This window comes from Bradyrhizobium sp. LeoB3 (assembly GCF_055456055.1).
This window is the reverse complement of record NZ_JBVBEF010000067.1, coordinates 1-44,780: the sequence shown is the minus strand read 5'-3', so window position 1 is coordinate 44,780 and position 44,780 is coordinate 1. Positions and strand designations below refer to the sequence as shown.

Annotated in this window: 47 protein-coding genes and 4 pseudogenes; 23 read left to right on the top strand and 28 right to left on the bottom strand. The window is 61.2% G+C overall.

The window, feature by feature from the left end; genetic code table 11:
• The 9 genes and pseudogenes from ACZXDY_RS31840 to ACZXDY_RS31800 all read right to left on the bottom strand — a co-directional run.
• A pseudogene (locus ACZXDY_RS31840) lies at nucleotides 1-223 on the bottom strand (hypothetical protein); the annotation flags it as partial.
• A gap of 66 nt (nucleotides 224-289) precedes the next feature.
• Nucleotides 290-553 carry a hypothetical protein gene (locus ACZXDY_RS31835; protein ID WP_464348239.1) on the bottom strand — a complete coding sequence of 88 codons (264 nt, stop codon included), beginning with the start codon at nucleotides 551-553 and terminating at the stop codon, nucleotides 290-292.
• A 3-nt stretch (nucleotides 554-556) separates the two neighbouring features.
• A complete protein-coding gene (locus ACZXDY_RS31830; protein ID WP_456642278.1) occupies nucleotides 557-796 on the bottom strand; it encodes a hypothetical protein in 240 nt (79 codons plus the stop codon).
• Between the two features lie 45 nt (nucleotides 797-841).
• A complete protein-coding gene (locus ACZXDY_RS31825; RefSeq protein WP_464348238.1) occupies nucleotides 842-1,402 on the bottom strand; it encodes an SOS response-associated peptidase family protein in 561 nt (186 codons plus the stop codon).
• 159 nt (nucleotides 1,403-1,561) lie between these two features.
• A complete protein-coding gene (locus ACZXDY_RS31820) occupies nucleotides 1,562-2,749 on the bottom strand; it encodes a DUF2934 domain-containing protein (RefSeq protein ID WP_464348237.1) in 1,188 nt (395 codons plus the stop codon).
• 374 nt (nucleotides 2,750-3,123) lie between these two features.
• A pseudogene (locus ACZXDY_RS31815) lies at nucleotides 3,124-3,543 on the bottom strand (hypothetical protein).
• Nucleotides 3,544-3,979: 436 nt separating this feature from the next.
• Complete coding sequence (locus tag ACZXDY_RS31810; protein ID WP_464348236.1) at nucleotides 3,980-4,714, bottom strand: DUF4393 domain-containing protein; 735 nt, start codon at nucleotides 4,712-4,714, stop codon at nucleotides 3,980-3,982.
• A 196-nt stretch (nucleotides 4,715-4,910) separates the two neighbouring features.
• A complete protein-coding gene (locus ACZXDY_RS31805) occupies nucleotides 4,911-5,087 on the bottom strand; it encodes a hypothetical protein (RefSeq protein WP_464348235.1) in 177 nt (58 codons plus the stop codon).
• A 163-nt stretch (nucleotides 5,088-5,250) separates the two neighbouring features.
• Nucleotides 5,251-5,535: a hypothetical protein gene (locus ACZXDY_RS31800; protein WP_464348234.1), complete on the bottom strand. Its 285-nt coding sequence runs from the start codon at nucleotides 5,533-5,535 to the stop codon at nucleotides 5,251-5,253.
• 789 nt (nucleotides 5,536-6,324) lie between these two features.
• On the opposite strand from ACZXDY_RS31800, the gene ACZXDY_RS31795 reads away from it, so the two are divergent.
• From ACZXDY_RS31795 to ACZXDY_RS31755, 9 genes are all read left to right on the top strand, one after another.
• On the top strand, nucleotides 6,325-6,567 hold the full coding sequence (locus ACZXDY_RS31795) for a hypothetical protein (RefSeq protein WP_464348233.1): 243 nt from the start codon (nucleotides 6,325-6,327) through the stop codon (nucleotides 6,565-6,567).
• Nucleotides 6,564-6,737 carry a LuxR C-terminal-related transcriptional regulator gene (locus ACZXDY_RS31790; protein ID WP_464348232.1) on the top strand — a complete coding sequence of 58 codons (174 nt, stop codon included), beginning with the start codon at nucleotides 6,564-6,566 and terminating at the stop codon, nucleotides 6,735-6,737. Before ACZXDY_RS31795 ends, ACZXDY_RS31790 begins: the two co-directional genes overlap by 4 nt.
• 52 nt (nucleotides 6,738-6,789) lie before the next feature.
• Nucleotides 6,790-7,041 (top strand): hypothetical protein, encoded by a 252-nt coding sequence (locus ACZXDY_RS31785; RefSeq protein ID WP_464348231.1) that lies wholly within the window; start codon nucleotides 6,790-6,792, stop codon nucleotides 7,039-7,041.
• A 170-nt stretch (nucleotides 7,042-7,211) separates the two neighbouring features.
• Entirely contained in the window at nucleotides 7,212-7,598 is a 387-nt protein-coding gene (locus ACZXDY_RS31780; RefSeq protein ID WP_464348230.1) for a hypothetical protein, read from the top strand.
• Between the two features lie 124 nt (nucleotides 7,599-7,722).
• Nucleotides 7,723-8,136: a hypothetical protein gene (locus ACZXDY_RS31775; RefSeq protein ID WP_464348229.1), complete on the top strand. Its 414-nt coding sequence runs from the start codon at nucleotides 7,723-7,725 to the stop codon at nucleotides 8,134-8,136.
• 245 nt (nucleotides 8,137-8,381) lie between these two features.
• Complete coding sequence (locus tag ACZXDY_RS31770; RefSeq protein WP_464348228.1) at nucleotides 8,382-8,543, top strand: Arc domain-containing protein; 162 nt, start codon at nucleotides 8,382-8,384, stop codon at nucleotides 8,541-8,543.
• 1 nt (nucleotide 8,544) lies between these two features.
• A complete protein-coding gene (locus ACZXDY_RS31765) occupies nucleotides 8,545-8,787 on the top strand; it encodes a helix-turn-helix transcriptional regulator (RefSeq protein ID WP_464348227.1) in 243 nt (80 codons plus the stop codon).
• Nucleotides 8,788-8,924: 137 nt separating this feature from the next.
• A complete protein-coding gene (locus ACZXDY_RS31760) occupies nucleotides 8,925-9,926 on the top strand; it encodes a tyrosine-type recombinase/integrase (RefSeq protein WP_464348226.1) in 1,002 nt (333 codons plus the stop codon).
• A 179-nt stretch (nucleotides 9,927-10,105) separates the two neighbouring features.
• Nucleotides 10,106-11,152: an Rv1681 family radical SAM protein gene (locus ACZXDY_RS31755; protein WP_464348225.1), complete on the top strand. Its 1,047-nt coding sequence runs from the start codon at nucleotides 10,106-10,108 to the stop codon at nucleotides 11,150-11,152.
• Nucleotides 11,153-11,202: 50 nt separating this feature from the next.
• On the opposite strand, the gene ACZXDY_RS31750 is transcribed toward ACZXDY_RS31755, so the two are convergent.
• The gene (locus ACZXDY_RS31750; protein ID WP_464348224.1) at nucleotides 11,203-12,048 is read right to left on the bottom strand and encodes a phosphate/phosphite/phosphonate ABC transporter substrate-binding protein; all 846 of its coding nucleotides are present in this window, start codon (nucleotides 12,046-12,048) and stop codon (nucleotides 11,203-11,205) included.
• Between the two features lie 84 nt (nucleotides 12,049-12,132).
• A complete protein-coding gene (locus tag ACZXDY_RS31745) occupies nucleotides 12,133-13,278 on the bottom strand; it encodes an acyl-CoA dehydrogenase family protein (RefSeq protein ID WP_464348223.1) in 1,146 nt (381 codons plus the stop codon).
• Here ACZXDY_RS31745 and ACZXDY_RS31740 point away from each other — a divergent pair.
• Genes ACZXDY_RS31740 through ACZXDY_RS31720 form a run of 5 tightly spaced genes read left to right on the top strand, consistent with a single transcriptional unit; the run spans nucleotide 13,221 to nucleotide 18,271 of the window.
• Complete coding sequence (locus ACZXDY_RS31740; RefSeq protein ID WP_464348222.1) at nucleotides 13,221-14,381, top strand: nucleoside phosphorylase; 1,161 nt, start codon at nucleotides 13,221-13,223, stop codon at nucleotides 14,379-14,381. The two genes, ACZXDY_RS31745 and ACZXDY_RS31740, sit on opposite strands and share 58 nt — an antisense overlap.
• Nucleotides 14,378-15,082 (top strand): TIGR04282 family arsenosugar biosynthesis glycosyltransferase, encoded by a 705-nt coding sequence (locus tag ACZXDY_RS31735; protein WP_464348221.1) that lies wholly within the window; start codon nucleotides 14,378-14,380, stop codon nucleotides 15,080-15,082. The genes ACZXDY_RS31740 and ACZXDY_RS31735 overlap by 4 nt, the downstream gene beginning before the upstream one ends.
• 5 nt (nucleotides 15,083-15,087) lie before the next feature.
• A complete protein-coding gene (locus tag ACZXDY_RS31730; RefSeq protein ID WP_464348220.1) occupies nucleotides 15,088-16,452 on the top strand; it encodes a glycosyltransferase 87 family protein in 1,365 nt (454 codons plus the stop codon).
• The gene (locus tag ACZXDY_RS31725; RefSeq protein ID WP_464348219.1) at nucleotides 16,449-17,534 is read left to right on the top strand and encodes a radical SAM/SPASM domain-containing protein; all 1,086 of its coding nucleotides are present in this window, start codon (nucleotides 16,449-16,451) and stop codon (nucleotides 17,532-17,534) included. Before ACZXDY_RS31730 ends, ACZXDY_RS31725 begins: the two co-directional genes overlap by 4 nt.
• 5 nt (nucleotides 17,535-17,539) lie before the next feature.
• Entirely contained in the window at nucleotides 17,540-18,271 is a 732-nt protein-coding gene (locus ACZXDY_RS31720) for a glycosyltransferase family 2 protein (RefSeq protein WP_464348218.1), read from the top strand.
• 19 nt (nucleotides 18,272-18,290) lie between these two features.
• Here the strand turns inward: ACZXDY_RS31720 and ACZXDY_RS31715 are convergent, their stop codons facing one another.
• The 3 genes from ACZXDY_RS31715 to ACZXDY_RS31705 all read right to left on the bottom strand — a co-directional run bounded on the left by ACZXDY_RS31715 (nucleotide 18,291) and on the right by ACZXDY_RS31705 (nucleotide 20,699).
• Nucleotides 18,291-19,034: a methyltransferase domain-containing protein gene (locus ACZXDY_RS31715; protein WP_464348217.1), complete on the bottom strand. Its 744-nt coding sequence runs from the start codon at nucleotides 19,032-19,034 to the stop codon at nucleotides 18,291-18,293.
• A 130-nt stretch (nucleotides 19,035-19,164) separates the two neighbouring features.
• Nucleotides 19,165-19,821, bottom strand: a complete 657-nt coding sequence (locus ACZXDY_RS31710) for a DoxX family protein (protein ID WP_130224622.1) — start codon at nucleotides 19,819-19,821, stop codon at nucleotides 19,165-19,167.
• A 125-nt stretch (nucleotides 19,822-19,946) separates the two neighbouring features.
• Nucleotides 19,947-20,699, bottom strand: a complete 753-nt coding sequence (locus ACZXDY_RS31705) for a hypothetical protein (RefSeq protein WP_207230972.1) — start codon at nucleotides 20,697-20,699, stop codon at nucleotides 19,947-19,949.
• Between the two features lie 601 nt (nucleotides 20,700-21,300).
• On the opposite strand from ACZXDY_RS31705, the pseudogene ACZXDY_RS31700 reads away from it, so the two are divergent.
• Nucleotides 21,301-21,968, top strand: a pseudogene (locus ACZXDY_RS31700) (GAF domain-containing protein); the annotation flags it as partial.
• 684 nt (nucleotides 21,969-22,652) lie between these two features.
• Here ACZXDY_RS31700 and ACZXDY_RS31695 read toward each other — a convergent pair.
• The 3 genes from ACZXDY_RS31695 to ACZXDY_RS31685 form a co-directional block, all read right to left on the bottom strand.
• A complete protein-coding gene (locus ACZXDY_RS31695) occupies nucleotides 22,653-22,808 on the bottom strand; it encodes a hypothetical protein (RefSeq protein WP_464348216.1) in 156 nt (51 codons plus the stop codon).
• 55 nt (nucleotides 22,809-22,863) lie between these two features.
• A complete protein-coding gene (locus ACZXDY_RS31690; RefSeq protein ID WP_464348215.1) occupies nucleotides 22,864-23,034 on the bottom strand; it encodes a hypothetical protein in 171 nt (56 codons plus the stop codon).
• Nucleotides 23,035-23,179: 145 nt separating this feature from the next.
• Entirely contained in the window at nucleotides 23,180-24,274 is a 1,095-nt protein-coding gene (locus tag ACZXDY_RS31685) for a site-specific integrase (protein WP_464348214.1), read from the bottom strand.
• Nucleotides 24,275-24,443: 169 nt separating this feature from the next.
• Here ACZXDY_RS31685 and dusA point away from each other — a divergent pair, with 169 nt between their 5' ends.
• On the top strand, nucleotides 24,444-25,403 hold the full coding sequence (gene dusA / locus ACZXDY_RS31680) for a tRNA dihydrouridine(20/20a) synthase DusA (RefSeq protein WP_464348241.1): 960 nt from the start codon (nucleotides 24,444-24,446) through the stop codon (nucleotides 25,401-25,403).
• On the opposite strand, the gene ACZXDY_RS31675 is transcribed toward dusA, so the two are convergent.
• The 5 genes and pseudogenes from ACZXDY_RS31675 to ACZXDY_RS31655 form a co-directional block, all read right to left on the bottom strand.
• On the bottom strand, nucleotides 25,365-25,919 hold the full coding sequence (locus ACZXDY_RS31675) for a TIGR02281 family clan AA aspartic protease (RefSeq protein ID WP_028167056.1): 555 nt from the start codon (nucleotides 25,917-25,919) through the stop codon (nucleotides 25,365-25,367). The two genes, dusA and ACZXDY_RS31675, sit on opposite strands and share 39 nt — an antisense overlap.
• Before the next feature lie 151 nt (nucleotides 25,920-26,070).
• A complete protein-coding gene (locus ACZXDY_RS31670; RefSeq protein WP_028167055.1) occupies nucleotides 26,071-26,274 on the bottom strand; it encodes a DUF1289 domain-containing protein in 204 nt (67 codons plus the stop codon).
• Nucleotides 26,275-26,339: 65 nt separating this feature from the next.
• Complete coding sequence (locus ACZXDY_RS31665; protein ID WP_028167054.1) at nucleotides 26,340-27,941, bottom strand: sensor histidine kinase; 1,602 nt, start codon at nucleotides 27,939-27,941, stop codon at nucleotides 26,340-26,342.
• A gap of 286 nt (nucleotides 27,942-28,227) precedes the next feature.
• Nucleotides 28,228-29,409: an MFS transporter gene (locus ACZXDY_RS31660; RefSeq protein ID WP_464348213.1), complete on the bottom strand. Its 1,182-nt coding sequence runs from the start codon at nucleotides 29,407-29,409 to the stop codon at nucleotides 28,228-28,230.
• A gap of 33 nt (nucleotides 29,410-29,442) precedes the next feature.
• Nucleotides 29,443-30,149 (bottom strand): annotated as a pseudogene (locus tag ACZXDY_RS31655) (type 1 glutamine amidotransferase domain-containing protein).
• A gap of 101 nt (nucleotides 30,150-30,250) precedes the next feature.
• Here ACZXDY_RS31655 and ACZXDY_RS31650 point away from each other — a divergent pair.
• A complete protein-coding gene (locus ACZXDY_RS31650; protein ID WP_464348212.1) occupies nucleotides 30,251-31,126 on the top strand; it encodes a LysR family transcriptional regulator in 876 nt (291 codons plus the stop codon).
• Nucleotides 31,127-31,301: 175 nt separating this feature from the next.
• Here the strand turns inward: ACZXDY_RS31650 and ACZXDY_RS31645 are convergent, their stop codons facing one another.
• A complete protein-coding gene (locus ACZXDY_RS31645) occupies nucleotides 31,302-32,171 on the bottom strand; it encodes an NAD(P)-dependent oxidoreductase (protein ID WP_028167050.1) in 870 nt (289 codons plus the stop codon).
• 292 nt (nucleotides 32,172-32,463) lie between these two features.
• Between ACZXDY_RS31645 and ACZXDY_RS31640 the strand changes: the two genes are divergently transcribed.
• The 3 genes from ACZXDY_RS31640 (at nucleotide 32,464) to ACZXDY_RS31630 (ending at nucleotide 35,453) form a co-directional block, all read left to right on the top strand.
• A complete protein-coding gene (locus ACZXDY_RS31640; RefSeq protein ID WP_464348211.1) occupies nucleotides 32,464-32,916 on the top strand; it encodes a VOC family protein in 453 nt (150 codons plus the stop codon).
• A 118-nt stretch (nucleotides 32,917-33,034) separates the two neighbouring features.
• Nucleotides 33,035-34,168 (top strand): Mrp/NBP35 family ATP-binding protein, encoded by a 1,134-nt coding sequence (locus ACZXDY_RS31635; RefSeq protein ID WP_464348210.1) that lies wholly within the window; start codon nucleotides 33,035-33,037, stop codon nucleotides 34,166-34,168.
• Between the two features lie 196 nt (nucleotides 34,169-34,364).
• Nucleotides 34,365-35,453: a TRAP transporter substrate-binding protein gene (locus ACZXDY_RS31630; protein ID WP_028167047.1), complete on the top strand. Its 1,089-nt coding sequence runs from the start codon at nucleotides 34,365-34,367 to the stop codon at nucleotides 35,451-35,453.
• An 82-nt stretch (nucleotides 35,454-35,535) separates the two neighbouring features.
• Here ACZXDY_RS31630 and ACZXDY_RS31625 read toward each other — a convergent pair whose 3' ends face one another.
• A complete protein-coding gene (locus ACZXDY_RS31625; protein WP_464348209.1) occupies nucleotides 35,536-36,774 on the bottom strand; it encodes a glycosyltransferase in 1,239 nt (412 codons plus the stop codon).
• A gap of 274 nt (nucleotides 36,775-37,048) precedes the next feature.
• Between ACZXDY_RS31625 and ACZXDY_RS31620 the strand changes: the two genes are divergently transcribed.
• Complete coding sequence (locus tag ACZXDY_RS31620; RefSeq protein ID WP_464348208.1) at nucleotides 37,049-38,137, top strand: TRAP transporter substrate-binding protein; 1,089 nt, start codon at nucleotides 37,049-37,051, stop codon at nucleotides 38,135-38,137.
• Between the two features lie 96 nt (nucleotides 38,138-38,233).
• On the opposite strand, the gene ACZXDY_RS31615 is transcribed toward ACZXDY_RS31620, so the two are convergent.
• The 3 genes from ACZXDY_RS31615 to ACZXDY_RS31605 all read right to left on the bottom strand — a co-directional run bounded on the left by ACZXDY_RS31615 (nucleotide 38,234) and on the right by ACZXDY_RS31605 (nucleotide 40,766).
• Nucleotides 38,234-39,487 carry an MFS transporter gene (locus tag ACZXDY_RS31615; RefSeq protein WP_464348240.1) on the bottom strand — a complete coding sequence of 418 codons (1,254 nt, stop codon included), beginning with the start codon at nucleotides 39,485-39,487 and terminating at the stop codon, nucleotides 38,234-38,236.
• 239 nt (nucleotides 39,488-39,726) lie between these two features.
• Nucleotides 39,727-40,512 (bottom strand): bestrophin-like domain, encoded by a 786-nt coding sequence (locus ACZXDY_RS31610; RefSeq protein WP_464348207.1) that lies wholly within the window; start codon nucleotides 40,510-40,512, stop codon nucleotides 39,727-39,729.
• An 83-nt stretch (nucleotides 40,513-40,595) separates the two neighbouring features.
• Nucleotides 40,596-40,766 carry a hypothetical protein gene (locus ACZXDY_RS31605; RefSeq protein ID WP_464348206.1) on the bottom strand — a complete coding sequence of 57 codons (171 nt, stop codon included), beginning with the start codon at nucleotides 40,764-40,766 and terminating at the stop codon, nucleotides 40,596-40,598.
• A gap of 360 nt (nucleotides 40,767-41,126) precedes the next feature.
• On the opposite strand from ACZXDY_RS31605, the gene ACZXDY_RS31600 reads away from it, so the two are divergent.
• Nucleotides 41,127-42,308: a radical SAM protein gene (locus ACZXDY_RS31600; RefSeq protein WP_464348205.1), complete on the top strand. Its 1,182-nt coding sequence runs from the start codon at nucleotides 41,127-41,129 to the stop codon at nucleotides 42,306-42,308.
• A gap of 105 nt (nucleotides 42,309-42,413) precedes the next feature.
• Here the strand turns inward: ACZXDY_RS31600 and ACZXDY_RS31595 are convergent, their stop codons facing one another.
• Nucleotides 42,414-43,601: a YXWGXW repeat-containing protein gene (locus ACZXDY_RS31595; protein WP_464348204.1), complete on the bottom strand. Its 1,188-nt coding sequence runs from the start codon at nucleotides 43,599-43,601 to the stop codon at nucleotides 42,414-42,416.
• 611 nt (nucleotides 43,602-44,212) lie between these two features.
• Between ACZXDY_RS31595 and ACZXDY_RS31590 the strand changes: the two genes are divergently transcribed.
• Nucleotides 44,213-44,780 (top strand): L,D-transpeptidase (locus tag ACZXDY_RS31590; RefSeq protein ID WP_464348203.1); only part of this gene is annotated, 568 nt, incomplete at its 3' end.

The window sequence follows — 44,780 nt, the reverse complement described above, 5'->3', positions numbered from 1 at the left end:
GGTGTGCTCCTTGTCTTGAGCGCCCCTTGCCAGCTTCTCGCACTGGCAGGGCCGGAGCACGGCCGGACCATTCCATTAGCAGATCCGCGATCAGTGTCTGGTAGTCGGTCTCGCCTTCGTCCGTCTCGCGCCATGCTGGTCCGCTGCGGAACTCTTCCAAGACGAGATAGATGTCGCGATCGAGCCGATCTGCCGCCGGGATGATCGAGGGCGAGGTACGCATACGCAACTCCATTCTGGATGGAGTTTAGGCTATGCCATCCCTGGACAGAACGCGAGTCGGTTGGCCTTAAGGAAAAAGCTCGGCGCCTTCAGGCGTGATCTTCACGTAAGTCCCGCTCTCGTGCATCCATAGCCAGCCGCGATCGATCGCTAGCTTGAGCCCGGCGCCGTACTCCTCCGGCTTGGCCTTATCCTGGAAGAGAAATGGATAGTTGATCTTCTCGATATGAATGCGGCCGTTCTGAACCGGCTCGATCGTGCTCGCGATCTCCATCAGCCGGCGGGCAGCTTTTTCGGGATCGGCGTAAGGACTCGGTTCGACGTATTTCATCTGTCAGTCTTTGGCCGGCTCGTCGGCCCCATCCTCGAACTTTGATCCGATGAGCTGGTAGAGATCAAATAGCGCCTGGTGAGCCTTCTCGGCCGCAGCGGCGACATCTGGGAAGTGCTCAGCGCAGCGTGTGTCCATCACATGCCGGTCGAACGTATCCATGAGCACAGAGGTCGTGTGAAGCGCCTCGTGAGTATAGCCGTCGTTGTACGGCTCGGGGCGAAGTGGGGTGGGGTTGACCATGTCCGGCTCCTTCTTAGCGGTCAGAGTATAATCCCGTTTCGAATTTCATGCGGCTAACCTATCTTCCTTGTCCGGGCCGCGCATAACGATCTTGAGAGTATCGTCGGGCAGCGGCCGCTGGAGCGCCTTAGCCTCATCCCACGGCGCGCGCAGCCACACGTCGCGTTCTTCATCCGTCGTCAGGATCACCGGCATCGCCTTCGGATGGATCGGCGCAACGATCGCGTTCGGCTCAGTCGTGAGGAAGCCATAGACGAGGTGAGGACCTGGGATCGGCTTCGACTTGGTACCCCGGCTACATTTGAACTCGGTCCAGATCCCGGCGGACGCCGTGAGTGGTCGATCGTCTTTCAACGCAAACCACACGACGTCCTTCTTCTTCGTCGGGTTCGGCTCCGGCGCGTATTCGGCGAAGGGGGCGAGGCAGCGATTCTCCGGCTTCAGCCAGCCGCGCCAGTGTGGCGATTTGGTGTTACGGATGTTCGTCACGGGCGCACGAGGTTTGCTCGCCGGAGGCGGCATGCCCCATCGCATCAGTGTCAGTTCGCGGCCGTCGCTGCCGTTGCGCACCACGGGCGCCGGATAGTCGGGAAAGACACCCGGCATTGGCGGCAGATTGCGGCGCGCAAGCCATCCTTGAAACTTCAGGCTAGGCTTTCCGTGCGGTTCAGGGGGATACCTCTTTCGCATTGAAGCGAGAACGCAACTACGCTGAGCCTGGTCAACCTCGAGGCGAGAGGGTCTAAGTCGCTCTTAGAGCCGGCATCAAGCCGCAGCGTGCCGGCCGAGAAGCCACAGGAATAAATAGGGATTGGCCTCGCGCTTAGCTCGGTTATCCAGATGCGTGTCGACCAGCTTGTAGAGAGCAGCTAGCCCGCCCGCGCCGGAGATGAGGGGTGCTGCGTGGGTGAAGAGATCCATGTTGATGGCCGCCAGGATAGCGACGCTAGTTCCGAGCACTACCCCCGCGGCTTGCACGGTTTCTTTGCGCGACTGAGCAATAAGGTCTCGGTTAGCGGCCTTAGCCTCACGCGCGATCTTGGCGCCTAGCTTCTGAAATGTTGCTTGGGGCGCCTCCTGCCATTTGGCCGCATCAAGCTCGAAGAACCGCTCGCGCAGCATGTCCTTCAGATTCTTCGCGGCCTCAAGATCCTCGTTATAAACCTGAGCGAAGTCGATTAAAGAGATTGCCTGCTCCACCGGAAGCGGCACCTGCGCCAAGAAGGTGATAAAGGCGTCGCGGCTCGGATCGGTCGAATTGAACACCTTCACCCGACCCGCTTGAACCACGGCGTCGAACAAGTGATCGCCCCAGGTCTGTGTACTAGCGGAGCCTTGCATATACGCCTCTCCGGAGGCCCTCGGCAGCAGGAATAAGTCGCCTCGCTCGAAACTCGGTCGCAACCCGGAAAGCCACTGGTCCAATAGTGCAGGTTCTATATTCGCCTGATAGTCGCGACCTTGGTGGAGCATGTAACTGTCGTTCGGGTTAAAATCGTCCACCCTGAGGAATGTTCTGAACTCACCACCGTCCTTACCAATGAGGGCGGTGTCCGCCATCAACATGGACCGCTTAGCGATTTCCTCGATCTCAGAGCCCTGAGTCACAATGGAGACGTCGAAGAGGGCTCGCTCGCTCGAAATTCGACTCTTCTCGATCGACCGGATCAGCCCGGCATCATCTACGATTGTTCGCAGGTATCGCTTCCCCAATGTCACAGCGCCTCCGAAATCCTCCGTGAATGGCGGCGGCACTTCGGCATGCGCGTAGAAGCGCTGCATGAAATTGGCGTAGATAGCGCGGGCGCGCTCGGACTGCATCGCGACGTCGTTGTCGTGTTGCCGCTCCGCCTCTAGCCAGAACTCTCGATCTCGTCCCGGCGGGAAATGGGCGCGCTCGGCTAACTGATAGGCTAGCTCTCGGATTCGAATTTCGCGCGACGGCAACGGCATGTTCCATCCGCTCATGAATTGGGAGGCGCTCGTTGGCTCTGGCAAGGTTAGGCCTAAGAGACGCCGACCCCAAGGCTGGGCAACGAGCTTAACCGCTCGGACCTCTGCTTTCCAGGGGCGCGCTCATCCGGCACTGCCGCCCCGGGGTTTGCTTGATCAGACGGCGCCCGCGACAATCCCGAGAGCGTCCGTATAAGTCGCTGATCTAATTGACAACTGACCATATTGGGAAGCTGCTGACGGCCCTCGCCGGACCACACCAGTTCGCATCAAACGCGCGTCCGCGGCCGATGCCAAGTCGCTCCCCCAGTCACAAATGCCGTCCTGCCAGCCAGCTCTCGCATGATGATCTCCTGAGGTGGGCCGTGTTGTTCTCATCGTTCACCCGGCCACCAGGATGACGGTGGGTCGTCGGCGCAAATCTTCGTCGTTCGCAGTGCCACCAGATGGCTGCGCTTGTATGGTCGACCCTGAAGCCATGAGCACTCCTGACAGCGCATGTAGCGCTGAGCTCGTGGACCGGCGTCGTTTTCGGCCGGCGGACGATGTCGAGCGCGACCGTCTGGTGCATCTCGCAGCCGAGGCACTTCACCTCGAGATAGGTGTAGCCGGCATTGAGCGCGTCGCCGAGCGCGGGGCGAGGGCTGGGCCGGTCCCTGAAACGCAAGCATGCGCTTATTCCACGCCTCACAGGCGAGCCGGTCGGCGGCCTTCCGCGCCTCGGCTGCCTGCTCGGCTGCGGCGCGTACCGATGCGCCGAAAATGCTCTCCCTGGCTTCGTACCCATGGCCCAAGCATCGCGCCCGGGCGCCGCCAGAGCAAGCAGCTAGCCCTTGTGGATTGCCGTGGAAAGGCGACCACGGGCTCAAAGAAGCAGCCCGGCCAGGGGGCGGACCGAGCTGCTAGGGGACAGTGCACAACACGGTTGGTGATCGCGTGTGCGTGCTTACAACTTTGAGAGGAAGGTCGGTTCCAAACGGTCGGCCCTCGCCGCAGAGACGCCGCGACCTAGACCGGGGCAGCAAGGGCCCAAAGACCGGACATACGAGTCTCAGGCCCCGGTCCGTGCGCATGGAGGGCTACGGTAGGCCCGCCCCAGCCGTCACCGGCATCAACGGCGGGCTCGGCTGGCTGGAGGTAGATTGCAACCAGCCTGCAAGATCCGGGCGAGCCCCCCTGGATGCCGCCCTTCATCGAAAGCTTTCGTTCCAGAACCCCGCGGGAGCAGGTTCAAACCGATGGCGATTGTGTCGCCGAAACGCCGACTGCTCTCATCAAAGCGGCACCGAACTCCGTCAATTTCAGAGAGAGGAAGTTTCGCCCACCGATTTGCCGAACGTCCTCCATTATTGGTTGCATCGGTCTTAGTGCGTCGTACCCGATGAGACCGAGGCGCTCTAGATGGTCACGATACATCGCTTCGTTTTGAGGAAAGACTAGATCGTCTACTGGGACCTCACTTTTGTCCAGCCTCGACCACGTCAACGATCCCTGGATGTCGAACCTAAGGATGATCTCGAAGCGTTTCGGCGATGAGGCTATCGCTCGCAGGATGATGGCTTCATCGGGGGAGAGCTGCTTGATAATTACAGGAAGAGCCGGATGAGCGTCCGCCACCCGATCTGTATGCATCGCGCTGCTAAGCAATTCAGAAAACATCTCCTCTATCGAGCTACCTTCGCGCTCGTAGCGAATTCCCTCAAGGATCGGACCTACAATTTCGGGGGCTGGCGATATTCGCTTTTCAGGAGGCACTCGATCCACTGACGATTTAACGAATCTTCGAAATCGGTCCTGAGCAGCGGCGAGCACCTGAATAGGGAATAGCGCCAGCCGAATCGCCTTGACTAGATCTTCTGCCAGTTCGCCCGTCTGCCGGGCCGCGGGCTGAAGTGCATCTTCGTAAGCAGCCTTCACGGGTAGCTGCTTCGCAATTTCCTTCGCAAATTCATCGTCGATTGTCATGGCGCCCCCCAGAAAAAATAAGGAAGCGCAACCGCAGGGAGAGGGCAAGTCAATCGTTAGGATATAAGAGATCCCACAAAGGAGATTCGTCGATGATGAAGATCAGCCCCAATGCCATACTTGCCGCTTAGATAGGTCCGGCTTTCGGCGTACCGGCCATTTCTTCACATTCAGCCCCGACCGGGCTTATTTCGTCTTAGTAGGTAAGCACCAGTAGCCGCTGCACGATCGCTCCCAGGCAGACGAGGACCACCAGCAGCTTCAGCAAATTGGCCAATCGACCGTCCGGCGCGAACCTGTCGATCACCCAAAAACAGATCGCCCCGACAACCACAATAATCAGAACGCCGATCAGAACTGAAATAGCGGCCATTTGTCTCCCTCTCGATGCGCTGCGGTCTTGCGCGGCTGATCGGCTATTTCCCCTTTGCCTTCAGCCCAAGCTCAACCAGGCGTTTTTGTCTCGAAAATTCATCGTTTCCAATGTCCGCTGTTTGATGGCCAGAACTGTGACTAGTGGGAGCACCAAGCCAAAGCTAAGGTTTACATCGGTAGCGGTAGGCCCACGAACCCGCTTCATCCGCCCCCGACCAGACCATTGAGCCGCTGATGCGATCAAGCACAATCGAGGTCGGCACCCCCATTCGAATTGCCGCCATGCTCATCTTCGCGCCGAGGAAATATAGCAAGACCTTGTCGTCAGTCATTCCTTTAGCTTGCCGGTTTCGGAAGCCGAAATAGACTTGGTCGGATGTCCCCATCGTCTGCGCCACGCGAAGCTCAACTGCCGGAAGCTCTGTATCAATATAGATCTGATTCACATCTTTCTCGCGTTCGGCGCCACGTCGCTCGCTACCCTCGAACTTGCAAGAAAGCGTAAGTCGCTCAGCCCAGGAGGATGTCGGTCCGGTTAGCGCAGCAATTGCCAATAGTAGAGCTGCCGCTGCGCCTCGGTTGATTACCATTTCCCTGCCCTTCGAGTTTCAAGCCGCCGAATGTTTGCGCATCACCCGAGCGTTATAGGATCTTAGTGCCGTAAAGTATGTGCCAGAGCCAATGTGTTCGCGTCTGACTATTCTCAAGACATCGTTCGCGTTCGATGCGCTTCGAGACATCTTCGCGGCTGAAAAACTCTGAACACATTCCTACCGAGTCCGCATATCTATAGTTCTCTAAGCGGATGACAGATGCACCCAGGACTATGACAACCAACGAGAGGACAGCGACAAGCACCCAGGCCAACAATTTCATTTCTTCGCCTTCAGCCCGATCTCGACAAGGCGGCGGATAGCCTCGGGGCGTGTTAAGCCAGGCTCGTGTTGCTTCTTAATCCAGGCATCGATTGCGGCGGATTGGTCCGGTAATACCCGTAGATGTACGGACTCCGCGCCCGTCGGTGGGCGGCCTCTTGATTTTCTCGTACGCGTTATTGCTTTGCTCATGAATTTCGAGTACCAGAAAAGCGAACCGAGGGGAAGCTGCAACTTCCGCCTCGGCTCTGACTCCAACCAGTGGGATGATCAATGGCTCGAGCTGATTCAAACCATACCACGAGTCCGTCTGGACTCGCCCTGCAACATCAACAGCATCTCGATGAGATCGACCGGGCCGTGGCCGATATCGAGCAGATGACCTGGGTCGGCATCCGCGCGACGCAAGATCTCCGCCGCGGCGAGGACCCCGCGTATTACCACCTGCCGGCGCGGGATTCGAAGACGCTATTGTTCAGCCTCCACGACTTGGTGCGCCGTGTTGAGGAACTGAGAGCGAAGCTATCGCCCGCCGAGGTCGGCGCCGAGCCCGTGAAGCCGGCCAGGCCCGCGAAGCCCGCAAGGAAAGCGGGCCGCAAATGATCCAACTCACCAAGCGCCAGCACCAAGTCTGCAGCCTGATTGTTGAGGGATTGAGCAATAAGCAAATAGGGCGGCGGCTCCGTCTTTCTCATCGTACCGTCGAGGACCACCGCTCCAACTTTATAAGAACCTCGGCGTTCGCAACGCCGTCCAGCTCGTGCGGCGGGTGATGGCGATCGGGACACGATCACTCCACCGAGAATTCCCGGAAGGGAGCTTGACATGATGGAGCTGATGCTGGTGTGGGCGGTTGCCGTCGCCTCCAGCCGCAATCGCAGCCCGGAAGGCTGGTTCGTCATCGCCCTTGTGGTGTCGCCGCTCCTCGCGCTTCTCGCGCTGGTGGCCATGCCGACTGTCGAGCGCGCCCCCAAAGACCCGACCGAGCCCGACCCGTACGACATCCCCAGACGCGTGTTCGGCTACGTGGTGATAGGCGGGCTTCTCGCACTGCTCTACGCCGTCTTCTACATCTAGCCCGATACATGACGACAGCCCGCCGGTTACCGCCGGCGGGCTTCCACGACATTGCGAATCTTGAGCGACCCGGCGGTCGAGTTCAGAGGCGTTATACATTTGGACGTCTATCGCATCTCTCGCGAGCCCGGCATTTGAAACGAGTCCAACACTTAGGAGATAACGGAACCATGAGCGCCAAAGCAGCGCCTGTTGGCTACAGGTCACTGTTAACGGACGATACCAGGCAGGCGGCGAAGGCCCTTAGATTGGCCCTGGAGCCGTTCGTCGAGCTCAACCCGACTATACCCGCGAGCTATATTGTCAGCTTCCTCGCGCTCGCCGAAAAGGAGGGGCGGCCGGTCAACGAGTACGCGCGAGAAGTCGGCGTAAAAAAAGCCGTCATGACGCGCCACCTGCTTGATCTGGGCGAAAGGGACCGCCACGGCAACGAGGGCATGAGCCTGATTGAGCAGAAGCGCGACCGGCAAGACCTCAGAATTAATCGGTCCTTTATCAATGAGAAAGGCGCCGCGTTATTGAGCAAGGTGCGGCGCGCCTGGGAAGTCAGTCGGTAATTAAGCCATGTTGAGACTACAGCCCGCCGGTTACCCCGGCGGGCTCCCCAAAGATCCAGGAGCGCGACCAAACATCAAGGAGGTACAACACGTTGCCGAGGAATCATGATGATGGGGAATCGAAATGAAGAGGTTACTTATTGCTTTGGCCGTACTCGCCACGCCCGCACATGCTCAGACCGTCAGGGAGATGCTGACCGTCGAACAATACGTGACGGCAAACCCAACCGATCGCGGCGTCACCCGGTTCGCCGCGATGCGCTGCGGGGCGCTGTTTATGCTTTTGAAAACGGCCTACCCCGACGGCAGCGAGCTGGCTCAAAGGCTCGATAAGCAGGGAGGCATCTATTACAGGCTGGCAGCCGAAGAGAATGCAAGGATCGGAGGTTACACGCCGCAAGCCATGGCCAATCTGGTAAAGGCGATGGCGGCGGCCTACACCGACCGCATCAACGCTGCCAGAGCACGAACCAATAGCTTGTTTGACGATCCGGTGGTGGCGGCCGACATCGATTTCTGCGGGCAAAAGGGTAAGTGAGGGGGAGATTTACCCATACCCACTATGAAAGCCTCGCCGGTTCACGCCGGCGGGCTTTTTCGTTCTTTGGCGAACACCAAACACGTTTCACGTCCTTGTGTGATGCGTATTTCTTGGGGGGCGGGAACGGCCTTTATGCCTGAAAACGTGGGGAACGGCGTTCCGCTCCCTAGCGAAACAGTGCGCGTAAGGGGCATATTGGTTGCACGTCAAAACGCACACAAAACACTGGAGATTACTCGACCATGGCTCTTCCCGAGCGCACTCAACTTTATGTCCGAATCCCCGCCGATGTTCTGGCGTGGCTCAAAGAACGGGCTCTACGCTCCACCGCCAGCCAAAACGCCGAGATCGTGATGGCGTTGCGGGCGCAGATGGACGCTGAGCAGCAGGCCAAGGTGGACTGACATGTCCCGCCTATCCCCGCGCGATCTGTCGTTGCCCCGCTTCGCTCTGCGGCGCGATGAGGCGGCGGCTTCGGTATCTGTGTCGACCACCAAGTTTGACGAGTGGGTCGCCGACGGCCGCATGCCGAAAGGATACAAGATCGACGGGGTTGTCTTGTGGGATTGCCAAGAGGTCCGCGAGGCATGGGAACGGCTTAGGGACAGGGACCGCGCCAAAAACCCGTTTGATGAGGTCGTCGCGTGATCAAGTCGCGGCTCAAATATTGCGTGTCCGACCCCGACCCCCGAGGGAATCCGCGTTTCTATTTGCGGAAGCCCGGACACAGGAAAGTTCGGATAAGAGCGACGTACGACGAAGCTACCGGCATAACGCCGGAGTTCATGAAGGCCTATTTCGAGGCCCTGGAAGAACTCGAGGGGAAAGCGTCGGCAGCCCCCACGCTTTCGCGGGAAAAGACCTTCTATTGGCTGGTCGACCAGTATTATCGCTCGAATAAGTTCAAAGGCTTCGATGCGCTCACGCAGGCGGACAAGCGGAGCGTTCTAGATCGGTTTTGCCAGACCGCCGGTAATCTGCCCTTCGCGGCGTTCCGGAAGGAAGATGTTGAGGCCAGCCAGGACAAGCGCAGGGATACCCCCGCCGCGGCCGACAAACTGGTCAAGTATCTGCGGGCCCTGTTCGAATGGGCGATCAAGAACAAGCATGCGACCTCCAATCCCGCAGTCGGCGTGGAGAAGATCCACGAGACGGTTGGGTGGCACACATGGTCTCCGGCTGAGGTCGAGATCTACCGCAAGCATCATGCGATTGGGACAAAAGCCCGGCTCGCCCTAGAGATTTTCCTGAACGTCGGAGCTCGGATTTCCGATGTGGCTCGGATCGGCCGCCAACATGAAGCAGAGGGCCGGCTGAGGTTCGTTGCGTGGAAGGGGCGCGGTAAGAGGAAGACGCGCCGGACCATAGACGTTCCCATTAGCGCCGACCTCACCGTAGCGCTGGCAAACACTCCCACCGGAGACATGACCTATCTCGTTACGGATCTAGGTCAGCCGTTCACGATCAACGGTCTCGGCAACAAGATGCGCGACTGGTGCGATGCGGCTGGGCTGAACCATTGCTCGGCTCATGGGCTCCGCAAGGCGGCTGCCGTTGCTTTGGCTGAGAGCGGAGTGACAGCACCTGAGCTTTGCGCCGTGTTCGGCTGGGGCAAGCTCGAGACCGCCGAGATTTATATCCGAGAGGCCAACGCGTCGAGGATGAGCAGTAACGCGTTTGCGCGCCTTGATGAGTATCGAAACCGGAAAAGTGTCTCACTTCCTGGGACGAAAGCCAGCAATGAGACGATTGTGGAAAATAACCGTGACAAATCAAAGCCCAGATAGCCCGGTGGTGGGCCCGGCAGGACTCGAACCTGCAACCAGACCGTTATGAGCGGCAGGATATCGGACGCGATCGTTGATTTTCATGCATTTTCGTCGGAGATTGATCCCGTTCATTGCGTTCTGGTGAGATCGTTTCCGGTACGAAACTGGTGCGGCAGACCTTGAACGTCTGGAGGACCATGGATTTGCGCATGAGGACGAATGCGAACGTTGAGCTCGACGCCGGCAGCAAGACATTTGCCTCAGGTCTCCTGCCGGATTTGATCGGCGCCTTACGCCGGAGCCGTAGGGGCGATCTTGTCGCGGTGATCAGCAGCGATCCGAACATCGGCCCCGATCTCGAGGCATGGTGTCGCTTCACCCGCAACAGTTTGGTCGACACCGTAGTCGAAGACGGTCGCACACGATGGGTGCTTCGGTACGGAGAGGCCCCTGAGAATGTGGGAGAAGATCGGCCTGTCGGCTCTCGACTATGGCTTTACACCAACTTCGATTGCAACCTCAGCTGCGACTATTGCTGCGTGCGCTCGTCACCCAAAGCTCCGCGGCGGGCGCTAGGCGTCGAGCGGGTGCGAAGGATCGCAATCGAGGCCAGGGAACTCGGCGTGAGCGAGATTTTTGTCACCGGCGGTGAGCCGTTCATGCTGCCGGATATTGGCGAGATTCTCGCCGCATGTGCAGCGACGGCGCCGACCACAGTCCTCACCAACGGCATGCTGTTTGCCGGAAGTCGGCTCGAAACGCTGCGCGCGTTGCCGCGAGAGCGCGTAACCTTGCAGATCAGCCTCGACAGCCCCACGCCGGAGCGCCACGATAGCCATCGTGGAGAGGGGACATGGGCGCGCGCCTGGAATGGAATCGAGCGCGCCCGGGCCGAAGGATTCCGCGTGCGAGTGGCGGCCACAGTGTCAAGCGACGCGGAGGCCGTTGAGTTTCGGAGCTTCCTTGATGGCCATCACGTGAGTGAGGAGGACCGCGTGATCAGGCGAATTGCGCTGCGAGGCTCCGCCACGCGGGGCATCGCGTTGGCAAGGGCGGATCTGGTCCCCGAGGTGACGATCACCGCCGAAGGCGTCTTTTGGCATCCGGTCGGAGCCGAGGATAACGACCTGCTGGTCCGCCGTGAAATCTTTCCGCTCGCTGAATCCTTCGCAGCTGTACGCCGCGCCTTCGACCACGAATCTGAGCATGCGCGCCGGTTGGCAATGATTTTCAATTGCGCCTGATAAAGGCGCAGACTGCGCTCAGAGCAGCATCGGGCTTTTTGGCTCGGCCGCTAGGCCAAAGGCCGCGTTAAGAAGCCTTGTTGCGCGGAGGCTTCCCGCAACTCACTATATGCTTCAAGCTGCGGCGCTATCCATTGGCGCAGCCCTTCCGCCTCGAGCACAGGACGATGCGTCGGGTTGTCGTAGCTCATCCCGAATAGCGCTTTGGCGAACCGCTGCTCCAAGGACGGATCCAGATCGGGCCGAGCAGTGAACATGCAATGATTATAGGACGGCGAGGTCCAGATCTCGGTCAGCGCGCCTTCGGGTACCAGACGCTCGTTACGCACCGCGTTCCAGAAGGGGCTGCCGATTGCGCCGGCATCGGCGCGACCGTCGAGGACCGCACGAACGACTTCGGACTCGCTTGCACCCGTGTCACCGTGCTTGCCGAGGTCGGTGTTGAAGCGCAGCGTTTGGTAGTCTTTCCCCTCAACCAATTCGTCGCGCTGCAGAAAGAAAACCGGGAGGATTGCCGCGTGGCCGCTGTCGCGGCTACCGAGCGCCAAGGTGCGGGTCCCAAGATCAGCGAGGGTAGCGACGGACCCGCCGGTGACGGCGACAATCTTGGTCATCCAGCCCACATCCGTATCGCGCATCGCGATCGGTCGGCAGCGATGGTCGCTCCAGGCATCGGCCTGGACATAGGCGAGGTTCGTATTCCATCCGATGTCGATACGCGGCAGCCGATCGCCGGGCGAGGCCAGGAGGGCGGCGACCTGCGCCTCGTAGCTCTGAAACAGCACCACCTCGACGGGGAGACCCGCTTCCTCGAGAAAGTACCGCCGCATGCCCTCCCAGATACCAACCACCTTTGGATCATAAGCGACGGCGCCTACCCAGATCGTCTGGTTCATGATTGCATCTCGCTTCTCGGGCTCAATATTCAAATGCGATCGATCGCAATCCGAGCGCCGCCAAGCGGCGCAGCGCTCTCGCGTTCAGAACAGCGGTATTCCCAAAACGGCTTTGCCGATGAACTCGCGCAGAACATCGCCCGTCGGCGCCATGACAGCGCCCGCGTGGGCGTCGCGGAACAATCGCTCGATGGCCAGATGCTTGGAAAACGCAGCGCCGCCGCACACCCGCATTGCCGCCGAGGTAACGGCGATGGCAACATCACCTGCCGCCGCCTTGCTCTCGAGCACGCGCAGCATGGTGGTGTCTCGGGGGCGCTCAAGATGATCGACGAGATCGTCGACGCGCGCCGCAAGCCCATCGGTGTCGATCTGCATCGTCGCAAGCTGCGCGCGAAGGGTCGGCAGGCTTTCGCCGAGGGTCTGGCCCAAATGCTCGAAGCGGGCGCCATTGAGGTGCGCCGCAGTTCCAGCCACCGCGGCCCGGCAAAGACCAAGCGCGACCGCCGATGTTCCGAGGTTGAATAGTGGAAGCGCGACCTCCAGCATCGCCTTGAACCCGGCGCCATCGTCGGTCAGCTGGAAACCAGGTGCGACCTCGCAATCATCGAGGGTCATCGGCGCCGAAGCGTTGGCGCGCATCCCAAGACCATCCCACGGGCCGGCGACCGACAGTCCGGGCGTGCTACTGGCGACAAGATAAAGAGTTGAATCCGTTGGACCCTTGCCTTCAGGGGCGAGCGCCGAAACAACGTAGCTTTGCGCGTGGCCGGCGCTTGTCACCCATGATTTCTTGGCGGTGAGGCGCACGTCGTCAGCGTTTCGCTTCGCTCGCGAGACCGGCGCCCAGAAGTGGCTGCGCGATCCAGCTTCGCTGAATGCCAGGGTGGTCAGGTGTTTTCCGGCCGAAATGTCCTTTAGCGTCTGAGCGACCGTGGCATCCGGACGGGCCGCCGCAATCATTGCGGTAGCGCTCATGTGCATCAGGTAAACCATGGCGGCGGACGCGTCCGCCTCTGCGAGCGTTGCGATGACGGCAGCCAGGGTCCGGGGTCCCAGGGCCGAACCGCCGACCTCAGTGGGCAGCATGGCTCCCAGCAATCCCGCCGGACCAAGCGCCGCGATTGCCTCGGACGAAAATCGAGCTTCCTTGTCGTTCTGCCTGGCCGCCGGTGCGAGAACGCGATCGGCGATTTCTTTGGCATTCGAAACTGCGGTCTCGTGATTCATGGCGATCCTCGACACCTAGTGGTTATCAATTTCGAAAATATCGATCCGCTCCCTTTGCGACCGATGCTACGCGACCCGCGCCATCGGATCAACACGACTGGCTTCGGGTATGGCAGGTTCTTGCCGCACCAACAGCCAGTGCAGACCGTCGCCATTACGTTCTTCAAAGCCGTCTTGTTACATCACCCGAAACCTATTTTTTTGTGACGTCGGCGAGACCCCGGCGGCGCTTGCCCGCTGCCAGGGAGAACGCTACCAATAATCGGCAACAACGTGACAAGGTTTGTCTGGCGATGGCGATCAATGATGGCGGGATCCCGCCCATCCTCGCGCAAAAACATTACGCGCAGCCGTCCGCATTTACGCCGGAAAATCTGCTGCGCGAAGCCCGCAGGCAAAAGCGGATTACGGACGCTAGCATTCCCGATGTCTGCGTGCTCGATCCTGACGGCGACATCGTGCGTAGCCTGCTCGCTCGTGGTGAAGCTCGGCTCGAACCGGCATGGGCCTGCTACCACACCCAGCTCTACACTTTCAGCCGCGGCGGGATTGATTTTGGGATTGTCGGCTGCGCTGTCGGCGCCTCGTTCGCGGTGCTGATTGCCGAGGAGATGTTCGCTTCAGGCTGTAAGCTCCTGATTAGCGTCACCTCCTCCGGACAGATCGTGCCGGTACGCCCGCCGCCTTATTTCATCATCATCGAACGCGCGCTGCGCGACGAAGGTACCAGCTATCACTACATGGCGGCGTCCGACTATTCGCATGCTGATGCCGGATTGATCTCGGCGCTCAATGGCGCATTCGACGAATTCTCCGTGCCGGTGATCACAGGGGCGACCTGGACGACTGACGCGCCGTTCCGGGAAACCCAGCCGGCGATCGACGCGATGCGCGAACGGAACCTGATGGCAGTCGAAATGGAAGCCGCTGCGCTCTATGCGTTCGCGCAAGTCCGACAAAAGCCCGTCGTGTGTTTTGCCCATGTGACAAATCAAATGGGACGTGTCGACGGCGATTTCGAAAAGGGCGAGGGAGACGGCAGCCATGACGCGCTTCAAATGATCGCGATCGCCGCGGATCGCCTCCGGTCATGGCTGCGATGAGCGTCGCGGCGATCGGGATCATTTGCAAGGCGCCGCAGCCCGGCCGCTCAAAGACGCGGCTTGCAACGGCCATTGGCGAAGTTGCAGCATCAGAGTTATCCGCCTGCTTTGTGCGCGATGTCGCGGCAACAATCGAAGCGGTACCCGAAGCGCTCGGCAGGCGCGGCTACGGCGTTTATGCTCCGGCGGGCGCCGAAGACATCGTGCAGCGGCTGCTTCCGGCAGGGTTCGGACTGTTGCTGCAGGCCGGCGACGATTTGGGGCACGTGTTGCTTGGCGCTACGCGTGCTCTCCTGCTCGCCGGACATGATTGCGTCCTGCTCGTCAATGGCGATAGCCCAACCCTGCCGCCGCGTTTGCTGATTCAGGCTGTTGAAACGCTTCGCCAACCCGGAGACCGCATGGTGCTTGGGCCAGCAAGCGACGGTGGCTACTATCTCATCGGCTTGAAGCATCCGCACAAGCATCTGTTTACGCAGATCGCATGGGGAACAGAAACCGTAGCTCGCAGTACATGCGACCGGGCTGCCGAAATCGGGCTTGCCGCGACGTTGCTTCCGGAATGGTACGACGTCGACGACATTGAGACGTTGCGTTGGCTACAGGATGAACTGGCCGGCCATTCGAGCCGCTTTCGTGGCGGCGGCTTTGCCGCGGCGAGCCGGGCCTTTATCAAGGCGGCGCCGCAGCTAAGCCCGTGACGCCAATGCCCGGAGCTAACGCGATTCAACTCGGTCGGCTGATGCGCTCCGCCAATAACTTGCCGCCGCTTCACCTGCTGACCGGGATCGGCACCCTCCTGGTCGTTCTGACCGTGGTGACACCCTTTGCCTTCGAGGCCTATGGTGACAACGCCTTCATCGCTCTGACTATCGCCGCGGGGCTGCTGACGATCGTAGCGACAGGCCTGGTCGAGCGCGCTCCACCTGATCGCGCGCTATGGCTTATCTTTGGGCTTGGGATCGCGCTGAGAGTCTATGCGCTGCTGTTCGATCCGCTTCTGTCCAGCGACATTTATCGCTATGTCTGGGATGGCAAGGTGCAGGCCGCCGGCATCAATCCCTATCGCTACATGCCAGCCGATGAGGCGCTGGCGTTTCTGCGCGACGGGATGATCTTTCCTCACATCAACCGGGCTGATACCGCCGTCACCATCTATCCTCCGGTGGCGCAATTCTTCTTCCTCATCGTCACCCGGTTCGGTGAAAGCGTGACCGTGATGCGCCTCGCGCTGTTGGGGTGCGAGGCAATCACCGTTACAATGATCATGCTCCTGCTGCGGCGCATGAACCGCCCGCTGACGCGCGTGGTCGCCTATCTCTGGCATCCACTTCCTCTGTGGGAGATTGCCAACAGCGGCCATATCGACGCGCTGATGGTTGCGCTGATGATGCTGGGTCTGTGGATTGCGCTGACCGGCTATGCTCTGCGCGGAGCCGTCTTGATCGCGTTTTCGGCGCTGGTCAAACCATATGTCGCGCCGCTGCTCGCCGGGATCTGGCGACCGTGGGACCTCAAAATGCCGCTCGTCGTGATCGCCACCGTCGCGCTTTGTTACCTACCTTATTTGTCGGTCGGTTGGGGAGTTCTCGGATTTCTGACCAAAGGTTATCTGGCGGAAGAGGGCATCCGTGCCGGCAACGATCTCTGGCTGTTGTCGCTTTGGCGGTTGGTGTTGGGCGAGCATCGAGGTGACGTTGTCGCTTACGTTGTCCTGGCCGCGCTAGTCCTCATGTTCAAGGGGCTCTCCGTGGCCCGCAACTCTGATTGCACCATCGCGTCGCGTCTCGCCGACATCAACATGCTGTTACTCATCACCCTCCTGTTGTTGTCGCCTAACTATCCCTGGTATTTTCTCGTCATCACGCCGTTCGCCGCCCTGTGCGGCTCCGCGCCGACATGGGTCGTGTCGATTGGCGCGCTGTTATTGTCCGAGCAACTCGACTGGGATTTCTACATTCCAAGAATGGTGACCAAGTCGATTCTGTTCGGAGGTCTCTTGCTGGCTTTGGCTGTTACCGCCTTAAGGACCCGTATGCAGCGGATTGCAGAGGAAAGGGTATCGCGATGAGCCTCTCCGGCCAAGGGACGGGGACAGGTACGCAAACGCCGTTCGATCCGCGCCGCTATCACGAGTCGGTCACGGCCGAGCGTACCGAGATCGCCCAGCGTCCGCCGGTCTGCCTTTATCTGGAGGTGACCAACCGCTGCAATCTGCTGTGTACCACCTGTCCACGCACTTACGAGGAGCTCGAGCCGCCGGCCGACATGAACTGGGATCTGTTCACGTCGATCGTCGACCAGGTGCCTACTCTTGCGCGCGCCGTTCTGCACGGCGTGGGCGAGCCGATGCTGGTCGCGGACCTGCCCCGGATGGTCAGATACCTGAAGGACCGCGGCGTTTACGTCCTGTTCAACACCAATGGAACGGTGCTCAGCGAGCGCAATGGCCGTGCGCTGATCGACGCCGGGCTTGATGAGATGCGCGTGTCGCTCGACGCGTCAAACCGCGAGAGCTTCAAGGCGATCCGCGGCAGGGATTATTTTGGCCGCATCCTGCGCAACGTGCGCGCGTTTCGTGAGCTGCAGGAAAGAGGGGGACGCACCAGGCCGCAGGTCTCCGTGTGGCTCACAGGCCTGAAGGAGACTGTCGAGGAACTCCCGGCATTTGTGAAAGTCGCAGCCGAGACCGGCGTCAAGGAGGTCTATCTGCAACGGCTTGTGTTCTTCAATGAATCGGCCATCGGCACGGCGCGTCCCGATCAGGCCCTGTTCGAACGCCTGACCGAGGGGGAAGCTGTCTATCTTAGCCAGGCCGAGGAGCTGGCGCGTTCCCTCGGTGTAACTTTCAGCGCCTCGGGCGCGGCGAGCGAGCCGGGGTTAAGTTTGAAGGGCAGCGGCGAAGGTTCGCCGTGGTCGCCGTGCCGGCGGCCGTGGTCGTTGATGTATTTCACGGCCAATGGCCGGGCCTTGCCCTGCTGCATCGCGCCGTTTTCGCAGCATGGCTACGACAACTATACGCTGGGCCATGCGGGGCAGCAGTCCCTCCGGGACATCTGGAACGGGCCCGCGTATCGCGACTTTCGCACGGCGCTCCTTTCAGACAAGCCGCCAAAAAGCTGTGCCAATTGCGGCCTGCGCTGGAGCCTGTGAACGAGGTGACCGATGAGATCGGCGCACGGCGTCATCCGGTGGTCTCGGCGGTCATTCCGTGCCTCGACGAGGAAACGGCGATTGGCCAGGTCGTGACCGCAGTGCTGACGCAGAATGTGAGCGAAGTCATCGTTGTCGATGGCGGCTCACGGGACCGTACGGCTGAACGGGCGAAGGCCGCGGGAGCTCGCGTGATTGTCGAGCCGCGGCCCGGCTACGGCCGCGCGATCCAGGCGGGCATCGCCCAAGCGCGCGAAGACGCCGATATTGTAGTCTTCCTCGATGGCGATGGCAGCGATCCGGCCGAATTCATTCCCGATCTGGTATCGCCGATCATCGCCGGGCAAGCGGTGTTCGTTCTCGGCTCGCGCGTTCGCGGTTCGCGCGAGCCAGGGAGCCTGGCTCCCCAGCAGCTGTTCGCGGCCCATGTCGGCAGGCTGCTCCTGCGCCTCGTCTACGGCGCGAGCTTTACCGACCTGTCACCGTTTCGCGCCATCCGTCGCGACGAGCTCATACATCTCGGCATGAAGGAAGAGACATACGGCTGGAACCTGGAAATGCTGATGCGAGTCGCGGCCGCCCGCCTGCCGGCAGTGGAAATTGCCGTCGGGCAGCGGTGCCGGATCGGCGGCGTATCGAAGGTTTCCGGCAATCTCATCGCCCGCGTCAAGGCGGCCTGGTCCATTTCGACCACGTTTGCTCGTCTCGCGCTCGAGCTGCGAGCGCCTCGTGAATGATAATTTCCGAGAGCGGTTGTCAGTGCGTGCCAGCGCGATCCTCGCAGGCAACGATATCCCGGGGAGATTTTCGACCCGCCGGCTCCGGTGGCGAAAACACCGCCAAGTATCCGCCATCGCCTGCGAGCTGGTATCTTGCGATCTCGCGATAGCCGACGGCGGAAAGTTCGCAACGCAACAGCTCGATCGGCGTGCCGTGTTCCGACGTCGGAAGCTCGAGGTCGACGATGCCGACCCGCGCACCTGGCTTCAAGGCGGGTGCGAGATTGTAGAGGAAGGCATAGGGCTGGCTTATCTCGTGATACATGTGCACGAGGATGGCGGCATCCAGTGCGGAAGCGGGCAGGCGAGGGTCGTGTGGTTCGCCCAGCGCGAATATGACGTTTGTCAGCTTCAAGCGTTGCGTTCGTCTGGCAAGCGCGATGAGGTAATCCTGCCTGACGTCCTGGGCGATCACCGAGCCGGTGGGGCCGACGCGGCGCGACAGCCGGACCGTGTGGTAGCCGCTGCCCGCACCGATGTCGCCGACGGTCATGCCTGGCTTTAGTTCAAGCAGACGGGCGATCTCTCCGGCCTCATCCTTGGCATCGCGGCGCTCTTCGGAGGCGCGGCTCGGGCCGACGATCGGCGCAACCGGGCGCTGCGGCGAGGGGAATTCCTTTGCCGGGATTCCCGGCGGCGCCAGATAGCTGATGTCAGCAGCGTGTGCGCAAGTTGCGCCCAGCGCGACAACCAGCGTCGCTGCGTGGATCAGTGCCATCATCTGCTCGTCTCTCACACAAGAGCATGATCCGGAAAAGTGGAAACCGGTTTTCCGAAAAGAGCATGCTCAAACAAAGAAATGAGATCATGATCCGATTCCGTCTAATCGGATCATGATCTAACCGTGACGGCTAGCTCGCGATGTTGAAGAACCAGCCGAGAAGTCCCTTCCCGTCGCGCACGGCGGGCACGTTGCGGCGCAGCCACGCATCGAAGCCGAGACTCCGGCCCGCGCCCTCGATCACAAACAGGAACATCAACAGGGCCAGGAACATGTACGTCCACGGCCACTCGGCCGAATTGCCATAGAGGCCGAGCCAGAGTTGGAGCGTGTAGGCGATGGCCAGCACGCCCACGAACCGCACCGCAAGCCCGAGCATCATCGATCCGGCGAATACCAGCTCGGCTAAAAAGACGATCGGCCCGAAGATCGTCATATGAGGCAACACGACGTCCTTCATGAACGTGCGGTGAAACTCGAAAGCCGCGCTGGTCGATTCCTGTTCGGTCCAGTATTGCAGACCGTCGGACACGGGCAGCGGCAGTTTCCACAACATCCCCTGGAACCACATGCAGCCGATCAGGACTCGGACCAGCCAAATTCCCAAGTGTCGGCCGGTGCGTTGCTCCGGGTCCTCTCGCCAATTCTGGAAGGCACCTGCAATGCCGGCAAGTAGCAGGGCCCAGAACAGCACCAGGATGACATATCGCCAGTTTCCCTGATGGAGATAATCATTCGTCGTCGCGGTCAGGAAATGCCAGGCATCGGTGAGGGGATTGGTGGGCATGCGGGCGTGCTCCGAAGAATTGAACAGTTACTCTACGCATAGGTTGATTGAATCGTTACCCAGCGCATCGGTCAGGTGGCGCCTCGGCCCTTGCGATCAGTTGCGCAAATCAACCCTGCCGAGATTCATTGCGCGTCGATCCAGTTGTCTGATCCCGCCAATTTGACCGACACATCTGAAAGGAAAAGCCGAAAGGGTTTTCCGTCCAGCGTCCCGCGGTGATCCGTTGAGAAAAGGATTGGGCCGGCCTTCTTGTAGTCGGCATAGGTCGCGATCACGAGTTTGGGCGGCGGGTTGGGGGCGCCGCGGTGGTAGACGATCTCGGCTATTCGCTTGTCGGCGCCAACGTACAGTTCCCAGGTGTCGCCGGGCTGGTAGCCACCCTCCGAGGGGTATTTCACCACGACCTGCTCAGCAGAAGTGTCACCCAGCGGCAGTTTGTGCGCGCCCTCATCGGTCACGGTCGCGCCGTCCCAAACGACGTGGAAGGGGAGCAGCAACCAATACTGATCGTTGGCGAATGCCGGATCGATCTCGTTCTTTATCGCATCGCTTTGGCTGCTGAGCTGCGAGCGTTGATAGCTGGCCTTTACCGGTTTGCCTTCCTTATCTTTCCCGTCGTAAGAGACCGTGTCGCTCTTCGGGCTCCATTCCCACTTGCGAGAAAGTTTGACACTGGGAAGTTCCGCATTCCAGGTATAGCGGATTGCCTCTATTTGCCCAAACGAATCAAGGCCGTAGGTCTTTGCCATCTGTTCGGCAACCGGTGGGAGCTGTTGCGCCCCGGAAGTCGCAGGCAGGATCAACAGCATGCTGAAGGCGAAAAGGCGGATCACATCGAGTCGGCTCATTTCTCTGCAGGCCTGAGTATTGCTCATGTCGAGCTCCTTAGGTTTGGGTGCAGTTGCATTGACCGAGCTGAGGCTGCCCAGAATACTGGAAATTGTGCGGTGATGGCTGACCGCTGCGAGGCGACTCACGGTTGAAGTAGGTCATAATGGTTGCCTTAGTCGCCATGGCGGCCGTCGGGGCGCAAAAAGCCGATCCGATCATGGGTTGTGCCCGGTTGATCCCCTAAAGGTTGTTTGATGTGATCTATTAGAAACGGAGCGAATCCTAATGCACAGCGTGGCGGATTTCCGCCAGCCGCGATTCTAAATCGGCTATTTAATTGGCGGGTCAGTTCGGTGAGCGATCTCTATCCAGAGGTGGCGCTGAAGTGGAACGCCGGCGCCCACAATTTCATGACCTATGTGACGGGCGCCCGTCGGCGCCTAACGAGTTCTCCTTCGATTAGCTCGGCGGCGGGATCACGGCCGTCTTGTCAACCTCGTTTACGCAATCGGGCGGAGATGCAGGCACGCCACGGGCACTGGCTCCCGGCCGGGCGGGATGTGATAATGCGACAACCTTGGCTGGCCGGCCTCCGTCGGCCGTGCATTGCGCCTGCTCGCGTTGCGGCGCCGAACGGGATCATGAATGACCGCGCTTTCCCAGGATAGGGCCGCCGAGCTGAGGCGCAGGATCGACGAGCTCGAGCGGCAATTGCAATCCGGTGCCGCCGAGAATGCGTGCCTGCAAAGCGAGCTTGCGGTTGCGCGTGATCGCCAGAGCGCCGGCGCCGCGATCCTGCGTACCATCGCGGCCTCTCCCTCCGACGCCCGGCCGGTGTTCGAGGCCATCGCGTCCAGTTCCAAGCGCCTGCTCGGCGCCTGCTCCGCCACCGTGCTCCAGTTCATCGGCGACGAGCTTCATCTGGTGGCGTACACGCCGATCAGCCGCGATGCGGACGAAGGATTGAAGTCATCATTCCCGCGACAGATCGCGGACTTTCCGACCTTTGCCCTGGTTCGCGGTGGCGAGTGGTCCAATTTCCGGACAGCGAGGCGGTCGACGTCCCGCAATTGAACAAGGATCTGGCAAGGCTGCGCGGTTTTCGCAGCGTCCTGTTCACGCCGCTGATGAACAGGGAAACACCCGTCGGCATGATCAGCGTCACGCGTGCCGAGCCGGGCGCGTTTGCCGCTGATCACGTGCAGTTGCTGCAGACGTTCGCCGATCAGGCCGTGATCGCGATCGAGAACGCGCGCCTGTTCAACGAGACACGGGAAGCGCTGGAGCGGCAAACCGCCACCGCCGATATCCTGATCCGCGTCTCGGGCAACGTCAATCTGGCGGCGCTGCAGATCCTTAACGCAGCAAATATCCAGGTGCAGGGCATGTCGTCGGGCATCCCGACGGTGCAGGCACCGAATATCAGCGCCGCACTCTCGACACAGAACGCGACCGCGGCGACCCAGCAGACGGCGGCGCCGAGCCAGGGCAGCGGCAACGCCCAGCCATCGGTGATCATCGTCGAGTTTCTCGGTTTTGGCGGCGGTGGGGATGCGCCCAATAGCGGCGAGGATGAACGTCATCGCGGCGGGAGTGACGGGCGGAGAACCCAAAATCCGAACAGCCCGTACCAGGTTCTGGGAGCAGGTGAGATCACGATAGATGAAGCGAGAACCATGATCGCGGAACGACGCAAGTCTGCGAGACCTTGATTGACAGGCAGGCGGCGACGGGACCTGTCCAAGCAACTCTATACGGCACAAAGCCGAGCGCGAGGACGAACGACGTGGAGTTGCTGCGCGCAAGGCAGCCCGAGCCAATGAGTGTTCACGTCAATAGAACCCCCCGCGATCGAGCATGCCTAGGGCGTGGCGATCTCATACTCATGACTTTTCCGGCGAAGATTTCATAGCTGTAACGTAATCTCAATAACGTAAGAGTTCGCGGTTTTGTTCTGAATGGCGCGCCATTCAGAACGGTGCGACGAACTTCGAAATTCAATGAGTCTTGAGCACGGTCAGCTTGCCGGCATCGGCCGGTTTCTTGGCGCTGAGCAACGTGTCTCTCATCCTCTTGACCACCGGTGGTTCGAGGGCCTCTATCTTGGCGGCAATCTGCGGATCGAGAACGCCCTTGCGGCCATAGCCTGTCATTCGGCATGCAAAATTGACCCCCTAGTCTAGGGACGTCCTATTCGCATAACGAACCTTATGCGAAGTCGATTGGTGGCCAGCCACCTGATCGGAAGCTCACACTCAGAGCAGCTTCAACCGCATTTAAGTTGAAGTCTGTTGCCTTGGAAGGCCGCACGAATGGCGAATAGGCCCCCTCGGTTTTTTCGCGCTCAAAACCGCGCGAAAAAATCAGGGCAAATTTCATCAGTTACTTCAGTAGCATGTGAAATCGAGTCGTTCTTTGGTGGTCCGCACACGATTGATTTCGTTGGTGGGCCCGGCAGGACTCGAACCTGCAACCAGACCTTTATGAGCGGCTGGCCTTGCCGCCGCAAAGCAGAGTGGATCGCCTATAAGGTGACCAACGTCGCGATGAATTCTTCCATCGACGGCTGCTTTGCGTGTTGCAGCTTTAGAAGATCTTCAACCCTAAGGTTTGTATAGCGCTGTAGCTGCCGCCAATCTTTGTGTCCGGTGACCAGCGCAACCTTTTCGATTGGGAGTCCTGCCTCGAACAGACGGCTCGTTCCTTCGTGACGCAGATCGTGGAAGTGCAGGTCCTCGATCTTGAGTTCATCGCAAGCTCGCGTGAATGCCGCACTGACGGATCGGTGATTATGAGGAAAGATCCGTCCATGGCCTCGAGTCACAATCCGCTGCTGAAGCACGACTTCCCACGCGTCATAGCCCGTCAAGTTGAGCAAAGGTACCTTTTGGTCATTTCCCTCCTTGTTCCTCGGATCCTTTCTGTCTTGAATGACCACCAATCGCTTTTTCATGTCAACCAGCGGCCACTCGGGTTTGCAGATTTCTTCCTGGCGCAATGTCGTTGCCACGGCGTATCGAACGATCCGCCCCATCGGTATGAACTGCCGCTGGTTCGTCTCAAAGTATTCGATTAGTTCGTCGAGTTCGTCTTGAGTGGGCCGTCGGTCACGCTCCTTGCTCTTTCCAACCAAATTGAGGTGACTTAGCGCGACGCGTGCGAGGCGGGCTTCCTCGGCTGAAACCTCAACGCCGTGCACGGCAGCTGCGTGTGTTATGATTGTCCGGATGAAAGACATATCGATTGCCAGCGTTGCGGGGCCAGCGCCCTGCTTGGCGCGCTTTCTCCCGAATTCGATCAACCGCTCTCGATTGAGCCCGGGAAGCTTCACACCGCCGAGCTCGGTCTTGAGCGACGCCATCACAGCAGCTTTTGACCGGCGAGGGGGCTTTCCAACCTCGCGCATGTCTTCGTCGTGCAGGTCAATCAGATCGCCAAACGTGCGGACGTTCCGCACCACGCGTGGCTTCGACGATCCGTTGCGGTCGATATTGCGCTCCATTTCGAGCGCCCATTCTTCCCCATCCTTGCGCCGCCGGAACGTCTCGGCCACATAACGGGTCTTGCGACGGACTTGAACGCGCCAGTTCCCGGAGGTCAATTGAGTGAAGGTCGCCACGCGTGTGCACTCCGGCTTTCGTGTGCACTATGTGTGCACCGAGAGGTCAAAACGGGTACAAACGTGTGCAATTTCGTCTAGTTTGAGGTGCACACGTTCGTGCTTCATCCCATTGAGAGTGTAAGGTAAATCATTGGAATCGCAAGACTATCGCTTTTCTGTCGCGCCCATGATGGACTGGACCGACCGGCAGTGTCGCGTCTTCCATCGCCAGCTTTCGCGGCGGGCGCGGCTTTATACGGAGATGCTGACCACCGGCGCCGTCATTCATGGTGATCGCGCGCGGCTGCTCGGGTTTGATGCGAGCGAGCATCCGGTGGCGTTGCAGCTTGGCGGGTCCGATCCGCGTGAACTCGCCGCTGCAGCCAAGATCGGCGAGGATTTCGGCTATGACGAGATCAACCTCAATGTCGGCTGCCCGTCCGATCGGGTCAAGGATGGCCGGTTCGGCGCCTGCCTGATGGCGGAGCCGGTGCTCGTTGCCGAGGGTGTCGCGGCGATGAAGCGCGCGGTGAAGGTTCCGGTGACGGTGAAGTGCCGTATCGGGATCGACGACCAGGATCCGGAACTGGCGCTCGATACGCTAGCGCGCGGCGTGATCGAAGCGGGCGCGGATGCGCTGATCGTGCACGCGCGAAAAGCCTGGCTGAACGGCCTGTCGCCGAAGGAGAACCGCGACATCCCGCCGCTCGACTATGATCGCGTCTATCGGCTGAAAGCCGCCATGCCCCGTGTTCCCATCATCATCAATGGCGGCATCGCGAGTCTCGACGAGGCGAAGCGGCACCTGGCGCATGTCGATGGCGTGATGCTGGGCCGCGCGGCCTATCAGGAGCCGTGGCGGTTGTTGTCGGTCGACCCCGACCTGTTCGGCGAGGCGGCGCCGCACGCCACGATGCAGGACGCGTTTGAGGCGATGATCCCCTATATCGAAGGCGAACTCGCGCGCGGCGCGCGGCTGCATGCGATCACGCGGCATTTCGTCGGCGCGTTCTTCGGCGTGCCGGGAGCGCGCGCCTTCCGCCGCCATCTCGCCGAGCATGGCACGAGGCCGGGTGCGGGGGTGAATGTACTACGCGAGGCGATCGCGCTAGTTGGAAGCCGTGCGGCCGCGTCGATGGCGGCCTAGCACGTCGGGATAGCCGGTCAGCATCAGCTTGTCGGCCCGCACGCCCCAGCTTTCCAGCCGATCCAGGAAGCTCATGCCGAGCAGATTCGTCTTCATCTGCCCGCGCGGCACCACCAGCGCCGGGATAGACTTTTCGACCAGGTGACCGACGGCGAGGCGATCGAGCGTCAGCCGTGCTGCCTTGGTATGGCCGCCGGCGGTTTCGAGATCAACATTGTATTCGAGCATTTCGATCGGCAGCCCGATTGCCTTCGCGGTCTCCCAGGTCAACACCACCGAGGTCGCGCCGGTGTCGATCACCATCGGCGCGCTGACGCCGTTGATCTTGGCGCGCAGCGCGAACTCGCCGCCCTGTCCGCGCGGGATCTGCACGGCGGGGCCGGGGGTCACAACGTTCCCGCGCAGCATGTGCGAAACCTGATGGCCGGCGCGCGCGATTTGTTCGGGGTCGCCATAGGCGACGACCGCGCCGGCGGTCGCAACCAGCAATAGGAGCACGAGGAGGATGCGGCTCATGACACCGCCTCCCGCGTCCAATGCACCAGAGCATGATCCGGAAAAGTGGGCACCGGTTTTCCCTCGCGGCAAACGCGAAGCGTTTGCGCGGAGATCATGCTCAAACAAAGAGCTAGAGCGGGATGACGATTCGAAGAAAAGTCATCGCGCTCTAGGCGCGCTTCGGGCGCGCCTCCATCCGCTCGAGGCCCGCTTCCGCCATGCGCGCGGGCAATAGCGTCATTACGGCGAGGCGCTCGGCGCTGTCCATCTTGTGCCAGCGCGCGATCTCCGGCAGCGTCCGCCCACAGCCGAAGCAGAGCTTGGTCCTGGGGTCGATCATACAGACTGCGATACACGGCGTTTCTGTGCTCATCCATCGATAGTGAAACGATTTCGATCGCGGGTGCAAGCGCGTAGCGGGATGACTCTTCGTAGTGTCTATAGCCCGGTGCCTGCACTCATGATCGGCTTGTGGCGCCCCCTTTGCTTGTCGTCGGTCATAGGAATCGAGGGTTGCGGCTGCAACGGCGGCGCTTCCTCGGCCATCGGCGCCAACGCCGACATCACGCGCTCCGGCGGGAATGTCACGATCACCTCGGTGCCGATGCGCAGCTTCGACTTCAGCGTGAAGGTGCCGCCATGCAGGTCGATCAGGCTCTTGGCGATCGGCAAGCCAAGGCCCGCGCCCTGTTCCGCGGACTTGATCGAGTTGGAGCCCTGGCCGAACGATGCCAGCACGATCGGAATCTCGTCCTCGGCAATCCCGGAGCCGGTGTCCTTCACGCTGAGATACTGGCCGCCGGAGGCGGTCCATCCGACCTTCAGCCAGATCTCGCCGCCTTGCGGGGTGAACTTGATCGAGTTGGACAACAAATTGAGCACGATCTGCCGCGTCGCGCGCTCGTCGACCCAGATCCGTGGCATGCCCTGCTCAAATACTTCGTGGATGGTGATGCCGCGGCTGGTCGCGCGCAGTTTCAAGAGATGGTGGCAGTCGGCGACGACATGCAGCAGCGAGACCGCTTCCTCGTTGAGCTCGTAGCGGCCGGCCTCGATCCGCGACAGATCGAGGATCTCGTTGATGAGATTGAGCAGGTGGACGCCGGAATTGTGGATGTCGGCAGAATATTCCTTGTACACCGGCACCGCATGCGCGCCGAAGATCTCGCTCTTCATCACCTCGGAGAAGCCGAGGATGGCGTTCAGCGGCGTGCGCAGTTCGTGGCTCATCTGCGCCAGGAAACGCGACTTGGCGACGTTGGCGGCTTCGGCGCGATGCCGTGCTTCGTCGGAGATCGCCTTGGACTGTTCGAGCTCGGCGATCAGCACGTCCTTCTCGGCGCGCGCCTGCAGCGTGGCGAGCGTCGTCGAATGCAGCCGGTGGGCAAGCAGGGCAAAATAGCCCTCGGCGCCGAGCGCGAGCAGCGCGAACACGTAATTGTCGAAGGAACCGCTCAGCGCGAAACTGACAGCGATCGCGATCGTCACCGGCGCGGTGGCCGCCAGTGCCGCCATCGGAAGGCTCGCCGCGAGCATGCTGGAGACCGCGATCACCAGCAGCATCAGGAACATCATCATTGCATTGGAGGCGGCATCCGTGCCTGCGGGATGGGCCAGGATCACCGTCCAGAACAAGCCGTAGAGCAGGTCGAGCAGCACGAAGCGCGCCCGCCATTTGCGCGTCGCGGCAGGCGAGGGGGATTCCTTCAGGAACTTGGTGCAGCTCTTCACGGTCGCGGCATGGATGCCGAGCACGCCGATGGTCCAGGCCGCCGCCACGAGCGGCTCTCGCCACAGGCCGAACAGCACGCCGGTGGCGATCACCAGCAGCATCACGACGTAGGATGCCGAGATCCTGGTCTGGGCATATTGGCGGAGCAGTTCGGTGTCGAATGCGGGGCGGGTCCCGCTGGTTGACGTTAACCGATCCCGAGCCTCCCGGACCCGCTGCGCTGCGGCGCGGCGACTGTTGACCGGCGCGGCAGCCTGGGGCTCGGCCGGCAGCTGGACAACTTCAGGCTTTTCCGCGGGATCACTCATTAACAACACAAAATCCTGCCCGCAAACCGCACGGGCTTTTGCATTGTCTATCTCTCGCGCCAAATCATTAAGCGATGACTTAGAAAGCTAAAGATTCTCGTTAACGAGAAGTTAAATTAACCTTTGGCGTTGTCTGTGAATGAGCCGACTTTGCTGAGGCCCAGACGCAAACCATTCGATCAGCGAATTAGTGAACATGCACAGCAATGACGGGGAAGGCTCATGAGGGTCTACCGCTCCCTTCGCGCCGCCGCATTCGTCGCCCTTGTGCTCTGTCCACGCCTCCTCACGTCCTTGACTCGTTCCGTTGAAACGACAGGACCGCAATTCCTGCGATGGCAGCGCCCGCACCGACAAGCGCCGTCGCGGTTAGCCCCCAGCCTCCAATCACCCCGCCGCCGACCAGCGATCCGAGCGCTATGCCCGAGTTGAAACCAGCGATGTTGAGGCCGGCTGCGGCGGCGAGCGCTTTGGGCGCATGGCGCTCGGCAATGCCGATGACGCGGGCCTGCATGGCGGGCACCGCAGCATAGGTGAGCGCGCCGAGTGCGGCGATCAACGCCGCCATGGCCGGAACGGAATGGACGGCGGGCCACATCGCCGCGAGCACGAGGGCAAGACCGACGAGAACGATCATCACCGCCTTGTCGGGGCCGAGACGGTCGGTCATGCGCCCACCGATGATGTTGCCGATCGCCGCTGCCACTCCATAGACCAGCATCATCGTGCTGACCCATGCGAGGTTCATGCCGGTCACTTCGATCAACAGCGGTGAGATATAAGAGAACAGGCAGAAGGAGCCGGTATAGGCCAGCACGGTGATGAACGCTGCGCCTAGCAAGCGGCGGTCGAACAGCGCCAGCAGATTGTGCAGGGCGTCCTTCGCTTCCCCTCCATCCTTCGCATTTGGCATCAACAGAGCCAGACCGGCCACGCCGATGGCGCCGCAGATCGCCACGCCCATGAAAATGGTCTGCCAGCTCCAGATGCCGCCCAGGAAAGTGCCGATCGGCACGCCGAAGGCCAGCGCCAGCGTCAGCCCTCCGAACACGACGGCGACCGCACTGCCTGCTCGCTCCGGCGCGACCAGCCTTGTCGCCGCGCTGGATGCAACGGCGAGGAAGACGCCATGGCCCAGTCCTGATCCGAATCGGGCCGCAAGCAACGAAGTGAGGTCGCCGGACAGACCGACGAGGAAGTTGCCAACGGTGAACACGATCATTGCCGCCAGCAGGAGATGCTTGCGGCTCCAGCTCGCCGCCAGCGCCGTCAGGATCGGTGCGCCAATGGTCGCGCCGATCGCATAGGTGGCGACGGCGGCGCCCACTTGCCCGACATCCACCTTCAGGTCGGACGCAATGTCAGACACCAGGCCAATGGTGACGAATTCTGTAAAGCCCAAAGCGAACGCCGAGAGCGCGAAGACATAGATGACGAGCGGAATGCTCCGCGCCTGCGGCGTGGTCATGAGAACGGTCTTTCTTCTTGTTGGGGAGGCGGTTCAGCGCGTGGGATGAGCTTTCAGCGCTTCCAGTGTGAGCTTGGCCGTGAGTGCAGATGAAGCCGGATTCTGCCCGGTCACAAGCCGCCCATCGGTGATAGCGAAAGGCTGGAAATCCGCGACGCTCTCATAACGCCCGCCCAATTCGCGCAGGCGGCTTTCGAGCAGGAACGGCACCGCCGCGTCGAGGCCGACCGCGCGTTCCTCGCTGTCGGTGAAGCCTGCAACGCGCCGACCGCCGACGAGCGGTGCGCCGGTTTCGTCTTTCGCGTTCACGAGGCCAGCCGGACCATGGCACACGGCAGCGACCACCTTGCCTTGCGCCCATGCCTTTGTGAGCAGCGAGGCCAATTCGGCGCTGTCCGGCAGATCCCACATGGTCCCATGTCCGCCGGGCAGGAACATCGCGTCGTAAACCGAGACGTCGATGCCGTTGATGCGGACTGTCGCCTTGAGCGCTGCGGAAGCCGTCTCGTCGCTGAGGAAGCGATCAACGCTGGCTTCGTTCTCCCCCTTCGGCTTGACCGAGCGCGGGTCGATCGGCGCCGGGCCACCAACAATCGAGGCCAGCGTCACGGCCGCCGCGCATCAATGAAAGCGTAGTAAGGCGCCGCCAGTTCCTCGAACCACAGGCCGGTCGGCTCGCCGGCCTCGCCCATGGTGGCGCTGGAAGTAAGGATCATCAGGATTTTCAATTTGCTCGGCATGGTGTCACTCCGGCTTTCGGCCGAACCATGCAGCAAGCGGGAACGCGACAAAAATCATTCCTTCTGCTATCAGCCATAGAAATATCTATGGCTTAACAATCATGAACTACCTCATCTATCTGCGCACCTTCCTCGACACTTATCGCGCCGGATCGCTGACCCGCGCGGCGCAGCGGCTCGGCATCACCCAGCCATCGGCGTCCGCGCATATCGCCGCGCTGGAAGAAATGCTGGGCAAGCTCCTTTTCGTCCGCCAGGCACGCGGCGTCGCGCCCACGTCGGCTGCCGACGATCTCGCCCGCTCGATCGCGGCTCATCTGGACGGGATCGAGACAACCATGGGGGCGGCACGGGCCCGCTCCACCCATCTGAGCGGCACGGTGCATCTGGTCGGCCCTGCCGAATACCTTTCTGCCCGTATCGGTCCCGCTCTGGCGCCGCTCGTCCGCGAGGGCCTGCGGTTGCGCATCCAGACCGGCAACCGGGAACGCATCTATGCGGCGCTCGATGAGGGCCATGCCGATCTCGCCGTCACGGCCTCGCCGCCGAACGGCAGCGTGCATGGGTTCGCGGAATTGGGCCGGGAGCGATTGTTGCTCGTCGCCGCGCCGGTCTTGGCTGAGCGCACCAAGGCCCGCACCGTCACGACCGAGTTTCTGTGCGGACTACCCTGCATCGCCTATGACGAGACACTGCCGCTGCTGCGGCCCTTCTTCGAGCAGGTGTTCGGCAAGACGCCCGACATGCAGGCGGTGGTAACGGCTCCAGACCTGCGCGTCCTGAGCGGCATGGCCCAGGCTGGAACAGGGTGGACCGTGTTGCCGGACTACCTCTGCGCCGAAGCGCTGACCGTCGGTCATCTGGTTGAACTACCGACAGCGCGACCGGGGCCAGACAATACGATCTATCTCGTCTGGAACAAGACAGCACTGCGCCATCCCCGCGTCATCCATGTCAGGGACTATCTGCTGCGATAAGTCGAACGGAGTTGACTGCTCCATAGCTGGGATATGAGCAATCTCATTGCCTATAATCCCAATCCCCGCTGTCGCTCCAACGCTGGTGTGCGCGGCTTGACCCCCATCCCAGCCTTCCCCCTTTGAGGGGGGAAAGGAGTCCAGCTTCAGGGGAAGGAGCGCAGCATGCGCGCCGTTAGCGCTCCAGCCGCGCCAGCAGGCTCGACGTGTCCCAGCGCTTGCCGCCCATCTTCTCGACTTCGGCGTAGAACTGATCGACCAGCGCGCTCACCGGCAGGTTGGCGCCGTTGCGTCGCGCTTCCGCGATGCAGATCGAGAGATCCTTGCGCATCCATTCCACCGCGAAGCCGAAATCGTATTTTCCATCGTTCATGGTCTTGTAGCGGTTCTCCATCTGCCAGGATTGCGCCGCGCCCTTCGAGATCACCTCGATCACGCTGGCCACATCAAGCCCCGACTTCTTGGCGAAATGGATGCCTTCGGAAAGGCCCTGTACCAGGCCGGCGATGCAGATCTGGTTGACCATCTTGGTGAGCTGGCCGGAGCCTGCCGGTCCGAGCAGCTTGCACATCCGCGCATAGGCCGCGATGACCGGCTCGGCGCCGGCATAGGCGTCTTCCTTGCCGCCGCACATCACCGTCAGCACGCCGTTCTCGGCGCCGGCCTGTCCGCCGGAGACCGGAGCATCGACGAATTTGAATCCTGCCTTCTCGGCGGCGGCATTGAGCTCGCGCGCGACTTCGGCGGAAGCGGTGGTGTGGTCGACGAAGGTCGCACCCTTCTTCATGCCGGCGAATGCGCCGTCCGGGCCGATCGTGACCGCGCGCAGGTCGTTGTCATTGCCGACGCAGCACATCACGAAATCCTGGCCTTCGGCCGCGGCTTTCGGCGTCGGCGCCGCGCGGCCGCCGAATTTCTCGACCCAGGCCTGCGCCTTCGCCTGCGTCCGATTGTACACCGTCACCTCGTGGCCCCCCTTTTTCACGAGATGTCCTGCCATGGGGAAACCCATCACGCCGAGACCGAGAAAAGCGACTTTAGCCATGTCTGCTACCTTGTTTCTTCTAGTGACCTTGGGATTTGCCGGCGACATTGCACGGGCCGGACGGTGTTTTTCAGGCGGGAGGGCCGCACCATAAACGCTGCGCCGCAGAGGGCAACGGCTCGTTTGGCCGGCATTAGAGCATGATCCGGAAAAGTGGAAACCGGTTTTCCGAAAAGATCATGCTCCAACAAAGAAATGAGATCATGATCCGATTCTGTCCAATCGGATCATGATCTAGCGGTTTTGTGTTATCATAACCCACCAACGAACCTCACAAAAATGGGAGTGAGACATGAATGGAAGAGAGGCGGGCGCAAGCGTGGGCGTGCTCGATCATTTCAACATCCGCACCCGGAAACTCGCCGAAACCGTCACGTTCTATGAGGAGGTTTTGGGCCTGGAGAAGGGCGCCCGGCCGAATTTCGCCTTTCCCGGCGCCTGGATGTACAGCGAGGGCAAACCGGTGGTTCACCTCGTGGACATTTCCCCGACCGACGAGCCGCAAAAGCCCGACTCCGGCGTGGTCCATCATGTCGCCTTCGTCAGCCGCGGTTTCACGGCGATGCAGCAGCGCCTTCAGTCCAAGGGCATGAAATTCGATTCCCGGCAGGTTCCGGGCGGCGACCTCTGGCAGATCTTTGTGCACGATCCTAACGGCGTGATGATCGAGCTGAATTACGAGGTCGCCAAGGAACAGGGCGCTGACGCGCCGGCCGAGCGCGCCGACGACATCGGTGGCAGGTAGGAACCGTTCGGCCGCGCGGTGTGAACCGCGGAATCTATTGTGCTGGCGCAACTACCCTTTTCTGCCGATCCGTCATATCTGTGACTTCACCATGTGGATATTCGGCAGGAGAGCGGCTGTGAGCGTGACGCAGCAACAGGTTCTGGAAAAATTGGCCGGGGTGACATCGCCGCGCGGCGTCGCCCTGACCAATGCCAACGTGCTGTCGCCGATCACGGTCAGCGACGGCAAGGTGTTCTTTTCGATCAATGTCGATGCCGCGGAGGCGCGCGCCTGGGAAAGCGTGCGCGCGCAGGCCGAGAGCGCCGTGCGCGCCATCCCCGGCGTCACCGCCGCCATGATCGCGCTGACCGCCGAGCGCAAGCCTGGCTCGGCGGCTCCGCCGCAGCCGCACCGCCATGGCGGCGGCGGCATCGCGCCGGCCTCGACGCATCGGCCGCCGCAAGGCGCACCGTCGCCGATGTCGCGGCAGGCCGAAATCCCCGGGATCGCCGCCGTTATCGCAGTGGCCTCAGGCAAGGGCGGTGTCGGCAAGTCGACCACCGCGCTCAACCTCGCGCTCGGCCTGCGCGATCTCGGTTTGCGCGTCGGCCTGCTCGATGCCGATATCTATGGCCCCTCGGTGCCGCGGCTGACCGGGATCCGCGAGAAGCCCGCGCTCAACGACGACAAGAAGATGATCCCGATCTCCCGCTTCGGGCTCTCGATCATGTCGATCGGCTTCCTGGTCGAGGAAGACACCGCGATGATCTGGCGTGGGCCGATGGTGATGTCGGCGATCACGCAGATGCTGCGCGACGTCGCCTGGGGCACGCTTGATGTGCTGGTGGTCGATATGCCGCCCGGCACCGGTGACGCGCAGCTCACGCTGGCGCAGAATGTGCCCCTCAAAGGCGCCATCATCATCTCGACCCCGCAGGACCTGTCCCTGATCGATGCGCGGCGCGGGCTCGCCATGTTCAGGAAGGTTAACGTGCCCGTGCTCGGCATTGTCGAGAACATGAGCTATTTCCAGTGCCCGCATTGCGGCACGCGCTCGGACATTTTCGGCCATGGCGGCGCCCGGCATGAGGCCGAGCGGCTGGGGGTACCGTTCCTGGGCGAAATTCCCCTCCATATGGCGATCCGCACCACCTCGGATTCCGGCAATCCGGTGGTGGATAGCGAGCCGGACGGGCCGCACGCGGCGATTTACCGCGCAATCGGGACCAAGGTCCGCGACCAGCTCCGAGGCGTGATCGCCGCGGCTTGACAGTCCTTTCCGCCCGATATTTCGCCTCGCGTCTTGCGACTTTCGTCCAGTCCCGTCATGCCAATGTCGCGTTTCCGCGGGCGGCCATCCGTGTTAAACGGCCCCGCCAGAGCGCCCCCGGAGCCTGAGGATTCGCCCGCCCGGAGGAGATGTTTTGGGGACAAAAGGGAAACGCCCCGCAAGGAGATGACTTAAGATGAAGCGTCGTGACTTTTTGAAAGTTTCTGCGGCCGGTGCGGCCGCGACTGCGGTTGCCGCGCCGGCGATTGCGCAGTCTTCTCCCGAAATCAAGTGGCGCTTGACCTCGAGCTTCCCGAAGTCGCTGGACACGATCTATGGCGGCGCTGAGCAGTTGTCGAAATACGTCGCCGAGATGACCGACAACAAATTCCAGATCCAGGTGTTCGCGGCGGGCGAGATCGCGCCGGGCCTGCAGGCGCTGGACTCAACGTCAACAGGTACCGTCGAGATGTCGCATACGGTGGCCTATTATTATGTCGGCAAGGATCCGACGTTCGCGATCTACGCCTCGGTCCCGTTCGGCCTCAATGCGCGGCAGCAGAACTCCTGGTGGTACCAGGGCGGCGGCGAGCAGCTCGGCAATGAGTTCTTCAAGAAGTTCAACGTGATCGGTTTGCCCTGCGGCAACACCGGCACTCAGATGGGCGGCTGGTTCCGCAAGGAGATCAAGACGGTCGCCGACCTCTCCGGCCTCAAATTCCGCATCGGCGGCATCGCCGGCCAGGTCCTGCAGAAGGTCGGCGTGGTGCCGCAGCAGCTCGCCGGCGGCGACATCTACCCGGCGCTGGAAAAGGGCACCATCGACGCCGCCGAATGGGTCGGCCCCTATGACGACGAGAAGCTCGGCTTCCAGAAGGTCGCAAAGTACTACTACTATCCGGGCTTCTGGGAAGGCGGCCCGACCGTCCACGCATTCGTCAACCTCGAGAAGTGGAATGCGCTGCCGAAGAACTATCAGGCAATCCTCACCAACGGGGCCGCGAATGCCAATAGCTGGATGGCCGCGCGGTATGACCTGCAAAACCCGACGGCGCTGAAGCGGCTGGTTGCCGGCGGCACGCAGCTCCGTCCGTTCACCAACGAGGTGCTGGAAGCCTGCCTGAAGGCGACCAACGAGCTGTGGAGCGAAATCTCCGCGAAGAACCCCGACTTCAAGAAGTCGATCGACGCAATGCAGGCCTACCGCTCCGACGAATATCTGTGGTGGCAGGTCGCCGAGTACACCTACGACAGCTTCATGATCCGCTCGCGCACCCGCGGCTGATCGGGTTTTAAATAGTAGATGCACCGCCCGGTCCCTTCGTGGGGCCGGGCTTTTTTGCGGTGTGAATGCGGATGTCCCGGATTCAGGCGTTCGCTGCAGCTCGAACGATTTCTTCCAGTTCGCCGACAAGCGGCGCTGCGCTGACTTCGGCGGCGATGATGTCCTTGAACCGTCGGGCAGCGATCAGGAATTGCGGCTCGCGGATCAGGCGCGTCATCGCGGCGGCAATTTCCGCTTCCGTGGCGGTCGGCGGCAAGACCAACCCCGCTCCGCAGGCTTCCACACGCGCGGCAATGTCGCCCTGATCGCGGCCGAACGGCATGACCAGCAGCGGCAGGCCATGCGCGAGTGCACGGCTCGTGGTGCCGTGGCCACCGTGGCTCACGACCAGCGAGGCTTCCTTCATGGCCGCATCATGCGGGGCGCTCGGCAGCAGCGTGACATTGTCCGGCGCCTGCAGGGTGACGTGGTCCAGAGCAGGTCCGAGCGTTGCAACCGCATCCACATCGACGCGTCCTGCCGCGTTGATCGTGCGTTGCAGCGCCTCGGTCTGATCCTGATTGGTCGTGCTGAAAGAGATCAGCACGCGCGGACGATCCCCTTGGGACCAGGGAGAGATCCATGGCTTCGACCAATTCGAGGAATCCAGGAGCGGCCCGATGTACCTGACATTGCTGGGGAGGAAGTCGGGGGCAAAGTCAAACGCCGCGCTTACCGCTATCAGGAGCCGCGCCGGTCGGTCGAACAACTCCATCACATCAGCCCAAGGAGCAAGCTGCAGGCTCGCCCGCGCCTCGTTCAGCATCGGCAGCCATTCGTTCATGAGAGCAGCGAACCGGTTGCTTGCCGCCTCGACGGCGACACGGTCTTCCGGCGTACGCGGCGCGGGCAAACAACTGCCAATTGGTGGCTGCCCTGGGAGAGGTCGTATGCTGATGGTGGGCGAGAGCAGGGCACAGGGAATATGTTCGGCCTCCGCGGCGAGCACGGCGCCGAACAGAGGCATATCGGTCAACACAGCGTCAGTCGTGGCGCGCCGGATTTCGTCGCGGACATCCGCACCTTGCGCGGCGGCTGGCCCAAACAGCAGGTGATCGCAGGCGTACTGAAGGGGGTCGGTGGCCTGCCCAATAGGCGAAACGTGGGGCGTCCGTTGCCAGGTCGCGAAGCCGAAGCCCGCCGTCTCGACTGACGCGCGCGCGTCCGCACGCGCGATGAAACGAACGACATGACCCCTTGCACGCAATTGCTGCGCCGCTGTCAGGGTCGGTCCGAGATGGCCGTGGTCTCCCCAGGTGGCCACCAGGAAATTGTAGGACATGGCTTGTTTCCCATCGATCGGAAGCGGCGATGGCGAGCCTGTCGACGGCAGGCCGCCGATTGCGTCGGATGGGAGAGATTTGGATACCCGCGCTACCAGACGATTGCAGCAGATCGGATCTTTCGTTGCATCAGTAATCTGCACCCTGCCTGACCGCGGCTTTTTTGCGCGCTGCGGCGAACGTTGGCGATGGCAATCGGGAAGGGGATGTTCCATGCTGCCCTCAGGCCTCGGTACGAAGGCCGATGACACATATTCAAAGGGAGGAAACAACATGAAACGACGGGACTTCATCAAAGTCGCCGGCATCGGTGCCGCCGGTGCCGCCACGCTCGCCGTGCCGGCCATCGCGCAGTCGATGCCGGAGCTGAAATGGCGGATGACGACGAGCTGGCCGAAATCGCTCGATACGCTGCATGGCGCAGCCGAGATCATGGCCAAGGTCGTCGGCGAGGCCACCGACAACAAATTCCAGATCCAGACTTTTGCCGCTGGCGAGATCGTGCCGGGCCTGCAGGTGCTGGACGCCGTGCAGAGCGGCACGGTCGAGATGGGCCACACCGCCTCTTACTACTATTTCGGCAAGGATCCGACCTTCACCTTCGGCTCATCGGTGCCGTTCGGGCCGAACGCGCGGCTCAATCAGGCCTGGTACATGATGGGCGGCGGCAAGGAGCTCCTGAACGAGTTCTATAAGGGCTACAACGTCACCTCGCTGCTTGCCGGCAATACGACCTGCCAGATGGGCGGCTGGTTCCGCAAGGAGATCAACACCGTCGATGATCTCAAAGGCTTGAAATTCCGCATCGGCGGCTTCGCCGGCCGCGTCATGGAGAAGCTCGGTTGCGTGCCGCAGCAGATCGCCGGCGGCGACATCTACCCGGCGCTTGAGAAAGGCACGATCGACGCAGCCGAATGGGTCGGCCCTTACGATGACGAAAAGCTCGGCCTGCAGAAGGTCGCGCCGCATTACTACTATCCGGGATGGTGGGAGGGCGGCCCGATGCTGCTGGTCTTCGTCAATCACGAGAAGTGGAATGCGTTGCCGAAATACTATCAGGCCATCCTCGAGCAGGCCGGCCACCAGGCCAACAACTGGATGATGGCGAAGTACGACACCGTGAACCCGACCGCGCTGAAGAAGCTGCTCGCGGGCGGCGCCAAGCTGCACGCCTTCTCGCCTGCGATCATGGAAGCAAGCTTCAAGGCGGCAAAGGAGCTGCACGCCGAAGTCGCAGCCAGCAACGCCAATTTCAAGAAGGTCTATGAATCGCTGACAGCCTATACCAGCAACGGCTATCAATGGTTCCAGGTGGCCGAAGTCGGCTACGACAACTTCATGGCGCGCCACTCGCAGAGCTGATCCGTCGATCAATCAAAGGGGTGGCCTGCTCCGTAGCCCGGGTGAAGCGCAGCGCAACCCGGGACTGCCCGTAGTCGCGGATGCCGACGTCCCGGGTTACGCATTCGCTCCACCCGGGCTACGGGCTGGTGCACCAGCCTGCACTTTCACCGGTGCCGTCTCGGGCATCAGGCTCATCGCAATCAGTCCGACGACGGCGGCGAGCAGGAGGTACCAGGCGGGCGCCAGCGGATCTCCTGAAATATGCAGCAGCCACGTGACCACGAGCTGCGCGGTGCCGCCGAAGCTCGCGATTGCAACCGCGTAGACGGTGGCGAACACGCCGCCGCGGATTTGTTGGGGCAGCGCCTCGGTGAAGGTGGCATAGAAAGCCGTGAACGGCAGCGATCCGATCAGCGATAGCGCGCCGAAGCCGAACAACAGCGACCACGCGCCGGGTGCACCGGCGATCCACAGGAAGATCGGATAGGTCAGCGCGAGCGTGACGAGCTGCGGATAGATCATGACCGGCTTGCGACCCAGCAAGTCGGCCAGCCAGCCTCCCAGCAACGCGCCCGCGATCCCAAGACCATTGCTGACAAGCGACGTCGCAAAGGCCAGAGACGGCGCCACATGGAGCGTGTTCTGCGCATAGGTCGTCATGTATTGCGTCACATAGGTCGAAATCGTGCCGCTCGCCAAGATCATCAGCGCCAGTGCGATCAGGCGAATGTGCCGGCGCGCCAGCGCGAGATGGCTCGAGCTCTCGATGCGCCGGGCGCCGCTTTCGCCTTGCGGGATCGTCTCCGGCAGCGTCCGGCGCATCCAGAGCCCGAACGGCAGGCAGACGGCCCCGATCAGGAATGCCACGCGCCAGCCGTAGGAATCCAGCGCCTCTGGCGTCATCGTCCTGCTCAGGATGAAGCCGACCAGTGCGCCGGTGGTGGCGGCGATCTGCTGGCTTGTCGGTTGCCATGAGACCACCAGCGCCCGACGTTCCGGCGGGGCGATCTCCAGGAGATAGGCCGTGGTCGGCCCGACCTCGCCGCCGAGCGCAAATCCCTGCACCAGGCGCGCCACGATCACAATGATCGGCGCCGCAAGGCCGATGGCGTTGTAGGATGGGGTGATCGAGATCGCCAGGATCGCGCTCCCCATCAACGCAAAGCTGAGCAGCATTGCCGGCCGCCGGCCGACACGGTCGGAATAGATGCCAAGCACGATCCCGCCGATCGGGCGCGTGATGAAACCTGCGCCGAAGGTCGCGAGCGACAGCATCAGGCTGCCATACTCGCCTTGCACAGGGAAGAAGGTGTGGCCGATCTGTATCGCGAAGAAGCTGTAGGTGATGAAATCATAGAATTCGAGCATGTTGCCGATCGTGGCGGCAAATGCTGCGCGCTTCACGCCGAACTGTTTGGTCTCCTCAACGACAAGCGACAATCGTACCTTCCCTGAAGCGATTCAATGATGAGCATTATTCGTCCTCTCGCGAGTACTTACAACGCACCGGGAACGTCCTTCTGCCATGCGCGCATCGCAGCCGCGGTCACTGGTTCAAGATGGACGGCTGTCAGCCGCCCAAAAATGTCGGTGCAACCCGACGCATATCAGCTTGCCGTCTTTTCGGGCATGATTTGCAGCAACGGCGCGGGCCCTATCGAAATCTGACCCGTGAATGGCCGATCATGAGTGGCAATCAGCAAAACCGAGGTTGCCGCTCCGGTCGCGAACAGCCACATCGCGATTGCTGATCCCAACCGATTATCGCAGTGAACGAGGGCGATCACCAGCAACTCGCATATCGCCTGCAGGTAGAGGCACAACCACTTGACCGAATTGACTTCTGACTGGCTGACGATGATCCGTTGTCTTCGTGCGTCCAGCGCGGACTGCAAGGCTGTGATGATTTCGCGTTGCGCCGTCTGCTGGCCTGCACCTTGCGCCGAGATCGAGACGACGAGCTGCAGCACCTGGGCGAGAGCGGGGGGATCCACCGTTAGCGAAGCAGTTTTGCGCGCCATCATTGGCCATTCGACCGCTACTGTTTGCTCGACGTACTCACGAACGAGGCTGCGCAGGCGCGTCTCCTGCTCTGCGGGCAAACCGCCGGCGAGAAGGATAACCGCTCGCAGCGAACTGGCTTCGCGGCTTACCGCCGAGCTGGCGCGATCACTATCACTCCAGACCTGCGACGCGGTGAAGGCAACAAACAGGCCGAATATGATGCCGAGTACCGGCAACATGCCGGGAGAGACCGACTTGAATGAAGCTGTTCGGCCCTTGGTCGAGACTATTGTAACGCCTACGAAAACTAAGATCGCCAGAAGGTAGGTAAAGGCGAAAATGGTGAGTGCCATCCAGAGCACTGAAAGGTTGTGCAACCAATCGCTCATTTCCGTGTTTCCTCTGCGGCTTGTGTATTGATCTCCTGCTGCAAATTTGCGCCGACGCGCCGCTTCGAACTTCATCCAGACCGTCAACGGTCGGAATTTCCTGAAAGCATCGTATGGCAAAGAGCGCTACCTCGGCCCCACCACATTTCCGCTGCAATAGAAAAGGTATATACTGTTCGCTGCTCATCCGGTTGAGGCAAATCACCGGTCTTTCGTTCGATCTTGAACTGCATCGCGAAGAGGAGCACGACCATGGCGATTACCACGCTGAAGGTTTTGGCGAGCCTCCTGCAATTGCACGGCCCAGGCGCGCCAATTCAGAGCGACCATCCAGGCATCGACGCGCTGCTCAACGAACTGCGCGAGCAGGGTTCGACGGAAGGACTTAGCTCCGACCAGCCCGCAGTTATTCCTGACCAACCCGTTGTAAACCAAGTTTATTTCAGGCGAGGCTTTGGCCGAGGGCCGCATGCGGGCGTCTTTCGCAGGGCCGGATACGCTCCAGGGGCAGGTGCCTTCCGCAGAGGCGGATACGCTCCAGGTTTCCGCAGAGGGGGCTTTGTTCGGGGATACTAGGCTGATCGCAGTTTCTTCAGGCGCATCTCGGCATCGGCATGTTGTTTGACGATTCAAATCCTGTCGCTTTCCATGACCAGCCGATCACGCAGTTGCTGGTCAAGGTGGCAGCGCGATGCAACATCGACTGCTCCTATTGCTACTGGTTTCGCGACGCGGCCGTCTACGACAAGCCCAAGCTGATGAGCACCGGCGTGCTACATCAATTGTTGCAGCGCATCGAAGAGCACGTCGGGCGATACTCCCTCGTCGATTTTCCCATCGTTCTGCATGGCGGCGAGCCCTTGCTCTGGGGTGTCGAGAATTTCCACCATTTTGCCGAGGCCTGCGAGCGCATTTCGTCGCGAACCGGCTGCGACATTCCCATCGCGGTCACGACCAATGCCGTGTTGATCGATGATCAATGGCTGGACTGCTTCGAGACACGCAACATTTCGGTTGCGATCAGTCTCGATGGACCGGCACATATTCACGACCTTCACCGTCGGACATTTCAGGGGACGGGCACCCACGCTGCGGTGGAGCGCGCCGCCCGCATGCTGGTCTCGCGCGACATTTGCGTAAGCGCCCTGGCTGTCTGCAATCCCGCGTACCCGCCGGAGCAGTATGTCGCGTTTTTCACCGCGTGCGGAATTGCGAACTACGACATCATGATCCCCGATGCGACGGTGGACGAGAAGCCGGCGTCCATTGCGTCGTTCTACAACGGACTGTTCGACTTGTGGCTGACGGCAAATCACACGGCGCCGACCGCCAATATCCGCATCGTTTCCGACATGATCACCGCCCTGCTTGGCAACAATTCGCCGACCGAGGGCGTCGGCCACAAGCCGATCGAGCTTTGCACCGTGATGACCGATGGCACCGTGGAGGCCCACGATGTGCTACGGATCGCAGGCGAGGGTTTCACGCAGACCAGGTTCAACATCTTCGATCATGCGATCGACGAGGTCAGGAACGAGCCGCGCTGGAAAGCGGCGCGCGACGCCTCAATCGATCTTTGCGAGAAATGCCGGCAGTGCAAGTTCATGAATGCTTGCGGAGGGGGGTATCTTCCGCATCGTTTTTCCAAGGCGAATGGTTACGACAATCCGTCGGTATATTGCGACGATCTCTATTCGATGTTCGAGAACATGCAATCCGTCCTGGAGAGCCATCTTTATGTCAGCAAGCCAGGCGGGGAACGTGTCAACGTGCGCGAAGCGTTGACACGCGCTTAGCGGTTGGATGGCGAAAGGCGACCGGGAATTCGAGTCTCGAGCGCTGGATCATGCTCAAACAAAGAGATGAGAACATGATCCGAATCCGCCTAATCGGGTCATGGTCTAATGCGCCTCGTTATGCGGCGAGACATTCCGCTTTGCAGCCGGCGGGTGGGGCGCGGGGCGCGACGCCGGATGCGACGCGGCGGCAACTCGATGTGGCGCTGGAGCAGCGGATGGATGCTGGGGCGGCTTCGGGGCCGCGGCAACGGCGCCGGGTTTTGGCGCCGGTGGGGCGGCGACCGGTTTCGCTGCGACATTTGCCGGCTTCGCTGCGGCATTCAGAGGCTTTGCTTCCGGTCTGACCGCCGCATTCGGCGGCTTGGGCAGCGCTCCGTTGGTCGGCGCAGCATGCTCCGAGCCAACAGATGCCTTGTTTTCAAGTGACTTGTTCGCGGCGGGAGGATCGTTCGCAACAGGCTTATTGCCGGGTGGGGCGGCCGCAAGAGGCTTGCTCTCGAGCGGCTTGTTGGCGACCGCATTGTTCGCAGGCGCTTTGGGAGCGACCGGCTGCGGCAGCGGCGCGGGTCCCGGCTTGGCTTCCCGTGCGGCGACAACACCCTTGCCGGTGAACTCGCCGGGCTTGGCTGTCGCTGCGATTGCCGGGCGGCCGTGGTTCTCGGAGGCGAGCAGCGCTCTGTTCGTGCTCGCCAGGTGCTGCTGCTGGATCTGCGCGGGCGCAGGAGCAACGTGGTGATCCTGCGCAGCCACTTGCTCTTGCGCCGTCGGCTGAGACGTGATCCCACCACTGCCGCCGTTGAAACTGACACGCGTGATGTTGTTGTTGATCACGGTCTTGCTATAGACGTTGGTGACGTTGACACTGCCGAAATTATTGATGGTGCGGTTGTAAGCCAGCACGCCATTGTCCCAGTGGCCGCCTTCATAGCCGACGCCGCCATAGCCGAAACCATAGTTGACGCCACCGTAGAAGCCGACACGCGGCCCCCAATAACCGGTGTTCCACGCGTAAACACCGTCACGCCAGGCCCAGTAACCGGGTGTCCACAACAGGCCGACGGCCGGCGGCTCCACCCAGGTGCCCGGAACCCAGTAATAACCGTCCGTGCTGTAAGCCCAATAGCCGGGCGTCCAAATGTACCCGGGTGCTGGAAGCGGCGGTTGCTCATAGACCGGAAGCTCCGGTGGGGCGATCGTAATGCTTATGATTTGGGCTTGGGTGACGGGGGAAATGATCAGCGCGGCAAGAAGCCCGATGATGAATAGGATGATGAATAGAAAGCGTCGCATGCTTGTTCCTTCCACATGAGCAGCTCCCCGCGAGTCGGAACGATGTTGAGCGAATGACGCAATATTATGGCGCATTGGTCTAGTGCAGCAGGCGGTACTGGATGATGTAGGCGGCGGCGCTGAGCAATCCCAGCGCAATGACGATGATATCCTGGCGCCCGATCTCGCAGGTCCGCTCTCACGGGTAGTCCGGAAACTCGCTCGCGCGAGTTTCTACCGCCGCTTGTGACCCATAGCGATCAAAGGAAGTCGGCGATAAAGATGTTTGCGTGAAACTAGAGCGTCGAAGTGAGGCCTATGGTTTTCTGGACAGGCTAAGTAGACTGACGCATACGGAGTGGGGGACGTCGCGCTTTGACCCGAAGCCGCTGTTAACCAAAGAGCGGAGCGTGTCCGCTCGGCCGGGCAATTCAGACTTCGACTCGTTCCGCAATGTGACGTGCGTCGTCCATGTCGCCAAATTGATATCGAGCGTCACTCCCAATTTTTATGTTGCCGAACAAGAGTTCGGCGTTAACCACCGCTAACGGTTCCAGCCTGAGCGAAATCGCTTCGAAGTTTCTTAAATTTTGCTGGGTACCTCTTCCGGGCATGGTGACCGGGGGAAAGATATGAGTAAGCGGGCCAAACGTGGAAAGGCAGAAGCGCTCGCACTACCAATGGCCGCGAGAGTTGCAGTTGGCGCCGTGGCCGTCGCCGCATTGGGATACAGCTTGCTGTCTCGCCCGACGAGCGTGCAACCGATACGGAAGCCGTCCGCGCCCCAAGCCCTGGCATCGTCAACTCCGGTTCACGTGTCAACTCCAGTTCATGCATCAGTTCCGGCTCCGATTTCGGTCCCGGCGCCTCTGGTCGAACCACCAAAAGCTGCTGACGGTCCCGGAGCATTTGTTCGGCAGGTGATCGACTACGCCAGCCACCAGCCGCCGGGCACCGTGATCATCGATACCAAGAACACATTCCTGTATTTCGTTCTGAGCGACACGCAAGCGTTGCGGTACGGCATCGGTGTTGGCCGCGAAGGCTTCACATGGTCAGGCGAGCAGACTGTGGCCCGTAAGACGGAATGGCCGGATTGGCGTCCGCCGGCAGAGATGCTTGTGCGTCAGCCTTATCTGCCGCGGTTTATGGCAGGCGGTCCCGGCAACCCGCTCGGCGCTCGGGCGATGTATCTGGGCG

Excerpts from the sequence above, each read along its gene's own strand:
- ACZXDY_RS31835 (WP_464348239.1), bottom strand. The coding sequence starts at position 553 with ATGAAATACGTCGAACCGAGTCCTTACGCCGATCCCGAAAAAGCTGCC.
- ACZXDY_RS31830 (WP_456642278.1), bottom strand. The coding sequence starts at position 796 with ATGGTCAACCCCACCCCACTTCGCCCCGAGCCGTACAACGACGGCTAT.
- ACZXDY_RS31825 (WP_464348238.1), bottom strand. The coding sequence starts at position 1,402 with ATGCCGGGTGTCTTTCCCGACTATCCGGCGCCCGTGGTGCGCAACGGC.
- ACZXDY_RS31820 (WP_464348237.1), bottom strand. The coding sequence starts at position 2,749 with ATGCCGTTGCCGTCGCGCGAAATTCGAATCCGAGAGCTAGCCTATCAG.
- ACZXDY_RS31810 (WP_464348236.1), bottom strand. The coding sequence starts at position 4,714 with ATGACAATCGACGATGAATTTGCGAAGGAAATTGCGAAGCAGCTACCC.
- ACZXDY_RS31805 (WP_464348235.1), bottom strand. The coding sequence starts at position 5,087 with ATGGCCGCTATTTCAGTTCTGATCGGCGTTCTGATTATTGTGGTTGTC.
- ACZXDY_RS31790 (WP_464348232.1), top strand. The coding sequence starts at position 6,564 with ATGATCCAACTCACCAAGCGCCAGCACCAAGTCTGCAGCCTGATTGTT.
- ACZXDY_RS31785 (WP_464348231.1), top strand. The coding sequence starts at position 6,790 with ATGATGGAGCTGATGCTGGTGTGGGCGGTTGCCGTCGCCTCCAGCCGC.
- ACZXDY_RS31780 (WP_464348230.1), top strand. The coding sequence starts at position 7,212 with ATGAGCGCCAAAGCAGCGCCTGTTGGCTACAGGTCACTGTTAACGGAC.
- ACZXDY_RS31775 (WP_464348229.1), top strand. The coding sequence starts at position 7,723 with ATGAAGAGGTTACTTATTGCTTTGGCCGTACTCGCCACGCCCGCACAT.
- ACZXDY_RS31770 (WP_464348228.1), top strand. The coding sequence starts at position 8,382 with ATGGCTCTTCCCGAGCGCACTCAACTTTATGTCCGAATCCCCGCCGAT.
- ACZXDY_RS31765 (WP_464348227.1), top strand. The coding sequence starts at position 8,545 with ATGTCCCGCCTATCCCCGCGCGATCTGTCGTTGCCCCGCTTCGCTCTG.
- ACZXDY_RS31760 (WP_464348226.1), top strand. The coding sequence starts at position 8,925 with ATGAAGGCCTATTTCGAGGCCCTGGAAGAACTCGAGGGGAAAGCGTCG.
- ACZXDY_RS31755 (WP_464348225.1), top strand. The coding sequence starts at position 10,106 with ATGGATTTGCGCATGAGGACGAATGCGAACGTTGAGCTCGACGCCGGC.
- ACZXDY_RS31750 (WP_464348224.1), bottom strand. The coding sequence starts at position 12,048 with ATGAACCAGACGATCTGGGTAGGCGCCGTCGCTTATGATCCAAAGGTG.
- ACZXDY_RS31745 (WP_464348223.1), bottom strand. The coding sequence starts at position 13,278 with ATGAATCACGAGACCGCAGTTTCGAATGCCAAAGAAATCGCCGATCGC.
- ACZXDY_RS31735 (WP_464348221.1), top strand. The coding sequence starts at position 14,378 with ATGAGCGTCGCGGCGATCGGGATCATTTGCAAGGCGCCGCAGCCCGGC.
- ACZXDY_RS31730 (WP_464348220.1), top strand. The coding sequence starts at position 15,088 with ATGCCCGGAGCTAACGCGATTCAACTCGGTCGGCTGATGCGCTCCGCC.
- ACZXDY_RS31725 (WP_464348219.1), top strand. The coding sequence starts at position 16,449 with ATGAGCCTCTCCGGCCAAGGGACGGGGACAGGTACGCAAACGCCGTTC.
- ACZXDY_RS31715 (WP_464348217.1), bottom strand. The coding sequence starts at position 19,034 with ATGATGGCACTGATCCACGCAGCGACGCTGGTTGTCGCGCTGGGCGCA.
- ACZXDY_RS31710 (WP_130224622.1), bottom strand. The coding sequence starts at position 19,821 with ATGCCCACCAATCCCCTCACCGATGCCTGGCATTTCCTGACCGCGACG.
- ACZXDY_RS31705 (WP_207230972.1), bottom strand. The coding sequence starts at position 20,699 with ATGAGCAATACTCAGGCCTGCAGAGAAATGAGCCGACTCGATGTGATC.
- ACZXDY_RS31695 (WP_464348216.1), bottom strand. The coding sequence starts at position 22,808 with ATGACAGGCTATGGCCGCAAGGGCGTTCTCGATCCGCAGATTGCCGCC.
- ACZXDY_RS31690 (WP_464348215.1), bottom strand. The coding sequence starts at position 23,034 with ATGAAATTTGCCCTGATTTTTTCGCGCGGTTTTGAGCGCGAAAAAACC.
- dusA (WP_464348241.1), top strand. The coding sequence starts at position 24,444 with ATGATGGACTGGACCGACCGGCAGTGTCGCGTCTTCCATCGCCAGCTT.
- ACZXDY_RS31675 (WP_028167056.1), bottom strand. The coding sequence starts at position 25,919 with ATGAGCCGCATCCTCCTCGTGCTCCTATTGCTGGTTGCGACCGCCGGC.
- ACZXDY_RS31670 (WP_028167055.1), bottom strand. The coding sequence starts at position 26,274 with ATGAGCACAGAAACGCCGTGTATCGCAGTCTGTATGATCGACCCCAGG.
- ACZXDY_RS31665 (WP_028167054.1), bottom strand. The coding sequence starts at position 27,941 with ATGAGTGATCCCGCGGAAAAGCCTGAAGTTGTCCAGCTGCCGGCCGAG.
- ACZXDY_RS31660 (WP_464348213.1), bottom strand. The coding sequence starts at position 29,409 with ATGACCACGCCGCAGGCGCGGAGCATTCCGCTCGTCATCTATGTCTTC.
- ACZXDY_RS31650 (WP_464348212.1), top strand. The coding sequence starts at position 30,251 with ATGAACTACCTCATCTATCTGCGCACCTTCCTCGACACTTATCGCGCC.
- ACZXDY_RS31645 (WP_028167050.1), bottom strand. The coding sequence starts at position 32,171 with ATGGCTAAAGTCGCTTTTCTCGGTCTCGGCGTGATGGGTTTCCCCATG.
- ACZXDY_RS31640 (WP_464348211.1), top strand. The coding sequence starts at position 32,464 with ATGAATGGAAGAGAGGCGGGCGCAAGCGTGGGCGTGCTCGATCATTTC.
- ACZXDY_RS31630 (WP_028167047.1), top strand. The coding sequence starts at position 34,365 with ATGAAGCGTCGTGACTTTTTGAAAGTTTCTGCGGCCGGTGCGGCCGCG.
- ACZXDY_RS31625 (WP_464348209.1), bottom strand. The coding sequence starts at position 36,774 with ATGTCCTACAATTTCCTGGTGGCCACCTGGGGAGACCACGGCCATCTC.
- ACZXDY_RS31620 (WP_464348208.1), top strand. The coding sequence starts at position 37,049 with ATGAAACGACGGGACTTCATCAAAGTCGCCGGCATCGGTGCCGCCGGT.
- ACZXDY_RS31615 (WP_464348240.1), bottom strand. The coding sequence starts at position 39,487 with ATGCTCGAATTCTATGATTTCATCACCTACAGCTTCTTCGCGATACAG.
- ACZXDY_RS31610 (WP_464348207.1), bottom strand. The coding sequence starts at position 40,512 with ATGAGCGATTGGTTGCACAACCTTTCAGTGCTCTGGATGGCACTCACC.
- ACZXDY_RS31605 (WP_464348206.1), bottom strand. The coding sequence starts at position 40,766 with ATGGTCGTGCTCCTCTTCGCGATGCAGTTCAAGATCGAACGAAAGACC.
- ACZXDY_RS31600 (WP_464348205.1), top strand. The coding sequence starts at position 41,127 with ATGTTGTTTGACGATTCAAATCCTGTCGCTTTCCATGACCAGCCGATC.
- ACZXDY_RS31595 (WP_464348204.1), bottom strand. The coding sequence starts at position 43,601 with ATGCGACGCTTTCTATTCATCATCCTATTCATCATCGGGCTTCTTGCC.